Source organism: Ancylobacter sp. GW821-FHT10E12 (genome assembly GCF_058809335.1).
Window position 1 is genome coordinate 1 of record NZ_JBXASN010000017.1, and the last position, 55,008, is coordinate 55,008.

Annotated in this window: 57 protein-coding genes and 1 tRNA gene (1 of these 58 only partly in view); 19 read left to right on the top strand and 39 right to left on the bottom strand. The window is 67.0% G+C overall.

From position 1 onward, the window contains the following. From AC1RU4_RS20505 to AC1RU4_RS20575, 15 genes are all read right to left on the bottom strand, one after another. Window positions 1-248 (bottom strand): transposase (locus AC1RU4_RS20505; RefSeq protein ID WP_492892997.1); only part of this gene is annotated, 248 nt, incomplete at its 3' end. A gap of 159 nt (window positions 249-407) precedes the next feature. Next, window positions 408-2,372, bottom strand: coding sequence for a DUF3363 domain-containing protein (locus AC1RU4_RS20510; protein ID WP_492892998.1), 1,965 nt, complete (start codon window positions 2,370-2,372; stop codon window positions 408-410). A 221-nt stretch (window positions 2,373-2,593) separates the two neighbouring features. Further along, window positions 2,594-3,535, bottom strand: a complete 942-nt coding sequence (locus AC1RU4_RS20515) for a lytic transglycosylase domain-containing protein (protein ID WP_492892999.1) — start codon at window positions 3,533-3,535, stop codon at window positions 2,594-2,596. Between the two features lie 4 nt (window positions 3,536-3,539). Continuing rightward, window positions 3,540-3,869, bottom strand: coding sequence for a DUF736 domain-containing protein (locus tag AC1RU4_RS20520; RefSeq protein WP_492893115.1), 330 nt, complete (start codon window positions 3,867-3,869; stop codon window positions 3,540-3,542). Between the two features lie 35 nt (window positions 3,870-3,904). Continuing rightward, window positions 3,905-4,453, bottom strand: a complete 549-nt coding sequence (locus AC1RU4_RS20525) for a S26 family signal peptidase (protein WP_492893000.1) — start codon at window positions 4,451-4,453, stop codon at window positions 3,905-3,907. Continuing rightward, the gene (locus AC1RU4_RS20530; RefSeq protein WP_492893001.1) at window positions 4,450-4,920 is read right to left on the bottom strand and encodes a DUF2840 domain-containing protein; all 471 of its coding nucleotides are present in this window, start codon (window positions 4,918-4,920) and stop codon (window positions 4,450-4,452) included. Before AC1RU4_RS20530 ends, AC1RU4_RS20525 begins: the two co-directional genes overlap by 4 nt. Continuing rightward, entirely contained in the window at window positions 4,917-5,192 is a 276-nt protein-coding gene (locus tag AC1RU4_RS20535) for a ribbon-helix-helix protein (protein ID WP_492893002.1), read from the bottom strand. The genes AC1RU4_RS20530 and AC1RU4_RS20535 overlap by 4 nt, the downstream gene beginning before the upstream one ends. Next, entirely contained in the window at window positions 5,189-5,824 is a 636-nt protein-coding gene (gene parA / locus AC1RU4_RS20540; RefSeq protein ID WP_492893003.1) for a ParA family partition ATPase, read from the bottom strand. The genes AC1RU4_RS20535 and parA overlap by 4 nt, the downstream gene beginning before the upstream one ends. A gap of 349 nt (window positions 5,825-6,173) precedes the next feature. Beyond that, on the bottom strand, window positions 6,174-7,037 hold the full coding sequence (locus tag AC1RU4_RS20545) for a replication initiator protein A (protein ID WP_492893004.1): 864 nt from the start codon (window positions 7,035-7,037) through the stop codon (window positions 6,174-6,176). 23 nt (window positions 7,038-7,060) lie between these two features. Next, the gene (locus AC1RU4_RS20550; protein ID WP_454679677.1) at window positions 7,061-7,291 is read right to left on the bottom strand and encodes a helix-turn-helix transcriptional regulator; all 231 of its coding nucleotides are present in this window, start codon (window positions 7,289-7,291) and stop codon (window positions 7,061-7,063) included. 82 nt (window positions 7,292-7,373) lie between these two features. Next, complete coding sequence (locus AC1RU4_RS20555) at window positions 7,374-7,979, bottom strand: DUF2285 domain-containing protein (RefSeq protein WP_492893116.1); 606 nt, start codon at window positions 7,977-7,979, stop codon at window positions 7,374-7,376. 34 nt (window positions 7,980-8,013) lie between these two features. Then, window positions 8,014-8,202, bottom strand: coding sequence for a transcriptional regulator domain-containing protein (locus tag AC1RU4_RS20560; RefSeq protein WP_492893005.1), 189 nt, complete (start codon window positions 8,200-8,202; stop codon window positions 8,014-8,016). Between the two features lie 311 nt (window positions 8,203-8,513). After that, window positions 8,514-9,704 carry a DUF932 domain-containing protein gene (locus tag AC1RU4_RS20565; RefSeq protein WP_492893006.1) on the bottom strand — a complete coding sequence of 397 codons (1,191 nt, stop codon included), beginning with the start codon at window positions 9,702-9,704 and terminating at the stop codon, window positions 8,514-8,516. 383 nt (window positions 9,705-10,087) lie between these two features. Beyond that, window positions 10,088-10,402 carry a DUF736 domain-containing protein gene (locus AC1RU4_RS20570; protein ID WP_492893007.1) on the bottom strand — a complete coding sequence of 105 codons (315 nt, stop codon included), beginning with the start codon at window positions 10,400-10,402 and terminating at the stop codon, window positions 10,088-10,090. Between the two features lie 470 nt (window positions 10,403-10,872). After that, window positions 10,873-11,112, bottom strand: coding sequence for a helix-turn-helix transcriptional regulator (locus AC1RU4_RS20575; RefSeq protein ID WP_492893008.1), 240 nt, complete (start codon window positions 11,110-11,112; stop codon window positions 10,873-10,875). Window positions 11,113-11,237: 125 nt separating this feature from the next. On the opposite strand from AC1RU4_RS20575, the gene AC1RU4_RS20580 reads away from it, so the two are divergent. The 3 genes from AC1RU4_RS20580 (at window position 11,238) to vapC (ending at window position 12,440) form a co-directional block, all read left to right on the top strand. Beyond that, complete coding sequence (locus AC1RU4_RS20580) at window positions 11,238-11,675, top strand: PAS domain-containing protein (protein ID WP_492893009.1); 438 nt, start codon at window positions 11,238-11,240, stop codon at window positions 11,673-11,675. A 133-nt stretch (window positions 11,676-11,808) separates the two neighbouring features. Beyond that, window positions 11,809-12,042 carry a type II toxin-antitoxin system VapB family antitoxin gene (gene vapB / locus AC1RU4_RS20585; protein WP_492893010.1) on the top strand — a complete coding sequence of 78 codons (234 nt, stop codon included), beginning with the start codon at window positions 11,809-11,811 and terminating at the stop codon, window positions 12,040-12,042. Further along, on the top strand, window positions 12,042-12,440 hold the full coding sequence (gene vapC / locus AC1RU4_RS20590; protein ID WP_492893011.1) for a type II toxin-antitoxin system tRNA(fMet)-specific endonuclease VapC: 399 nt from the start codon (window positions 12,042-12,044) through the stop codon (window positions 12,438-12,440). The genes vapB and vapC overlap by 1 nt, the downstream gene beginning before the upstream one ends. A gap of 179 nt (window positions 12,441-12,619) precedes the next feature. Here vapC and AC1RU4_RS20595 read toward each other — a convergent pair whose 3' ends face one another. Continuing rightward, the gene (locus tag AC1RU4_RS20595) at window positions 12,620-14,716 is read right to left on the bottom strand and encodes a ParB/RepB/Spo0J family partition protein (protein WP_492893012.1); all 2,097 of its coding nucleotides are present in this window, start codon (window positions 14,714-14,716) and stop codon (window positions 12,620-12,622) included. 543 nt (window positions 14,717-15,259) lie between these two features. Here AC1RU4_RS20595 and AC1RU4_RS20600 point away from each other — a divergent pair. The 3 genes from AC1RU4_RS20600 to AC1RU4_RS20610 all read left to right on the top strand — a co-directional run bounded on the left by AC1RU4_RS20600 (window position 15,260) and on the right by AC1RU4_RS20610 (window position 18,468). Beyond that, the gene (locus AC1RU4_RS20600; RefSeq protein WP_492893013.1) at window positions 15,260-15,901 is read left to right on the top strand and encodes a hypothetical protein; all 642 of its coding nucleotides are present in this window, start codon (window positions 15,260-15,262) and stop codon (window positions 15,899-15,901) included. A gap of 3 nt (window positions 15,902-15,904) precedes the next feature. Then, entirely contained in the window at window positions 15,905-16,972 is a 1,068-nt protein-coding gene (locus AC1RU4_RS20605; RefSeq protein ID WP_492893014.1) for a helix-turn-helix domain-containing protein, read from the top strand. Window positions 16,973-17,265: 293 nt separating this feature from the next. After that, window positions 17,266-18,468: a restriction endonuclease gene (locus AC1RU4_RS20610; protein WP_492893015.1), complete on the top strand. Its 1,203-nt coding sequence runs from the start codon at window positions 17,266-17,268 to the stop codon at window positions 18,466-18,468. Between the two features lie 21 nt (window positions 18,469-18,489). Here AC1RU4_RS20610 and AC1RU4_RS20615 read toward each other — a convergent pair whose 3' ends face one another. From AC1RU4_RS20615 to AC1RU4_RS20625, 3 genes are all read right to left on the bottom strand, one after another. Further along, the gene (locus AC1RU4_RS20615; protein ID WP_492893016.1) at window positions 18,490-19,116 is read right to left on the bottom strand and encodes a hypothetical protein; all 627 of its coding nucleotides are present in this window, start codon (window positions 19,114-19,116) and stop codon (window positions 18,490-18,492) included. A gap of 141 nt (window positions 19,117-19,257) precedes the next feature. Next, on the bottom strand, window positions 19,258-20,601 hold the full coding sequence (locus AC1RU4_RS20620; RefSeq protein WP_492893017.1) for a hypothetical protein: 1,344 nt from the start codon (window positions 20,599-20,601) through the stop codon (window positions 19,258-19,260). Next, entirely contained in the window at window positions 20,598-20,912 is a 315-nt protein-coding gene (locus AC1RU4_RS20625) for a cell wall-binding protein (RefSeq protein ID WP_492893018.1), read from the bottom strand. The genes AC1RU4_RS20620 and AC1RU4_RS20625 overlap by 4 nt, the downstream gene beginning before the upstream one ends. 120 nt (window positions 20,913-21,032) lie before the next feature. Between AC1RU4_RS20625 and AC1RU4_RS20630 the strand changes: the two genes are divergently transcribed. Next, window positions 21,033-22,088: a hypothetical protein gene (locus AC1RU4_RS20630; RefSeq protein ID WP_492893019.1), complete on the top strand. Its 1,056-nt coding sequence runs from the start codon at window positions 21,033-21,035 to the stop codon at window positions 22,086-22,088. Window positions 22,089-22,093: 5 nt separating this feature from the next. Next, window positions 22,094-22,564 carry a GIY-YIG nuclease family protein gene (locus tag AC1RU4_RS20635; protein ID WP_492893020.1) on the top strand — a complete coding sequence of 157 codons (471 nt, stop codon included), beginning with the start codon at window positions 22,094-22,096 and terminating at the stop codon, window positions 22,562-22,564. A gap of 450 nt (window positions 22,565-23,014) precedes the next feature. On the opposite strand, the gene AC1RU4_RS20640 is transcribed toward AC1RU4_RS20635, so the two are convergent. The 4 genes from AC1RU4_RS20640 to rutR all read right to left on the bottom strand — a co-directional run bounded on the left by AC1RU4_RS20640 (window position 23,015) and on the right by rutR (window position 25,789). Beyond that, window positions 23,015-23,089 (bottom strand) — tRNA-Gly (locus tag AC1RU4_RS20640). A 171-nt stretch (window positions 23,090-23,260) separates the two neighbouring features. Then, window positions 23,261-24,346, bottom strand: a complete 1,086-nt coding sequence (locus AC1RU4_RS20645) for a threonine aldolase family protein (protein WP_492893021.1) — start codon at window positions 24,344-24,346, stop codon at window positions 23,261-23,263. A 41-nt stretch (window positions 24,347-24,387) separates the two neighbouring features. Then, window positions 24,388-25,026 (bottom strand): DsbA family protein, encoded by a 639-nt coding sequence (locus AC1RU4_RS20650; RefSeq protein ID WP_492893022.1) that lies wholly within the window; start codon window positions 25,024-25,026, stop codon window positions 24,388-24,390. 43 nt (window positions 25,027-25,069) lie between these two features. Then, window positions 25,070-25,789: an HTH-type transcriptional regulator RutR gene (gene rutR, locus AC1RU4_RS20655; RefSeq protein WP_492893023.1), complete on the bottom strand. Its 720-nt coding sequence runs from the start codon at window positions 25,787-25,789 to the stop codon at window positions 25,070-25,072. 95 nt (window positions 25,790-25,884) lie between these two features. Here rutR and AC1RU4_RS20660 point away from each other — a divergent pair, with 95 nt between their 5' ends. Then, a complete protein-coding gene (locus AC1RU4_RS20660; RefSeq protein ID WP_492893024.1) occupies window positions 25,885-26,883 on the top strand; it encodes an esterase-like activity of phytase family protein in 999 nt (332 codons plus the stop codon). A gap of 95 nt (window positions 26,884-26,978) precedes the next feature. Here the strand turns inward: AC1RU4_RS20660 and AC1RU4_RS20665 are convergent, their stop codons facing one another. Together AC1RU4_RS20665 and rpmB are read right to left on the bottom strand one after the other, a co-directional pair. Next, entirely contained in the window at window positions 26,979-27,602 is a 624-nt protein-coding gene (locus tag AC1RU4_RS20665) for a queuosine precursor transporter (RefSeq protein WP_492893025.1), read from the bottom strand. A gap of 4 nt (window positions 27,603-27,606) precedes the next feature. Further along, window positions 27,607-27,909, bottom strand: coding sequence for a 50S ribosomal protein L28 (rpmB, locus tag AC1RU4_RS20670; RefSeq protein ID WP_492893026.1), 303 nt, complete (start codon window positions 27,907-27,909; stop codon window positions 27,607-27,609). 288 nt (window positions 27,910-28,197) lie between these two features. Between rpmB and AC1RU4_RS20675 the strand changes: the two genes are divergently transcribed. The 6 genes from AC1RU4_RS20675 (at window position 28,198) to AC1RU4_RS20700 (ending at window position 35,917) form a co-directional block, all read left to right on the top strand. Then, a complete protein-coding gene (locus AC1RU4_RS20675) occupies window positions 28,198-29,055 on the top strand; it encodes a DUF3108 domain-containing protein (protein WP_492893027.1) in 858 nt (285 codons plus the stop codon). A gap of 266 nt (window positions 29,056-29,321) precedes the next feature. Then, on the top strand, window positions 29,322-32,840 hold the full coding sequence (locus tag AC1RU4_RS20680) for a helicase-related protein (protein WP_492893028.1): 3,519 nt from the start codon (window positions 29,322-29,324) through the stop codon (window positions 32,838-32,840). Between the two features lie 12 nt (window positions 32,841-32,852). Next, window positions 32,853-33,221 (top strand): RNA-binding S4 domain-containing protein, encoded by a 369-nt coding sequence (locus tag AC1RU4_RS20685; RefSeq protein WP_492893029.1) that lies wholly within the window; start codon window positions 32,853-32,855, stop codon window positions 33,219-33,221. 87 nt (window positions 33,222-33,308) lie between these two features. Beyond that, window positions 33,309-33,644: a ferredoxin FdxA gene (gene fdxA / locus AC1RU4_RS20690; protein ID WP_310201932.1), complete on the top strand. Its 336-nt coding sequence runs from the start codon at window positions 33,309-33,311 to the stop codon at window positions 33,642-33,644. A gap of 379 nt (window positions 33,645-34,023) precedes the next feature. Further along, window positions 34,024-34,632, top strand: coding sequence for a CarD family transcriptional regulator (locus AC1RU4_RS20695; RefSeq protein ID WP_492893030.1), 609 nt, complete (start codon window positions 34,024-34,026; stop codon window positions 34,630-34,632). Window positions 34,633-35,029: 397 nt separating this feature from the next. Then, a complete protein-coding gene (locus AC1RU4_RS20700) occupies window positions 35,030-35,917 on the top strand; it encodes an RNA polymerase factor sigma-32 (protein ID WP_492893031.1) in 888 nt (295 codons plus the stop codon). Between the two features lie 16 nt (window positions 35,918-35,933). Here AC1RU4_RS20700 and AC1RU4_RS20705 read toward each other — a convergent pair whose 3' ends face one another. The 9 genes from AC1RU4_RS20705 to AC1RU4_RS20745 all read right to left on the bottom strand — a co-directional run bounded on the left by AC1RU4_RS20705 (window position 35,934) and on the right by AC1RU4_RS20745 (window position 46,375). Beyond that, window positions 35,934-37,421, bottom strand: a complete 1,488-nt coding sequence (locus AC1RU4_RS20705; protein ID WP_492893117.1) for a M48 family metalloprotease — start codon at window positions 37,419-37,421, stop codon at window positions 35,934-35,936. Between the two features lie 46 nt (window positions 37,422-37,467). Next, window positions 37,468-38,286, bottom strand: a complete 819-nt coding sequence (locus tag AC1RU4_RS20710; RefSeq protein WP_492893032.1) for a nuclease — start codon at window positions 38,284-38,286, stop codon at window positions 37,468-37,470. A gap of 161 nt (window positions 38,287-38,447) precedes the next feature. Next, window positions 38,448-39,359 carry a 2-oxo-4-hydroxy-4-carboxy-5-ureidoimidazoline decarboxylase gene (uraD, locus tag AC1RU4_RS20715; RefSeq protein ID WP_492893033.1) on the bottom strand — a complete coding sequence of 304 codons (912 nt, stop codon included), beginning with the start codon at window positions 39,357-39,359 and terminating at the stop codon, window positions 38,448-38,450. 11 nt (window positions 39,360-39,370) lie between these two features. Then, entirely contained in the window at window positions 39,371-40,726 is a 1,356-nt protein-coding gene (gene guaD / locus AC1RU4_RS20720) for a guanine deaminase (protein WP_492893034.1), read from the bottom strand. Next, the gene (locus tag AC1RU4_RS20725) at window positions 40,720-43,431 is read right to left on the bottom strand and encodes a molybdopterin-dependent oxidoreductase (RefSeq protein ID WP_492893035.1); all 2,712 of its coding nucleotides are present in this window, start codon (window positions 43,429-43,431) and stop codon (window positions 40,720-40,722) included. Before AC1RU4_RS20725 ends, guaD begins: the two co-directional genes overlap by 7 nt. Continuing rightward, the gene (locus tag AC1RU4_RS20730; protein ID WP_492893036.1) at window positions 43,428-44,252 is read right to left on the bottom strand and encodes an FAD binding domain-containing protein; all 825 of its coding nucleotides are present in this window, start codon (window positions 44,250-44,252) and stop codon (window positions 43,428-43,430) included. Before AC1RU4_RS20730 ends, AC1RU4_RS20725 begins: the two co-directional genes overlap by 4 nt. Window positions 44,253-44,272: 20 nt before the next feature. Then, window positions 44,273-45,112: a factor-independent urate hydroxylase gene (gene pucL, locus AC1RU4_RS20735; protein WP_492893037.1), complete on the bottom strand. Its 840-nt coding sequence runs from the start codon at window positions 45,110-45,112 to the stop codon at window positions 44,273-44,275. Window positions 45,113-45,290: 178 nt separating this feature from the next. Next, on the bottom strand, window positions 45,291-45,869 hold the full coding sequence (locus tag AC1RU4_RS20740; RefSeq protein WP_492893038.1) for a TetR/AcrR family transcriptional regulator: 579 nt from the start codon (window positions 45,867-45,869) through the stop codon (window positions 45,291-45,293). After that, the gene (locus tag AC1RU4_RS20745; protein ID WP_492893039.1) at window positions 45,869-46,375 is read right to left on the bottom strand and encodes an HPP family protein; all 507 of its coding nucleotides are present in this window, start codon (window positions 46,373-46,375) and stop codon (window positions 45,869-45,871) included. The genes AC1RU4_RS20740 and AC1RU4_RS20745 overlap by 1 nt, the downstream gene beginning before the upstream one ends. A gap of 317 nt (window positions 46,376-46,692) precedes the next feature. Between AC1RU4_RS20745 and AC1RU4_RS20750 the strand changes: the two genes are divergently transcribed. The 3 genes from AC1RU4_RS20750 to AC1RU4_RS20760 all read left to right on the top strand — a co-directional run bounded on the left by AC1RU4_RS20750 (window position 46,693) and on the right by AC1RU4_RS20760 (window position 49,078). Further along, a complete protein-coding gene (locus tag AC1RU4_RS20750; protein WP_492893040.1) occupies window positions 46,693-47,508 on the top strand; it encodes an SDR family oxidoreductase in 816 nt (271 codons plus the stop codon). A 105-nt stretch (window positions 47,509-47,613) separates the two neighbouring features. Next, window positions 47,614-48,270, top strand: a complete 657-nt coding sequence (locus AC1RU4_RS20755) for a TenA family protein (protein WP_492893041.1) — start codon at window positions 47,614-47,616, stop codon at window positions 48,268-48,270. A 343-nt stretch (window positions 48,271-48,613) separates the two neighbouring features. Further along, entirely contained in the window at window positions 48,614-49,078 is a 465-nt protein-coding gene (locus AC1RU4_RS20760; RefSeq protein WP_492893042.1) for a Ros/MucR family transcriptional regulator, read from the top strand. Window positions 49,079-49,226: 148 nt separating this feature from the next. Here the strand turns inward: AC1RU4_RS20760 and AC1RU4_RS20765 are convergent, their stop codons facing one another. Then, entirely contained in the window at window positions 49,227-50,492 is a 1,266-nt protein-coding gene (locus tag AC1RU4_RS20765; RefSeq protein ID WP_492893043.1) for an FAD-dependent oxidoreductase, read from the bottom strand. A gap of 290 nt (window positions 50,493-50,782) precedes the next feature. Here AC1RU4_RS20765 and hutC point away from each other — a divergent pair, with 290 nt between their 5' ends. Continuing rightward, on the top strand, window positions 50,783-51,493 hold the full coding sequence (hutC, locus tag AC1RU4_RS20770; RefSeq protein WP_492893118.1) for a histidine utilization transcriptional repressor HutC: 711 nt from the start codon (window positions 50,783-50,785) through the stop codon (window positions 51,491-51,493). Between the two features lie 4 nt (window positions 51,494-51,497). Here the strand turns inward: hutC and AC1RU4_RS20775 are convergent, their stop codons facing one another. The 4 genes from AC1RU4_RS20775 to hutH form a co-directional block, all read right to left on the bottom strand. Next, window positions 51,498-52,094: a HutD/Ves family protein gene (locus AC1RU4_RS20775; RefSeq protein WP_492893044.1), complete on the bottom strand. Its 597-nt coding sequence runs from the start codon at window positions 52,092-52,094 to the stop codon at window positions 51,498-51,500. A 20-nt stretch (window positions 52,095-52,114) separates the two neighbouring features. Then, window positions 52,115-53,782: a urocanate hydratase gene (gene hutU, locus AC1RU4_RS20780; protein WP_492893045.1), complete on the bottom strand. Its 1,668-nt coding sequence runs from the start codon at window positions 53,780-53,782 to the stop codon at window positions 52,115-52,117. Between the two features lie 11 nt (window positions 53,783-53,793). Continuing rightward, window positions 53,794-54,615 (bottom strand): N-formylglutamate deformylase, encoded by an 822-nt coding sequence (gene hutG / locus AC1RU4_RS20785; protein ID WP_492893046.1) that lies wholly within the window; start codon window positions 54,613-54,615, stop codon window positions 53,794-53,796. 286 nt (window positions 54,616-54,901) lie between these two features. After that, window positions 54,902-55,008: the final stretch of a histidine ammonia-lyase gene (gene hutH, locus AC1RU4_RS20790; RefSeq protein ID WP_492893047.1), read on the bottom strand. The gene runs 1,429 nt beyond the window's last position; 107 of the gene's 1,536 nt are visible here — the last part of the coding sequence; its start codon lies beyond the right edge, outside the window — the gene reads right to left on this strand; it ends in the stop codon at window positions 54,902-54,904.

The window sequence follows — 55,008 nt, forward strand, 5'->3', positions numbered from 1 at the left end:
AGCTTCCGGCTCGAGGTCAGCTGATGCAGGTATCCATAGACATAAAGCTTGAGCATCGTGCCCGGCGCGTAGCCGGGTCGGCCGGTCGATGCCGGCTGCACGCGGGCAAAACCGAGCTCGGCCAGATCGAGTTCATCGACGAAGGCGTCGATGATGCGGACCGGGTTGTCGGGATCGACATAGTCCTCCAAACAAGCGGGCAGAAAGCTCGCCTGATGACGGTCGGCAGCCTCGACAAAACGCCCCATCTGGCACCTCCGAAGCAGTGCCTAAACATAGCATAATCAGGGGTTTTCACACAGCCTCGGCCCCAAACCGGCCATTCATCGTCGCCGCAGCGAACTTCTGCTTCTGGCGCGTCAAAGTCATTTTCAAGTCCAGCCTGCTGACATCAACCGTCGGCTCATTCATATGTCGAGTCCCCTCTTTCGCCCGAGTTCCCATGAGATGCTGTTGCCGCGGGCGATGCCGGCGACGGTCTGACCGAGGTGCTGTTCCAGAACAGGCCGCCAGGGCACGAGGCTGAAGCCCATGCCGTCGTCGAGCATGGCGAAACGGCCGCTGGCGAGCATGATGGAGCGGCGATAGACGCCGCCGACGCGCTCACCATCCTGAACGGCGCGATGCGGCAACCCGGTCTCAGCGACGATCTTCTTCGCCACCGCCTCGATCTCACGGTTGCGCAGCGTCGCAAGCAGGTTGTGGGTAAAGAAGACGCGCTGGCCGCGTCGTTCGGCGAGACCCTGTTCGACAAGGTGGTCTTCCCGGTCCCGCATGGCGTCACGCACTTCCGCACCGAAGCCGGTCTGGGCGAGGCCGGAAACATCGCCGAAGCGCTGACGGTCGAGCCAGGTCGCACCGATGGCGCGGGCCTGCCGGTCGATCGGCAGATGCGAGCGCAGCTCGACATCGACGCCGCCGAGGCGCTTCGCGTCGTAGGCTTTGCCGCGCTCGGCAAGATCGTCGGGCACGCGCCATACGCCGTCCTCGATGCGCTCGACGATGCCGGCGCGGCGCAGCGCTTCGAGCCGGCGGACATGGGCGGCGACAAAGCTGTCCGGATCATGCTCCGGCTTCGCCGCTGCGCGCTCCAGGCCAAGGTGATGATCGGTGCGATAGATACCGTCCGTGGTGAGGCCGGCGACGGTCAGGTCCGCCGTCCGTTCGGTCGCGGCGCGGGTTTCGACGATGCCGCCGATCGGCAGCGCCTCGAGGTCTGTGCCGTGCGCGAGCGGAACGTAGTGGGCGCGGCCGTCGATGCCGTCTACGATCAGGTAACCGCGGTCGTAAAGCTCGTCGGCCAGGCCCTTGTCGACGATACGGCCGACGATAGGCGCAGGTGATGATGCCGCATCCTGCACGACCAGCTCGCGCTTCTTGCCGGACATGGCGCGCTGCATGGTGCGGACGATGTCGCCGCGCTCGCCCATCCCGCGCAAGGTGGCTTCGGCATCGGCATGCAGCGTCCAAGCACAATTGCCGATGTGCTCGGCAAGACCCATCCCGGTGAGCTGCTGAAGACGGCCGATCATCGCCGTGCGGCGGAAGCGGGCGTGGGCGTCAGTCGGTTCGGATAGAAGGTTGACCACGCCATCTTCGGCCTCGCGCTGGATCATGCGATCGAGGCCGGTCCATCGTTCTTGATCGACCTCCCTCAGCGTGCTGTTTCGGATTTCCATCTCGGTGCGCGGGCCGAGCCATTCGGTCGCCAGCTCACGGGCACGGTTGCGCATGCCGTTCGAGATGTAGTCGCGGGCGATGACGAGATCCGATCCGTCATCTTGACGGCCGCGCAGCACAATATGGGTGTGGAGATTGTCGGTGTTCCAGTGATCGACCGCCATCCAATCGAGCCGGGTGCCGAGATCGGCTTCCATGCGGCTCATGAGTTGGCGGGTATAGGACTTCACGTCGCCCATGTCGCCGGCGTCCTCCGGCGAGACGATGAAGCGGAACTGGTGCCGGTCTTCGCGACCGCGCTCCTCGAAAGCGGCGATGTCGGCTTCGTCGGTGCCGGGACCGTAGGCATGGGCCTTGCTGCCATCCTTCGTCACGCCGTCGCGTTCGATATAGCGCAAATGGGTGATGGTCGATCGCGCGCCGGCCTTCTCCAGATTGACCAGTCGGGTCTTGATGACGACGCGGCGCGAATTGCCCCGCAGCGACTGGCCGGCGAACTTCGCTGCGACATGGCCGCGGCCGAACCGGGCGCCGCCCCGTGATGACCGCCGTTGGAGGGTTCCGCTGCCGCTCGGCCCGGCCTTGGATGTGGCCTTGAGCACGCGGCTCGTGAACTTCGGCGTCCGCGCGCGGCCGTGCGATCGTGGCGGTGCGACCCTCGGCCGGAAGCGGTCGTCATCACGGTCGGCCATGACCGCGCTCCGTGCAAGCCGGTACAAGCCGATGCGACGAAGCGCGCGAATGCTGCCGTGCCATCAACGGCTTCGCCTCGCGACCGGCACGTGGGTCTCCCCGTCGCGCGCCGCTCCAACCGACGTGCAGACAAGACATTCCGAACGGCCGCGTGCCGTCCGCTTTTATCTTGCCCTGCGCCTTCGGCGCTCCGCTTACCTGCTTCACAGTGGTCATGAGATCATTCCGTCTGCACATCGGGGCTGTCGCTATCCGGCGGTTCCGCCTGCTCAGCGCGGGGCTTGATGGTCGCGAACAGCGCTCCTCCAGATGAACGCTGCGGTCTCTTTGCCGGCTCGGATTTCGTCTTCGTGTCGACCGCGAACAGCGACGATTCCAAGCCGCCGGTCGTGTGCACAGCAGAACCGGCGAAGAGCCCAGGAGATGTCTTTCCGGCGATCGACGCGAGCTTGTCGAGGTAGGCTTGCGTCTCGCCAGGGAGCGGCACGCCGAGAAGCTTGTGCTCCTCGTACCGCGCCGGTCCTGCGTTGTAGGCGGCAAGGAATCCTGGCGAGCCGTAACGATCGTGCATCTCGCGCAGATAGGCCGCACCGGCTATGATGTTATCGTGAGAGTCGAACGGATCGTTGCCGAGACCGTATCGGGCACTGAGCTCGGTCCATGTCGCGGGCATGATCTGCATCAACCCCATCGCGCCTTTCGACGACACGGCGCGCGCATCACCGTGACTTTCGACGCCCATGACGGATCGTATCCAGCGCTCCGGAATGTTGAAGCGACGTGCGGCTTTCGCGATCGACACGCCCCACGGATCGGCCGAATGCAGATGATCGCCCAACGCGCTTTCAGGCGTCGGCGATAACGTGGGCTCGGCCCAGCATTCGACGCCTGCAATCGCGAGCATCATGCAGGCCGCAGTCGTGTGCATGATGCGAAGGAACGGGAGGCGTCGGCACGCTTGCGCGCCTCCTCGTCCGAACGCCGACAGCCTGCCATCGTGCTCGCTGCGATCAAGGGCAAGGCTGCGCCGGCCGCGATGCGGCCGCCCTTGACCTGCGCTGCGCGCGACGGCTGCCTGACAGGCGATCGGGTCGGAGGGATGATCCGGATTCCGATCGATCAAAGGGATGATGGCAGAGCCGGCTTCACGCGTAGAACGCATTGTGTCAGCTCCGTTCTTCACGTTTTGACGGCCGGTTCCACAATAGGTGCCACACCTTGTCGTCAGCGTCGGACTGGAACAGGTTGGCGCGGAGCGGCTGTGTGAAGGATGGATCGTCGATCGAGCGCGAGAAATAGTCGCCGGCCCTCTCGCCCGTGCGTTTCCAGCCGGCCCCGACTTCGAGATCGGTGACGGCGAAAATGCGATAGTCCGGCGCGTTCTCCGCCTCCGCATTCTCGGCCGGTTTGATGGTCAGTTCGGCATCAAGCGTCGGCGTCCGAATGCGGCCGGAAAAACCGTCCTTTGTCGTCTTGAAGATTCCGATCTGGGGCATCCTTTCCTCCTTGGCTGAGTGTGGAGACGGCGCCGTCATGGCCCGTCGGAAACCGGCTCTGACGCCGGATCGGTATTGCCGTCGGCGGTCCAGACGGGGACTGCGCGGCCGATGATCGAACTGAGCGGGAGCGGACCGAAGTATCGGCTGTCGAAGGAGTCCGGCGCGTCCCAGTTCATGAGGAAGGCGGCGTCCTTGTCGATGACGCGGCAGCCCTGCCAGACGGGCAACGATCGGCCACGACTGTCCTGTTCACGGGCCGCGCCGTAACGTGCTCCATAGGCGATGATGTCGAGCCCGGCGCGACAAACGGTCTGGCCCGCGAGCGCCAGCACCCGTTTGAGAAGCGGGACGCCGCGCGGCAGATATCCACGCTCAGCGAGGAAGCGGCCGAGCGCCTCCGGCGGTATGACGACGGCAAGGTCCGTGACCGCGATCCGGTCCGCTGCCTCGATGCGATAGAGGCCGATCGGCACGCTTGCCGACGCGTTCCAGATGAGGCGCGGCGTGTGCGCCGACCAGACGGGAGCCGCGATTAGGCCTATCCCGCAGATCATTGCGGAGATGATCGCCGCGCGCGTCATGACAGCAACTTGCGGCGGCGCAGCCAGGCGGCATGCTGCTCATGTGAATAGGCGCGCGGTGACTGGCGAGACCAGAGCCTGTTGTGGACATGCTGCCAGTATTCCGATGATGCCTCAGCAGGGTCAATGCTGAGCGCCTCGACGGCCTCGACCATCTTCAAAGCACGCTCGACCTGATGCCAACCTGAGACGAAGAGCAGAGTTTCCGCGCCGGGATGCACATAGGGCCACAGGGAGCATGTTTCGCCCGGCTCAACAGTGCGCATGATGGTGATGTGCGAGACGGCGGTGCCGTACAGCCCGTTCTCCCAACGCAGCAATGCGAAGACGCTGTTTGGCGCGAAGAGCGCGAGGCGTCTTCGCCGATCAAGCTGGCGCTCGCGAACCGGCCTTGCAAAGCGCAGGCGGATGTTGAAGCGATCGCGCTCGAAGACGGTGGTGACGCTGGTATAGCGACGCGCGCTCATGCGTCCTCTCCCGCTTCGGGAAAGCTCATTTCGAGCAGATTGCGGATCATCTCGGCGACGGTGACACCCTGTTGGAAGGCGGCGACCTTGACGCGGCCGCGAAGCTCCGGCGTCACGTCGATCGTCAACCGGGCGGTGTAGATGTCGGCCTTCGCCGCCGACGCGCTCGCGGGCGCGGCATTGGCGTCTGAAGAACTGTTTCCCTGCTGCACCCACGCGTCGGCTGCGGGTGCAGCGGGCTTCGCGCCGAAGGCGACACGCTTGCCGCTCATGGGGTCTCTCCCATGATCTCGGCGGCGAGCGCTGTGATCTCTCGAGCGGCCGCTCCATCGGGCTCCAGTTCGCGCGCAAGCTGTCCGGTCGTGACACCTTCCGCGAAGACGACGCGCTGACCGATGTCACCGGCGAGCACCGGGAAACCTTCGGGCAAAGCGGCGCGCACGTCGCGACCGATGATCGTGCCGACGATGCGGCGGTTGACGACGAAGGCGGCACGAAGCTGCGGCTTGAACAGCCGCGCTTCACTAATAAGCGAAACGATCTCGGCACTCGCCCAGACATCATAGGGCGACGGTTGGACCGGAATCAGCACCAGGTCGGCGGCGAGAATCGCCGATCGGGCGAGTGCAGTGACGCGCGGCGGACCATCGATGACGACATGGTCGACGCCGCGCGCGATCTCCGGCGCCTCACCGTGCATCGTCTCGCGAGGCAGGCCAACGACACCGAACAGACGGGCCAGGCCGCTCTCCGCTCGGCGCTGTGACCAGTCGAGGGCTGAGCCCTGCGGATCGGCGTCGATGACGGTGACACGCGCATCACGCGCAGCAAGCTCACCGGCGAGATGCGTGGCGAGCGTCGTCTTGCCGACGCCGCCTTTCTGGTTGAGGAGCGCGATGATCATGAAGCGCGCTCCGTGCGAGCAGGAGAGCGCTTATCAGTACGGTCCGTCGATGTCGAAGGGTGTTTCGTTCCGCCTGGCGTGACGAACGGACGGGTCTTTGTACAGGATTGCCTAACAGCGGATCGCGTAATATTCTTTTGTGTAGATTCACCGCAGCTTGGCTTGTCTGGAAATCTCTCCAGTAAATCGCCAAGACAAAAGAAATATAAGTTAGATTCTGTATTAGGAAAGTTAGAGGCGCGAATTTTCCATGCGCCGCAATTACTTAAGGCGGGATCATGCCTTTGATAGCACGATAGTCGTGCCTTCGATAGCACGAGGCCGGTTGCCTTTGATAGCACGAGACTATTCACAGCTTGTACACAGCCCCCTGTGATTGAGCGTTCGGCCGCGATGCGGCCGGGGCGAAGATGAGCAATTCACGCCCGTCATTGAGGCGGTCGATGCGAAGCCGATAGCCCGGCAAGGGCTGATGGCGGACGATCTCGCGGACGTCGCAGGCGAAGTTCGAGAAGCGGGACAGGCTGCCGGACTTGGCGTGGAGATGACGGAAATCGAAGCTCCAGCCCCCGGACTGTCGGCCGCCATGTTTGCGGACCAGGCGATAGAGCCAGCGTTCGAGACCGCCCAACAGATCGAAATAGGTCCGGTCGATGGTGAGGATCAGCGCATTGTCGAGGACGCCTTCATAGAACCAGTCCGGCAAGATGAGTTCGAGGCCGAGCGGCCGACCCTTGGCGTCGAGCCGCTCCTTCCACTCGTTGATCCAGGAGAAGCGATACCGACGACGCTCGGAGGGTTGGCGGATAGAGGTGGCTATGGTGGTAGATTGCAGGCGGTCGAGCGCGGCCTTGAGGCGTTGGTAGTCACGGACCGACGTGCCACGCCCGATGAAGGTCAGGATTTCGTAAGGTGTCGTTGCCATCAGTCGGGATGTGCGAAGCCCGAGGTCGCGTGCCTCCACGATCTGCGAGGCGGCCCAGATCAGGATGTCGGCATCCCATATGGTCGCAAGGCCGAATTCCGCCGTGCCTTCGACATGGATACGGATGTCGCCGGACTGGAACCTGATTGGCTCAACGCGCTTCGATTTGGCGAGCGAGAAGAATGGGTAGGCCATCAGGTCCTGGGCGTCGCGCGTTGCCATGTCGCCGGCACGCGCCCGGAACAGCTCGAGTTGCTCGCGTTCGGATGTGTGTCTGCGCTCCGCCATAATGTGCGTCCCGACCGGCGCTATCAGCGTGCCTGGGCGTAGCGCGGATCAGATGTGGTCTGGCAGGCACGCGCCTCGATCCAGCTTTCGAGGTCGTCGATCGCGTAGACGACGCGGGAGCCAAGCTTGCGGAATTTCGGACCGCCACCGATCACACGCTTCTTATTCAGCGTGTGCGGCGAGAGCTTGAGGTAGGCGGCGGCCTCTTCATTGTTGAGATAACGATGCGCCGGCCTCGGCTCTGTGCGTTCCATGAAACTGCCTCCATCTCAGGCTGGCCGAGCGAAGCCCGATCCAGCGGTTCGGAGGCAGTCTGAGAAAAGTCGGGACTGTTGCTCAGGGAGAATCCGTCATCGGGGCTTTTCTCCCTATCTCAGATTTTGGCGACGCTGGCGGCTTACGAGCGTGATCCGCCCAGAGAAATTTGCGATAACCGCCATTCATGCCAGCCCGGCCGCGCTTGATGAGGTAGCGGACATTCGCACGCAGCTCACCGTCGCTGTGCCAGTGCTCCGCAACTTCCGCCGCACCATAGATGACGCTGGCGATTTCCCGCTCGGAGGCGCCGGCAAGATCGCCGTCGAGCGCCTGCAGCGATCGCATATTGATGAGAGTGGTACGATCCGGCCGTGCCAGCACGGCACCACGAACGGATTGGACAGTCGCCATTGTCGTGGCGAGTTTTTCCGCCGCACGCCATCTTGTCCGGGCACGAGAATCGGCTGCGATCGCAAACGCGAAGGGGCATCCTTCACACAGGTCTCGGCCGAGCGCGATCCGATAGGCGCAGTTCGACGCGACGCCGTTTACGTGGATGCGGTTCCCGTCATGAACCAGCGTCTTGTGGCCGGGTAATGCCCAGACGCTGAATGCCCTAGCTTCGCTTTCCGGGGCTTCATGTGCTGTCAGCTCTACCAGTAAATCTGGGTCGGGCGACCACAGCGGCTGGGCGAAGCGCGCATCGAAAGCTGGATTTTCAAGGAAATCGAAGCCCCCACTTCAGCGCAGGCGTCTGACAAGCTTGAGGGTGCTGATTTCCAAAACGCTGCCAGTCAGCCCGATATTCAGGATGTCGACGAATGTGTTCCCACGCGAGAGCCGGACGGCCGAGAGGGAGAATGTAGAGGTAAGCGGCACTCGCCTGCCAATCGTACGAGTCGGGCAATCTCTGTCTCCTCAGCAGGATATTCCGGCCAAAACAAAGGGCTGTCAGTGATTGCCTGATAGCCGCCGCGTTCCGCCGGACAGTATCCTCAGCATCTTAAGCTCTCCCCCAAGGCGAAGTTTTCCGTAGAATCGACCTTTTGTCGAGACAGTGATTCCGCGAGCCGGGCACAGCCTGGCGAGCCGCGGGCATATCGCGTGGCCGCGCCGGCCGATCCGAGCTTGCGGATCGTCGGAGAATTCTATGATCCGGAAATCCTCAAAACCGGAAAGCCGTGCAGCCGGATTTACGGCCGCACGGCTTTGGGCAAATCAGGCGGCGCGCTCCATCAGCTTCTTGGCCTTGCCTTCAAGGTCAAGCCGGGTGTCCTGATTGGTCTTGGTGCGAGCCAGCGCGGTGATGCCCTGCACGAAATCGAATATGCTTTCGGGCTTGCGGCCTTCCTCGTCCAGCACGGTTTCGATGATCTTCGCCGTCTCCGGCTTGGAGAAACCCCGCTTGCGCAGGAAGCTCTCGCGGTCCTCGTCGGTGCGGGCGACGACACGCTCCCGCGCCGCCTTGATCCCAGCGACGAACGGCGCGGGCGAGGAGTTGGCGAAGCTGGTCAGTGCGGGCGCCGCCTTATGGGAGAAACGCTGCGCGGCGAATTTGCTGTGCCGGATGCTGATTTCCTCGAACCCTTCCACGCCCCAAAGATTGCGGTTCTGGCATACGGCGCGGAGATAGAAAGAGGCGATGCCGAGGGTCTTCGATCCGACTTCCGAATTCCACGCATAAAAGCCCCGGAAATAGAGGTCCGGGTCGCCGTTGGGCAGGCGTCCCGCCTCGATGGGATGGGTGTCGTCGACCAGAAACAGGAACACATCGCGGTCGCTGGCGTAGAGCGTCGTCGTGTCGTTGGTGATGTCCACGAACGGATTGTGCATCATGGTCGCCCAATCCAGCACCCCCGGCACCTTCCACCGGGTATCGCCCGTACCGTTGCCCGCGATCTTCATCACGGCGGCGACAAGCTCATGATCCCAGATGCGCCCATAGTCGGGGCCGGTCACGGCGCGAAGCTCAATGCGTCCGTCGTCGGCCTCGAGCGTCTTCACCAGTTCGGCGCGGTGACTGAGCAAGCCATGCTGCAGGTTGATCCCGGCCAGCGGCGCGGGAAGCTGCCGCATGTAGGATGCGGGCGCGCTCACAAGGCTGCACAACTGGCCGAATGACCAATGCGTCGGGGAAATAGGTTCGGCCCGGCCCGGCACGATCAACGAAAGGCGTTCCGCATCGTCCCGGCTCGCCTCGACACGGACGGCGCGGCTCTCGACGGTGCGAGCATGGCCGCGCTCGGCACGGCTGCGCACCGTGTCGTAAAGCTCGGTGAGGTTCAGATAGCGCTCGTCATCGGGACGGGAAAACCATTCCGAGGAAACGCGGCCGATCCGCTCGCCGCGCGATACGTCCACGCGGAAGCCGGAAGAAACAGGCTGCTGGGTCAGGGTCAGGGTGTTCATGGTCTTTGCTCCTAATGGGCTTGGGTTGAAGCGCAGCGCTGCGCTGCAACCTTGCCCGTCGGCGAGACCGGGGTAGCAAGGCGCAAGGGCGACCAGGCCGGAGGGGGATCACCCGATCTGCACAAGGCGAAGCCGCGGAAGGCTGGGGAGACCGGCCCAGGTGAGCGTCAGCGATCCCTTGCGCCGCGCGGGGGCGGCGCCCCTAGCGAAGCTGCCCGGCGAGAGCGTCAGTGGATGCCGGGCAAATGGATCTGATCAGGATGTGCGAAGCCGCAAAGCCTGACATCCGCACATCCTGATCGCCGTATTTCCTGAAAGGCGGTGGCGGGCATGAGCATGGCGAAGCCCCGCTCTGCGAGCGGGGCTTCTTGAAGTGTTCGACCTCAGTCGCCGTTGCGACGGGACCAGATGAGGTTCTGATTTTCGCCGTCCTCGGCCTCGACCAGGCTGGCGTAGATCGGCGCGGGGAAGCTTGGATCGTCCAGCTTGACGGAGAGATATTCGCGCTGCGTCTCGCGGGCGGTCTTCTTCCAGGCTGCGCCGAACTCGACCGCGCCGGCGAAGATGCGGAAGTCGGGGCCGCGCTCGCTGTCGCCCTCGGTGGGGACGAACTTCACGGTCTTGACGTTGAGGGTCAGGGTCTTGACCGCACCGGTGTAGCCGTTCTCGCTCTTGGTGAAGGTGCCGATGGTCGCCATGGTCGTGTTCCTCTTTCCTTCGGGCCGCACCCATCGCGACCTTGATGGTGGTCGTTCGACCGGGGACGATCGGTCCGCACCCGAAGGGCTGGAACGTTAGTGGAAGACGGCTGGCGACGGCTTTTTGCTTCGCGATGCAAAGCCGCAGGCGGCGGAAAAAAGTTGGCGGCGGACGTTGCGGGAAGACGATCGAGGCGAAGCCGGTCTTCGGTCAGACCCAATCCATTCGAGAACGCGTGGGGCGGCCGTCATGGAAATCATCAGGAACATGGCGATGGTGGCAGTCGGCCTCCGCCCCCTTGTGCGAGACGACGGCGAACCCGGGTCGACCTCTCTACTCCGAACGTGATGGCGAGGTAAATCTATGTTCCGCGGACACTGGCGCGGTCCGGGTCTACGCTCCCTTGGTCGCCTTTGTCGGAGACGATCAATTGCCTAGCGTGGGGCAACCTAACCGAAGGCAGAGCGGATCATTTGGCTTTGGATGTCAGTCCATTCGCGTGGGACACTGCGGCGACCTCGCGGATGATCTCGCAAGGATCGAAGCCAATAACTTCAGCCAGTTCGAGAAACTCGACGACATCGACGCGGCGGCCACCGGATTCGATGGCTGCGACCACAGATTGATATCTGCCGAGGGCATCAGCAAGGTCGGACTGACTCATCCCGGCCTGCGCGCGTTTGTCGACGATGAGCTGGATGAGACGCATATGCCTTGGCGACCGAAGTGTTTTTTGCATATGCGCTGCCGGGGATTGACGAAACCGGCAGATCAATTAAATCGAAATACAGATAACCAGAAAATCTGGTTATCAAGTGAAGCACGAGCACCTGAATGGATTCTCGACTGATGGCGGATCGTCATCCGGTGCTCGGCCGGCTCTACAGGCTCTGGCTTGCACGTAGCGAGGGCGCGGCCATGCCTCTTGCCGGAAGCATCACGGAACATCTGACCGATCTGAACGACGTTGTGGCGTTGATCTGCCAACAGACGAATCCGGAAGCAGCGTGGAGGATCGAGTGGAGCGGCAAGCTCGTCGATCGAGTTTATGGGGTCGCGCTTGCCGGCGAGCCCATCGGCCGGCTTACGCCGGAACGCGGCGACGCCGATAACGAAGCGGCGGTCGTTTTCGAGTCCGGCCGCACGCTAATGATGGAAGATCGGGTGCAGCTTCCGAGCGGCCTCGCTCGCATTGCACGGCTGTACTTGCCGCTGGCCGATGATGCCGGGAATGTCGCTGGTATCCTTGTCGGAATCGCGCAAGTTTCTTGAAAGCCGTAAGCGCGTATTTCAGGACGTAGCTGGGCTAGCTATGGGTGGGAAAAGCCAAGCTGCGAACGATGCCCTTGCAAAAGGGCGTCACGGAATCTATGTATATCCCAATTGGATATACGAGAGACGCGCCATGACCAGTTCCACGGTGTTCACCAGCAATCGCAGCCAGGCCGTCCGCTTGCCGAAGGCCGTCGCCTTTCCCGAGGACGTGCATCAGGTCGATATCCTGAAGATCGGTCGCAGCCGCGTCATCGTGCCAAAGGGCAAGCGCTGGGATGACCTGTTCTCGAGTGGCCCCCGCGTGAGCGAGGATTTCATGGTCGAGCGTGAGCAGCCGGCCGCCGAGGAGCGCGAGTCGTTCTGATGCTAGCCTACATGCTCGACACGAACATCTGCATTTATGTGATGAAAAACTACCCGGTGGAACTGCGGGAAAAATTCAACGCGCTCGCTGAGCAGCTCTGCATTTCCAGCATCACGCTCGGGGAGTTGCACTACGGTGCGGAAAAGTCGGCACGCCGTGCCGAAAACCTGAAATCCATCGAGCATTTTGTGGCGCGCTTGGACGTGCTGCCGTTCGAGGACAAGGCGGCGGCGCACTACGGGCAGGTTCGGGCGGAACTGGAGCGGGCGGGAACACCCTGCGGCCCGCACGACATGCAGATCGGCGCCCACGCACGCGCCGAAGGACTGATCGTCGTAACCAACAACATGCGCGAGTTCGCCCGCATGCCGGGCGTCAGGGTCGAGAACTGGGTCTGACGAGAAGGGGCCGTCGGCCTCCCTAATTCGTTGATAGACGACAATCCCGGCGTTGACCCGTGTCCCCGGGATCATCCTGTTCATAGAATGTTCGAGGCTATCCGGCCGCGCCTCCCGCGCGGCCGGAATTTTCCTTGGTGGGCGGAAGCTGGGACCGTTGACGCGGCCCCGGCTTGGCCTCATTCGGCAGCGATTGAATAGCCGTCGCTGTCTTGCGTGTTCGAAGTCTCCACTACCTCGACGGTCTCCCGTACTTCCCTTTGCTTATCCGCCAGCGACGGGGGTTCCGGCGTCCGCATGAGTGAGGGAAGCCAGCCGGTCCCGATAAGCAACTGCTCGGCGGCTTCCGCCATCGCCTGCTTCTTCATGCCCGCCATCCGGTCGGCGGCCTCGTCGCTGACGGCCTCGCGCACGGCGGCGAGGATGTGCGCCTTGGTGATGCGACCGAGATAGGTCCGCGCCGTGGGCGTCCAATGCGCCGTCATGTCGAGGGCAACTGCCGTCGCCAGTTTGTCCGCCGTCGCGTGGGCGTGAGGCTTACGTTCCCAAGGCTGCTTCACGGCATTGACAGTGAGCGAGGCGCAATGGGCGAACAGCGTCATGACGCTGGCATGGTCCAGACCGGCAACGAAGCCCCACAGGTCGGCCACGGTGCGCGGCATATCCGCCGCCCATCCGGCATGACGATCCGCCAGCGCCTTGCCCGCCGCCGTATCCTCGATGCCGTCCGCGTGAGACGCGAGAGTGCTGCTGGTCGGGCGGATTTCTAAGCAAGCAGCGTCCACCCCGCGATAGAAGGTCTGCGCCGCCAGCGCGTGGGTCACGGCGATCAGCGCCATGTCCGGCTGCTCGCCCAGCGCAAGGCGAAGGCCCAGCGTCCGGTGCGAAGTCAGGTCACGGATGAGCAGGTCCGACAGTGGCTTGCCCGCATCCCCGGCGTCCTCGTCCTCCGTCTCGAGCGCGGAATCCGGGTTACCGTCCTCATCCCGTTCGCCATCCTCGATGATCTGGCCATCGCTGTTGATGCGAACGCCATCGATCACGCTTCCGCCTTCACCGTCCGCATCTTCCACGGTTTCAGGCTTTTCGTCCTCGGCCCGGATAAAGCCGCGCTCGATGCGGGCTTCCCCATCATGGGAGAGGATGACGAACACGCCGCCGCAAGCGATCTCGTCGGCATCATAGGCGTGACGCAAAGCGTCGATGCGCTCGATCTCTGCTTCGAGCTCCCCGAACCGCTGATCCACCTCGTCGGGCAGTTCGTCGGCGCTGTCATACTGCTCGGTCAGCGCGTCGTATTCCGCCTGCGCAGCGGCATAGGTTGTCTCGTCTTCCTCCGACAACGCTACCGGATGCGGATAGGTGCGGCGCAGGCCGTTGCCGTGCGGATAGTCGATATGGACGCCCGCCCACTTCCAGCCTTCCCCGGCCTTCACCTTCTCTGCGATCCCGTCCAGCTTTTCGATGACGAGCCGGTCCAGCAGAGCAGCATCTTCATAGAAACCGCCGCGATCCTCGGTGAACAGATCGCGCAGGATCACGCCGCCCGCTTCGGTATAGGTTTCCGCGCCGACGAAGATCGCCCGCCGATCCGTCGCCGCGATGTGCATACGGGTCAGGTCACGTCGAATGGTCGAAGGGTCTTTGTTCCACGACAGGTTCTCGAACACCTGCTCCTGCCGGGCCGGATCGTCCACGATGGCGAAGGCCATCAACTGCTCCAAGGTCAATCCGCCGTCGCGATAGACCTGCATCAGCTTGGGGCTGACAGCACCCAATCGCATCCGCTGGCGCACGACATGGGCCGTGACGCCGAACCGGGCCGCGATTTCCTCCGCACCCCATCCGCGCGTTTCGGCAAGCTCGCGAAAGCGCTCGAACTGATCGGCGGGCGAGAGGTCTTCACGGGTGACGTTCTCGTCCAGACTGATTTCGCTGGCGTCGTTCACGGTGTCGATGACGCAGCGGATGGGTTCGGTCTTCTTGATCTGTTTGCGCTTCACGCGCAGCAACTGCGCCAGCCTGCGGCCTTCGCCGATGATGACGAGATAGAAGCCGGTCGTGGCTCCCTCGGCGTCAAGCTCCGCCTCCACCACGAGGTTTTGCAGGATGCCCTTGGCGTGGATGCTCGCCGCCTTCGCTTCGATGGACGCCTCGCTGTGCGGGGTTTTCCGTGCGTTGTCGGGATGCTTCTTGAGCTTGTTGAGCGGGATGAAAATCTCGGCGCCGTTCTCGGCGGCGGACATGGTGGTGGTTTCGATTACAGCGGTCGTCATAGTCTTTGCTCCTAATGGGCTTGGGTTGAAGCGCAGCGCTGCGCTGCAACCCTGCCCGTCGGCGAGACCGGGGGCGGCAAGGGCCAGGGCGGACGGGGCGGAGGGGGATCACCCGCCGAAAGGCCGCGCCCATGGCGCGGGTCTGCACAAACGTATTTGTGCCCTTGCGACTTTATGGATGTCAGGAAGTGCGGAAGACCGGGGAGACCGCCCCGGCCGGCGGCGCAAAGCGCCGCGCACCCTGGAGCGCGCCAGGGGCGGTGCCCCTCAGTCGAGGCTTACGACAGGGTGCTTTCGGCTCTCTAATATGACGAAGGTCTCTTCAGTCGGCGTCCTGGATGCTTCCTTCGACCTCAAGTGCACGACAGCGAGGAATGTGTCCCGGAATGTCTATCGCGGTTCTCGCCGTGGGCGTGGGAGCCCGCCCGATTTTCTCAATAAGGAGCCGGGGAGTGCGGTGCCAATAGATCCGCCGACATAGTTGCGTGCGATAATCTTTTCCTCCACAAATGAGGTAGAGAAAATTATCGTTGGAGCGATTCGATGACTGCGGTTCGCGTGCTTGCCGATCATCCTGAAGTTGACGCTCGGCTCGCCGACTTCGGCGTCACGCGTCAGGAACTGCTCGAGGTCGTGCGCGGGGTGGTCGCTGCTCGCTCGGACGCGACGTTGGACGATCCCGCCTCGGCTGAGGGCCTGCTCGCGTATATCTATGGCACGCGCTATGTCCGGCAGGTCTTCCAGGCCCATGAATGGGTCCGCTACCGCGAGAACAATGTCGAATCGGTCAAGCATCCCGACCGACCGCTGAAGGTTGTGTACCAGAGCGTCGATCTTGCGGCTGACATGCTTCACAAGCCGCAAGCAGTATCCGGAAAAGGTTCCGGTGCTGACCGCATCATTGCGGTGGGACAGGTGGGGTTGTTCCCGGAGGAGGAGATGTCAGCGGCACGGGATCAGAGCCTCGCGGATCTCCGAACTGGCGTGTGGTTCTTCTGCGTGTCTGTTCAGGGCGACGATGTTCGTGCCGAGTTGTCGCTACCGTCCGGCATATCGGGCGGCAATTTCGAGGGCTTCATCGAGCGCATCTTCATCCTTGGCGGCGGCGAATGGCCGGCGGATGCCATCCTTGATAGCGACCGGCCGGATAGTATCGAATTCGAGCCTGCTGTTTCGCGTCGTTAGGCCATGTTCAACATCGGCCGAATGGAGCTCGCGCGGAAGCGGCGGCGGTTGACCGCCAAAGCCCTCGCCGAGCAAGCAGGTATCTCGCCGGTCACCTTGTCACGTGTCGTCAATGGGCAGCAGGCTCCGGACGAAGACACGGTTGACGGCTTGGTGCGCGCCCTCGAATTTCCACGGGAGTTCTTCTTCCGGGACGACGCTGCACCGATTAGCGCCGATGCCGCCAGCTTTCGAAGCCTGACTGCGATGTCGGCGCGGGAACGTGATGCGGCGCTCGCCGCCGGTTCCTTAGCGTTCGAGATGTCAGCATGGGTGCGGGAAAGGTTCTTACTACCACAGCCAGACCTGCTCGACCTTAGCCATGAACGCGATCCTGCTGGAGCCGCCCGTGCGCTGCGTCAGCATTGGGCTATCGGCGAACGGCCGATCTCACACATGATCAAGCTGCTTGAGACAAAGGGCGTCCGCGTCTTCTCTTTGGCCGAGAACACAAAGAATGTGGACGCCTTTTCCTGCTGGCACGATGGCGAACCATATGTCTTCCTCAACACATTCAAGACGACGGAGCGCAGCCGGTTTGACGCTGCGCACGAGCTGGCCCATCTCATTCTGCACAAGCACGGCGGTCCCAATCAGGGACGCGCAGCCGAGCTTGAGGCACACGCATTCGCATCGTCATTTTTGATGCCTTATGACGACGTCGTGGCGACCGTTCCGTTCGTCCGAAGCCTGGATCAGTTAGTACTGGCAAAGAAGCGATGGGGCGTGTCCGTCGCTGCGCTTGCGCATCGCCTCCACAGGATAGGCCGGATTACCGATTGGAATTACCGGACGTTCTGCATCCAGATAAACAAGCGCTTCGGCACCAACGAGCCTGACAGTCTACCACCAGAGCGTTCTGCGATATGGCAGCGTGTGCTCACGGACCTTTGGCGGGAGGGCGTAACGCGCCAACACGTGGCAGCCCGTTTGGATATTCCTGAGGAAGAACTCGATAATCTGCTGTTTGGGCTTGCCGGCGATGTGAACCGGCCATCCGTCGGCGGTTCTTCTCTCCGACTAGTTCCATGATTGGGGCGGGGCTTGGTTCTGGACTCAACCGGCCGGGGGGCGAGTTCCAACCCGTTGTAGATCTCAAGGCTCGACCAAAGTGGGGCTGTCTGCGATCATCACAGCGGTGACCAGCGATATGCAACGCGTTGTCACGGCTGTGATGATTCGCGGAGCATTTACGATCTGTTGCGGCAATCCGTCGGCACCAACCACGACGTGTCCCAACGCTGCCAGATCACGGGCAACTGGAATTCCAGCCCCACACTTGAGATAAAGCACGCGGCTTAGCGAAGTCTCCATCCGAGGACATCATGGCCGCGCCTGACCAAACACCCAGTCCGATCATGGCGGCACTGGAGAAATTCGAGGCGACTGAGGGAAATCTCGTCAAGCTCGACCGGCTTTGGGCCGAGATTCAAGGCTTGATGCCGAGCGGGATCAACTTCGGCCCGAACGTGGAATACGAGGATCGTTGCCGCTCTTATGGCGCAATCCTATCCGCCCTGCCAAAGATCGACGGCTGGAAGCCGACCGCCGAGCCCCCCGACCTTGATGGCTTGGCGCAGAGCCGCTTCGACGCCATGGAATTGGACGAGCCGACGGCCCAGATCTCGGTGGAGCGCTGGGCGGAAGAACCTGGCCGCGAGCTTCATGAATACCGGTTCCGGCTGAATACCAAACGGCGTGCGCTGATACGTGACGCCCTGACAGGGCTGATCGACGAGGTCGACGCTGACCTCCGCACCTTGCGCCACAAGACAGGGATCGCCGACGACGCCAAGAAACTGGCCGACGTCGACTGGGCAGACCTCCGCAAGCATATCAATCAGATTGAGGTGCTTCTGGGGAGCAGCGTCGACAAACCGGCCCGTTGGAGCGAGCTGCATAGGCATATGCGTTTCGCGGACCCAGGCGACCTGGACGACATCGAAATCACGGATTGGGTTCAGGCCAAGCAAGCCCTTCGCAAAGGGCTGTTTGGCGAGAACGACCCGCTACCGGTGGATGTTGACGATCTGTCGGATCTCGTCGCCTCGCATCCCCGAGGGGCCATCACGACCGAGCTGCGATGGTCCAATCTCAGCGACGAGCTATTCGAGCGCCTGATCTTCAGCCTGATCAGCGACGAACCAGGCTATGAGAACCCGGAATGGCTGATGCAAACGCGGGCCCCAGATCAGGGGCGTGATTTGTCCGTGATGCGGGTCATCACGGACTCCCTTTCGGGAACGTTGCGATTGCGCGTCGTGATCCAGTGTAAGCATTGGCTCTCGAAGAGCGTCAACCTGCAGGAAGTCGCTGGCGCGAAGGAGCAGATGGCGCTCTGGACCGATCCTCGCGTGGACGTGCTCACCATGGCGACAAGCGGCAGGTTCACGGCTGACGCCCTACGATGGATCGAGCGGCACAACGCCAAGGGGGAAAGTCCACGGATCGAGATGTGGGCGGAAAGCCACCTCGAACGGCTGCTCGCGGCAAGGCCCGCTCTAATTGCCCAATTCGGTCTTCGCTGAGACGCATCGCGCCCGACATCGCTAAAGCCCTTCAGTGCTCATAATGTCGCTCAGCATCTGGTTGACGCTTCCGGCCAACGTGGCAAGCCTCCCATCGATGAGATGCGAAAAGCCATTTTCGCCTTCGTGGCGATAGCTGACCTCGAACTCCGCGACAGCCGCTCCCGTCAACGGGACGCCGCGGTCCCTCAGGCGCTCATAGGCGGCGACGACGAAGTTGAACAAGGCGGGGTTGATGTTCACGACCGAGCCGTACCAATGGAACACGTCCTCGCAGGCCGCCCGCGCCTGATCTCGGCGTCTTCCCCTGGCCTCTTCGACCGCTGCGAGGACGGTTTCGCGCGGCGCCAGACACAGAACCATCAGATCCGTCATGATCGGGTAGTCACCGATCGGAACGAGCCTGACCACGTGCCGCAGCTCTTGGTGATGATGGAAGTAGTTCCTCAGGCACTGGAGGGCCGTGAATTCCCGAACGTCGAAGAAATTGAGATCGGCGTCGACCTTCAGTCGATCGTTCAAACTATGCGCCGCTTCAAGCAAGGCGAACAGGGTGTCACGATCCGGCGAAACGCAGTGCGCATGATAGAGCCGAAAGAACCTCTCCGAGGCTGCGCGCACATTCGCCAAATCGGCCGCATCGTTCATGTGTGCCTCCCTATCTGATGGCTGACAGTCCTGCAGGACGCTTCTAGCGCCGAACCTGGACGAAGTCGGCGAGCGCGCGCAGCGCGGGCGGTGTATGACGGCGGCCCGTATAGTAGGGGAAGAAGCCGGGCGTCAGGCTGCCTAGGTCGCGCTTTCGACGCCTGACCATCCGCGCTGAAGCAGCTCGCTTAGGAAGGCGTCCTGGTTCTCCGGCCGCGGCTCCGAGATCGCCGCACCGATCAGAGCGCAGACGCATCGACGTGCGAGACGCCGGGCGTCCAGGCGGGACTGGCTCGAGATGTCCCGCATTGCCTGACCGTGTAGAAAATCACTCCGCTCTTTGAAAAGGCCGCGGTAGCGCTCACCGGCCGCCGGATCGTCCAACAAGGCTGACAAGCGTGCGGCCACGCGTGCGGTGGCTCCGGGGTTCTTGCTCCGTGAAAGCTTGGGTCGCTGCCCAGCATTGTGGTCGTCGGGCATGCCGAGCGCAGCTTCGATCACGGTGATCTGCGCCAAGAATTCGTCGATGCCATCGCTCGCGAAAGCCCGGACGACGAAATGCGAGAGCGGGCCCGCGAACAACGGAGAGGCCCGAGCCGCCACCAGGTCTTCCCAAGCCCCGTCGTTCAGATAGCTTGTTTCTGAGACGGCGGCATTCGTCAGCTGCCATCGGAGCGGCCGTTCGTACTCTTCGGTCTCGCCATCGTCGCCCTGCTGATAATCCTCAATCCACGACAGGGTGTCGGCGGCGGGCGGCGGCGCCTGATACGCGAAGAGATCGCCAGTCAGCGTATACACCCACGGTACTCGAAACGGCCGCCATTCATAATCCCTCATCTCCGTGACGTCCTCCCACGGCGCAGTAAGCAGGGCGAACAGGGCGTCCTCGACCACAGTCGGAAAGCGCGGCTTGTGTGGTTCGATACGGCCTAAATCCTCACGGGCGTCGAAAAAGAACCCCGGTAAGACGCGCGCACCCTCCTCGCCCAGATGCGTCACAGTTTCTTCCACCACAAGCCAGGAAAACTGGCTGAAGCTTTGGCTATCGAAGCACCAGCCCGGCCGTCGTCTCGCCAATTGGTCTGGATCGATGAGATCGTCGAGCTCCTGTCGGGTAAAGGTCCGAATGACGTTGGGGCCAAAGCGAAGGTTCGGGACGTCATCTCCAAGATCCAGCGGACACAAATGCACGCGTTGTGACTCGGTTTGCGTAAATGCGTTCGTAATACGAGCCGCCGCAACATCCGATGGAACGGCCAGGCGCGCAGGCCCGGCTTCAGCCCACCGAAATCCCAAGCGGTAGACCGCTCGGCTCAATGCAGAATTGACCGCATCCTTCGATCCTGCCGATGGAAACAGCCGCCGACAGGTCTCGCGTAGATTCACAAACGTCGGCGCAGCATAGAAATTGCCCTTCATCGGCCCGCCAACGTGCCATAGCGCGTCGACCGCGGCGGCGAGCTCCGATGACACCCAGGCGCTCATGAACCGGTGCCTTCTGCGATGTCCTCGCCGGGGCGTGTGGCGCCGTCGATGATCCGGTCCCAGGATTTCCCCCGGCTTCTTAAATACTCGATCGTCGGGCCAAGGCGATCCCCATACACGCCAATAGTGCGTGCATAGACCGGCGTCCGCAGGGGCTCGGGCATTAGCTCCTTATACGTTACTGCCAGCGCATCCCGTTCGGCGTGCACCGTTCGCGCGATCGTCTCCGCATCGACACCGGCCGCTCGTAGCTCGGAAACCATTTTGCTGAAGCCCCAAACCGATCCTTCGTATTCCGTCCGACCGTCCATCATGCATTCACCAAACGCACCACCCTGAAAGGCTGCAGCACTATAGCCGGGCCGCCAGCCACGCGCGCATAATAGCCGCCAGGATGCGGGCCGAGATGCCAGCAATGTCAGGGGTTAGACTTGCGATCCGTCATTCCAATCATTGAACAGCTGGACCGCGCAGCCGGCGAACTGGCGATCGATCATCCGCTCAATGGGCGGATCGCCTTGATCCTCGTGGACAACGGCCTGGAGCTGATGTGCCATCAGAAATGCGCTGACCTAGTGTTCGATGATCGCCGCCGCAGTCCGCGCCAGCTGACGCCCGACCAACGAAACGATGCGCGTGGCCGAGCCTTCGACAAGAAGATCCGTTTTCTCAAAGACCGCGGTCATATTCCTGCCGAGCAGGTTCAGGCGGTGGCGATCCTTCATGAGTACCGGAACCAACTTTATCACGTCGGCCTTCGCGACGATCCGATCATCGGGCAGCTCGCGCATCTGTATTTCCACCTCGCGGCCGGGCTGCTTGAGGCTCTGCTCGGCGCGAAACGCCATCTCCGCTGGCAGCCCGAAGTCATCAGCGACGCCATACATCGTAGTTTACCGGAGCTCGCGACTGCCAGACACCGCAGAGCTGTTTTGGACGTGGCGGAGCTGCGCACGCGCTTGCTCGCCGCATGTCCCGCGCCGCCCGGATCCGTCGAACCAGCCCTAGGCAGGCACCTACTCGTCAGGATCGACCAAACCGAAGCCGCCTTCAGCTTCATTGCGAAGGGGCGCTCCGGGACGGACGATCCCAACGCCACTCTGCGGACCGTCCAACTTGAGGCTGATACCCTGGCAGAGCTCGTCCGCTACCGCCGTGACGCCGACAAGAGGCTGAAGGCGAAAGGCCTTGAGCCGAAGCCTTTCGACATAGAGCAGCTCTCGATGGCGCGAGGATCAAAAGTCCTCTCGGATCTCAATGTCCGCCTTCTGCCGAGCTGGAAGCCCAGACACTCGAAGCTGCCGTTCGACGCTTGGCGAAAGCAGGCAAAGTCGATCGGCGCAAAGCGCGAAAAATTGACCGCGCTGGAGATGTTTGACCGGGTGAAGAAGGAGATCGACCATCTGGAGGACATCATGGCTGATCCGATCGAGGACATGCATGGCTGGCACCAGCACCTGGAAGATGTCGCCATGGACAGCCGGTAGCACCGATGGATCCGAAATTCGCCGCCCTCACCGAGTCGCTTCACAGCTCATTCGAGAAGCTGATCGCAAGCGAGCCGCATCCGCCCGGTCATCGCTGGCCGCGCCAACGCCTGGCCGGCGTCTACTTGTTCAGTGAGGCGGACCGGCATCTCTACATCGGCCGCACCAACGACTTTCGAGGCCGCTATGGCCGCCACTGCAATCCGGGCGCCTCGCATCGCATGGCCGCGTTTGCCTTCAGGCTAGCTCGCGAAGCGACGGGCAAGATGAAGGCGACCTATCGAACAGGCGACGGTAGCCGCGATGCCCTTGCCACCGATCCCGAGTTCTCCGCCGCATTCACCGAGGCCAAGGCGAGAATTCGATCAATGAACTTCCGCTATGTCGAAGAGACCCATCCCATCCGTCAATGCCTGCTGGAAGTGTACGTGGCAGTGGTCCTCGCCACCCCGTACAATGATTTTGACAACCACTGACTACACGCCCGATCCGGGCATACGGGCCGCGCCCCAATTGGGTCGCGGAAATTCGGGTGACCCTCTCATGGCGCCAAGCGGTTCTGGCCGCTTGCTCTTCCGCGATGGCCGGCTCGGGCGCGGCACTTCTGCCGTCCCAGGGGCTAGGATCAGCGGGCTATCGAGAATGCGGCGGCCATGGAGCATGGTCCGTCGCCAGCATCAATGATGGCGCAGATCGAGGAGATTTGCAGCTTGCTCAGGAGGGCACGCCGCGCGCGTGCTAACCAGAATCGGCGGAACCCCTGCCGACCCAAGGGCGGACGAGTGTTCTTGCATTTGGTGAGCAGCGCTAGCCGAGCGCGCTAGCCCGCGCCTGTTCGGTGGACACCATGTGGACACCATTCCAAAAAACAAAAAGGCCGCCCAAGGGCGACCATCTTGTATCTTTTTGATTTTCTTTAGGAAAACTGGAGCGGGCGATGGGATTCGAACCCACGACCCCAACCTTGGCAAGGTTGTGCTCTACCCCTGAGCTACACCCGCACCGCTCCTTGCCGGGACCAATCGGCGGGCGCCGCGATCCCGAACGGGCCGTCTCTATGCCCCATGCCGCGGCGGATTGCAACGCCCTTTGTCATCCTTTCTCGAAGGCTGTGGAAATGTTCCGCGTGCCCAGCCGGTCCACGCCTTTCCCGGCCTTTGGAGGCGTGGGTTTCAACCTTTCCCGTCGGTCGCCTGTTTACCGAAGGTGCTGGCCGCGGCAACGAAAAGCGCCACATCTTCCGGCGTCGTCGCGAAGGAGGTCACCAGCCGCACCACGTTCGGCGCCCAACGATCGGCATAGAAATAGAAGCCGGCCGCCAGCAGGGCCTCGGCCATGCCCTCTGGCAGCTTGCAGAACAGGATGTTGGCGCCCGCCCCCTCCTGAACCTCGATTCCGGGTATCGTGGCCAGGCCATGCGCCAGTTGCGCGGCCATGGCGTTGGCGTGGCGGGCATTGGCGAGCCACAGGTCGCCGTCGAGATAGGCTTCCATCTGCGCCGCGAGGAAGCGCATCTTGGAGGTCAGATGCCCGGCGCGCTTGCGCCGCAGGGCCATCTCTCCGGCCCGCCGCGGATCGAACAGCACCACGGCCTCGACGCCCATGGCGCCATTCTTGGTGGCGCCGAAGGACAGAAGGTCGACACCGGCCTTCCAGCTCAGCTCGGCCGGGGAGACACCGAGCGCCGCCACCGCATTGGCGAAGCGCGAGCCATCCATGTGCAGGGCAAGCCCCGTCTCCCGGCACACATCGCCGATGGCGGCGATCTCGTGGGACGTATAGAGGGTGCCCAACTCGGTGGCCTGGGTGATGCTGACGCAGGCCGGCTGGACGGAATGCACGTCGCCGAGGCCCTGGCGAGCCTTCAACCGCAACGCTTCCGGGTCGATCTTGGCGAGCGGCCCGTCGACCGGCACCAGCTTGGCGCCGCCGGTGAAGAATTCCGGCGCGCCGCATTCGTCGTTCTCGATATGGCTCAGTGGATGGCACAGCACCGCACCCCAGGGCGGCGTCACCGTCGCGAGGCAGAGCGTGTTGGCGGCGGTGCCGGTCGAAATCAGGAAGACCGAAACCTCACGCTCGAACAATTCGCTGAAGCGTTGCTCGAGGCGGGTGCTGATGGCGTCCGCGCCATAGGAACGGGCCGGGCCATCATTGCAGGCGGCGAGCGCGGCGAGGATCTGCGGCGAGACGCCGGCCATGTTGTCGCTGCCGAAGGCCGGCATGCGGTCTCGGGCGGAAGGCGGAGAGGCCGTCACGGGTGGTTCCTTGCATTGGGCATGACCGATGTCCGGCCGTGCTATTTTTCCGCCGCGCGGTGGCGTGCATCCGCCACCACGTCGACGAAGCCTTGATAGTCCAGCGCGGCGGCGACCTTGAAGGGACCGACGAGATAGACCGGCGTGCCTTGCAATTGCAGGGCCGTGGCCTGCTGGCCGGTACGCTTCAGCAATTGGGCGATGGGGTCGACATGCTTCTCCATATCGGCATCGAGCCGCGCGAGATCGATGCCGGCGGCCTTCAGCGCCGCCGCCATGCCGTCCTCGGTCATGGAGCGGTTCGACAGGCCCATCAGCGCGTGATGGGCGGCCACGTAGCGATCCTGGTACTTGGCGGCGAGCGCGAGGCGGGCGGCGGTGACCGAGGATTTCTGCAGGATCGGCCAGTCCTTGTAGACGAGGCGGATCTTGCCGTCGGCCGCCAGCAGCTTGGTCAGCGCCAGCGAGGACGTCTTGCAGTAGGGGCAGTTGTAGTCGAAGAAGGCGACGATGGTCACGTCGCCGGCCGGGTTGCCGCCCACCGGCGTCTCCGGGTCGAACAGCAGCGCCTCGACGTCGAGCGTCTGCGCCGCCGGGGTCTTTTCGCCGGCGAGCGGAGCGGTGAGCACCGCGCCGAGCGAGACACCCATGGCAGAGCGCAGGAGATTGCGGCGGTCCATCATTGTCTCCGTGGGGCGCGAGGGCTGCGATGGATATCGCATGCTAAGGGTTTGAACGGAAACGAATTCCCTCGAGGATGAGGCAGCTGATATTCTCCGCCGCCGCTTGTGCGAAGGCCTCGTCGTCGAGCCCGGTGCCGAGCAGGGCGTCGATCTGCGCGGCGAAATCGGCATAGTGCTGGGTGGTCGCCCAGATGGCGAAGATGAGGTGGTGCGGGTCGACCGGCGCGAGCTTGCCGGCGGCGACCCAGCCGCGGATCATCGCCGTCTTGGCGTCGACCAGCTGCTTGAGCGAGGTCTCCAGCTCGTGCTTCAGCAGCGGAGCGCCCTGGACGATCTCCAGGCAGAACAGCCGCGAGGCTTCCGGCTGGGTGCGCGAGAACAGGATCTTGCGGCGGATATACTCGCCGATGGCGGTGACCGGATCGCTGTCCGGCTCGATGCCGCGCAGCGGCGCCAGCCATTCGTCGAGCAGGCGGCTGAGCACCGCGACGTAAATTTCCTCTTTGGATGCAAAGTAATAGAACAGGTTGGTCTTGGAGACGCGGGCATCCTCGGCGATCTGCTCGACCGTGGTTCCATGCAGGCCGAAGCGGGAGAACAGGCCGAGGGCGGCGTCGAGAATGGCGGTGCGCTTGGCCTCGATCTGCTTGAGGCGGCGAGGGGTCTTGGGATAGGCGGAGCGGGCGCCGCGCCTCGCCGGCGCCGCCTCCGGCGATGCCTGGCTGCCGGTCGAATCCGGCCTCACCCCGGTGCGTGCCAACGACCGCTGCTCCCTCTCCGTGTCCCGGACTGACATGACATGGAAATCAACGCGGTCGCAATATGAAGCTGGCGCCCACGTCCGCGGAGTTCGACATGCCGTCCATCAAGTCGTTGTTTCTCATCGCCTTTCTGGCATCGATCCCGATGGAATCCCAAGCGCAGGCGGTGCCGGTGGAGGTGCGCGCCACCCCGATCGAGCGCTTCGACGCCAGCGGCCGCACGCGGATCGGCGCCGTCGAGTTCCGGGGAGGGATCGCGCTGACCGCGAGCAACGAGAATTTCGGCGGGCTGTCGGGCATGGTGCTGGATGCCGCCGGCGAGCGACTTATCGCCTTGACCGACAAGGGATATTGGCTTTCGGCGACGCTGGTGTCGGAGGGGGACCGGCCGGTCGGGCTGGCGGATGCCCGCATGGCGCCGCTGGTGGCGGAGAACGGCCGGCCGCTGGCGGCGCAGGGCCTCGGCGACGACGAATCGCTCGCCGTGGCAGGTCAAGGAATGGTGGTCGGCATCGAGCGGCGCCACGAGATATGGTATTTCCCCGGCCCGGATCCGCTGGCGAGCCGGGGGCGGCAACTGATTTCCTTCGAGGGAATCGCCCGGCTGGGTTCCAATGAGGGCATCGAAGCGCTGGTGGCGCCGCCCTCCGGCCAGCCGGCGGCGCTGGTGGCGGTGGCCGAGCAGGACCCGAGCGACCCGTCCATCCTGCCCGGATTCCTGCTCGCACCCTTGCAGGCGCCGCGGCTTGTCGGGCGTTTTGCCATTGAAAGGATTGACGAATTCAGCGCCACCGACATCGCGCTCGGCCCCGACGGCATGGCCTATCTGCTGGAGCGGCGCTACGATCCGCTGCGCGGCGTCGCCATGCGCATCCGCCGCGTCCCGCTCGCGCAACTCGTTGACGGCGCACGGCTTTCCGGCGAGGTGCTGATGGAGGCCCATCGGGCGGCGGCGATCGACAACATGGAGGCGCTCGCCGTCACCCGCAACGCGGCTGGGGAGACCCTGCTCACCGTGATTTCCGACGATAATTTCTCGGCGGTGCAGCGCACGGTGCTGCTGCGATTCGCCGTCGTCGGCGCCGTCCAGTGAGGTGTAGCGTCAGTATGGTGGGGTGTACGATGAGCCCAGCCACGGGTGATCACGCCCAAGTCAAGCTCGATCTCAAGCCCGGCTCGCGCCGGACGTCACGCGGAGGTGGTCGAGGCCGGCGCCGACCAGGGCTTCAGCCGGCCCATCAGCGCGCCATAGGGCACCAGGGCGACGAGCGCGCAGCCGACCTTCACCAGGAAGTCGAAAAACGCGAGGCCGACCCACAGCGGCACCGTGATGCCGGTCGAGGCATAGGTGACGGGGAAGGACATGTCGGCGTCGCCGGCAAAGGCGAGGGAGAAGAACAGCGCGGTATCGAGCGCCGAGCCGATGAGGCTGCCGGCCAGCGGCGCCTGCCACCAGCTCATGCGGCGCAGCCTGTTGAACACGCCGATGTCGAGGAGCTGGCCGACGAGGAAGGCGCTGCCCGAGGCAAGCGCGATGCGCGGGGTGGCGAGCCACACCGACAGCACCACCGCGAGGGCGAAGCCGACATAAACGACGCGCCGCGCCACCGCCGGCCCGAACCGGCGGTTGGTCAGGTCGTTCACCAGAAAGGCGATCGGATAGGTGAAGGCGCCCCAGGTGAGCGCCTCCTCCAGGCCGAGGAACCGGACCGGGTACTGGACCGCGACGTTCGACGTCGCCACCACCGCCATCATGGCGGCGATGGGCAAAGCCAGCGCGAGCGGGGAGACCCGGGTTCCGGCGATCAGCATGTGATCAGGCGGCGACGGCCGCGGCGGCCGTGTTGGCCTTCTCGACCGCGCGCTTCAGCTCGACGGCCGTCTGCGACAGCTCTTCGGTGCGCGCCTTGATCAGGAACGCATCGAGGCCACCGCGATGGTCGACGGTCTTCAGGGCATTGGCGCTCACGCGCAGCTTCACCGAACGCTTCAGCACGTCGCTGGTGAGCGTGACGTTCACCAGGTTCGGCAGAAAACGCCGACGGGTCTTGCGGTTCGAATGGCTCACGCGATTGCCGGTCAGAACTGCCTTCCCGGTAAGTTCACACCGACGGGACATCGTGGACTTCCTTAATGTTCGCAGCTGCCGCGCGCCGGACCCGAATTTCGAGCCTTGCGTCTTGCAGGCAGCATCCGTGAAAGAGTGGGCTCCTATAGGCAAGCCGCTTCGGCGCGTCAAGGCCGAACCTGCTCTCCGGGCATTCCCCCGCCTCGCGAAGCGGTGAAGAGGGCAGCCGGCGCCTGTCACAGTTCCGCCGGCTTCGCCCGCCATCCGAAACATATATAGAGTGATTCCCATCGTGATTCACCGTGCGCCCGCCGCGCGGTAGCCGGAGCGTTCCGTCCCATGCAGCTGCCGCGCCTGCCGATGCTTCTGGCGCTCGCCGGGGCCCTTGCCGGCACCGCTCCCGCCGGCATCGCCCCCGCCTTTGCCGATGGCAAGCTGGAAGCCCGCTACAAGCTGTCGCTGGCCGGCATCGAGCTCGGCCGCGCCGCCTTCCTGCTGGAGGTGGACGACGATTCCTACACCGCCTCCGGCAGCGCCCGGCTGACCGGGGTGGTGCAGGCGGTGTCCTCCGGCAAGGGCTCGGTCGGCGCGCGCGGCGCCGTGCAGCCGGGCGGCCTGGTGCCGCGCTCCTTCGCCATGGAGGCGGAGACCGACAAGAAGTCCGAGGCGATCCGCCTGTCGCTGGCGGGCGGCAACGTCACCGACGCCAAGGTGGAGCCGGCGGTGCCGCCGGCCGACGACCGGGTGCCGATGACCGACAAGGACCGCCGCGGCGTGCTCGATCCGATGACGGCGGCCTTGTTCCTGGTGCCGGGCAGCGGCGAGATGATGGCCCCGAAAAGCTGCGAGCGGCTGCTGCCGATCTTCGACGGGCGGGCGCGCTACGATCTGCAACTGAGCTATGAGCGCGTCGACCAGGTGGAAGCCGAGAAGGGCTATGCCGGCCCGGCCTTGGTGTGCCGCATCGCCTACCGTCCGGTGTCGGGGCACCGCACCAACCGCACCAGCGTCAAATACATGATGCGGAACAAGGACATCTATGTGTGGCTGGTGCCGGTCGCCGGCACGCGGGTGCTCGCGCCGTTCCGCGCCTCGGTGGGGACCGCCATCGGCACCGCGCAGCTGGAGGCGGTGTCCTTCCAGACCGGGCCGATGGTCGCCAAGGGCGCGAGCCCGTCCAAGGCGGCGGTGCCGTAGGGGCGGGGAAAGGGGTGGTGGCGAGCCTTGCCCGCTGCCGAGCCTTGCGCGCCGCCAAGCCTTGCCCGCCGCCCTGATGCCTCGGCTGGGTCCGGCCGGGTGGCGGACGGGGCCGGTTGGTTTCGCCTCCCCAAACTCCGGCCGCATTGTCTGCGTCATGATGGGCGCGTCGGTGCTTCGCCGCCGCGCGCCGGGGCGGGATTCGCCGTTGGCGTGCGGCTCATGCTAAAACGGCCGCCCTTCCGGCTCGACGGATCCGTTGCCTGATGAATATCGCCGCTCCGCCGGACATCGCCAGAACCGCCGCTACCGCCCCGCTGCCGCCCCGGCTGCGCGCGCGCGGCGTCACCGCGGTGCTCGGGCCGACCAATACCGGCAAGACCCATCTCGCCATCGAGCGCATGCTCGGCCATTCCTCCGGGCTGATCGGCCTGCCGCTGCGGCTGCTCGCCCGCGAGGTCTACCAGCGCCTCGTCGACCGCGCCGGCATCGACCAGGTGGCGCTGGTGACCGGCGAGGAGCGCATCAAGCCGCCGGGCGCCCGCTACTGGGTGTCGACGGTGGAGGCGATGCCGCGCGACCTCGACGTCGCCTTCGTGGCGCTGGACGAGATCCAGATCGCCGCCGATCTCGACCGCGGTCATGTCTTCACCGACCGCCTGCTGAACCGGCGCGGGCGCGAGGAGACGCTGCTGCTCGGCGCCGCCACCATGCGTCCGCTGGTGGAGAAGCTGATCCCCGGCGCCTCGATCCTGGTGCGGCCGCGCTTGTCGAACCTCACCTTTGCCGGCGAGAAGAAGATCACCCGCCTGCCGCGCCGCTCGGCCATCGTCGCCTTCTCCGCCGACGAGGTCTATGCCATCGCCGAATTGGTGCGCCGCCAGCGCGGCGGGGCGGCGGTGGTGCTGGGCGCGCTCTCGCCGCGCACCCGCAACGCCCAGGTGGCGATGTACCAGAACGGTGATGTGGATTACCTCATCGCCACCGACGCCATCGGCATGGGGCTCAATCTCGACGTCGACCATGTCGCCTTTGCCGGCGACGTGAAATTCGACGGCTGGCAGTTCCGCCGGCTCAATCCGGGCGAGCTCTCGCAGATCGCCGGCCGCGCGGGCCGCGCCCATCGCGACGGCACTTTCGGCACCACCGGGCGCTGCGAGCCGTTCGACGCCGAGCTGGTCGAGCGGCTGGAGGGCCACCATTTCGACGCCCATCGCGTGCTGCAATGGCGCAACACCTCGCTCGACTTCGCCTCGGTCGACAGCCTGAAGCGCTCGCTGTCCGAGCCGCCGCGCGAGGAGGGGCTGACCCGCGCGCCCACCGCCACCGATGTCGAGGTGCTGGAGGCGCTGGCGCCCGACCCCGAGATCCGCCGCTTTTCCGGCAGCCGCGCCGGGGTGGAGCGGCTGTGGGAAGCCTGCCAGCTGCCGGACTACCGCAAGGTGTCGCCGGCCTCGCATCGCGACCTCGTCAGCACGGTTTACGACTACCTGATGCGCGAGGGCCGGCTGTCCGCCGACTGGTTCGGCAAACAAGTGGCCTTGGCGGACCGGACGGAAGGTGACATAGACACGCTGTCGGGACGTATCGCGCAGATCCGTACATGGACCTTCGCGGCCAACCGTCCCGACTGGCTCGACGATCCCGAGCACTGGCAGGGAATTACGCGGCGCGTCGAGGACAGGCTCTCCGACGCGCTACATGAGAGGCTGGCAAACCGTTTCGTCGACCGACGGACGAGCGTCCTGATGCGGCGCCTGCGGGAAAACGCAATGCTTGAGACTGAAATCACCAAGACCGGCGACGTCGTCGTGGAAGGCCATGTGATCGGCCATCTGCTGGGCTTCCAGTTCGCGGCCGACGCCTCCGCCGGCGGGCCGGAGGCGAAAGCCTTGCGCGCCACCGCCCAGAAGGCGCTGGCCGGCGAGATCGAGGCGCGCGCCGCCCGGCTGGCGGAGGCCGGCGACGACGCCTTCGTGCTCTCCGCCGACGGCACGCTGCGCTGGATCGGCGACCCGGTCGCCAAGCTGATCCCCGGCGACGAGGTGCTGGCGCCCCGCCTCAAGATCATTTCCGACGAGCACCTGACCGGCCCGGCGCGGGACCAGGTCCAGGCGCGCATCGACCTGTGGCTGAAGGCGCATACCGAGAAGCTGCTCGGGCCGCTGCTGGCGCTCGGCCGCGCCGAGGACGTCACCGGCATCGCCCGCGGCATCGCCTTCCAGCTGCTCGAATCGCTCGGCGTGCTGGAGCGCCACAAGGTCGCCGAGGAGATGAAGGGCCTGCCGCAGGAGCAGCGGGCGCTGCTGCGCGGCTATGGCGTGCGCTTCGGCGCCCATCACATCTACCTGCCGGCGCTGCTGAAGCCGGCGCCGCGTTCGCTCGCCGCCCAGTTCTGGGCGCTGAAGCATGGCGGCCTGCAGCAGAAGGGCCTCGACGAATTGCCGCACCTGGCGGCGTCCGGGCGCACCTCGATCGCCGTCGACCCGGAGATCCAGAAGGGGCTCTACCGCGCCGTCGGCTTCCGCGTCGCCGGCGAGCGGGCGGTGCGCGTCGACATCCTGGAGCGCCTCGCCGACCTGATCCGCCCGGCGCTGTCATGGCGTCCCGGCGCCTCCGGCGAGAAGCCGGCCGGCGCCTATGACGGCAACGGCTTCGTCGCCACCGTCGCCATGACCTCGCTGGCCGGCTGCGCCGGCGAGGATTTCGCCTCGATCCTGCGCGCGCTCGGCTATCGCATGGAGCGCCGCCCGGCTCCGGTGCCGGAAGCGGCGCCGGCGGTGACGCAAGCGCCTGCGGCGAGTGTCGAAGTGGTTGCGGCGGATGTCGAAGTGGTTGCGGCCGGGCTCGAGGCGCCCGCGGCCGAGCTCGAGGCGCCGGCCGTGCCGCTCGGCACCGATGTCGCCTTCGACCACACGATGGAGCCGGCGCTGGAAGAGGTGCCGGTCGCCGAGGAAGCCGTCGAGGAAGCCGCGGCCGCGGAGCCGGTTGCCGATGTGACGGCGGTGAGCGGCGAGGTCTTCACCGATCCGGTGTTCGACCAGACGGTGGAGCCGGCGCTGGAAGCCGTCGAGACCGAAGCCGTCGCTACGGAGGCCGTCGCCATCGAGGCGGTGGAAGCCGAAGCGGCCGTGCCGGCCGCCGTCGAGCCTGAATCCGCGGCCGAAGCTTCCGCCGACGTCTCGTCCGAAGTGGCTCCGGCTGTCGAGGCGGTGGCGGTCGAGCCGGCGATGATCGAGGTGTGGCGTCCCGGCCGTCCGCCGGGCCAGCCGCATCGCGGCAGCCATCGTGGCGGCCAGCGCGGCGCGCCGCGTGCCGCCGGGGAGGGCGCCGCCGAGGGCAATCGTCGTCCCGACCGCGGCCCGGCCCGCGACGGGCAGCCGCGCGAAGGTCAACCGCGCGAAGGTCAACCGCGCGACGGCCAGCCGCGCGATGCGCAGGCACGCGACACCCAGGCGAGTCCCGCCGATGGCGAGACCCGCCGCGACGGCCCGCGCCGTCCGCGCCCCGAGCGCGGCGAGCGCCCGGATCGTCCGCCGCGCACCGAGCGTCCCGGCGCCCCGCGTGAAGGCCGCAACGAGGGCCGCAACGAAGGGCGGGGTGATCGCCGCCCGGATTCGCGCAACGACAAGCGCGGCGATTTCCGCAACGAGGGCCGCGGCGACCAGCGTTCCGCCATGCGCAGCGAGCCGCCGCGCCGCGACAAGCCGGTGGACCCGGATTCGCCCTTCGCCAAGCTGCTGGCGCTGAAGGCGAAGATGGAAGCCGACAAGGACGGCAAATAGGCGGGGCGACGCTTGGCCCGCAAGCCCACCCATGACGGCGAACGGCCCGGCGAACGGCCCGGCGAGGGGCCGAACGAGCGGCCGAGCGAGCGCCATCGTCTCGACGTCTGGCTCTGGCATGCGCGCTGCGTGCGCACCCGCAGCGCCGCCGCCGACCTGGTGCGCGCCGGCCATGTGCGGCTGAACGGCACGCGGGTGAGCGCGCCCTCGCAGGCGGTCCGGCTCGGCGACGTCCTCACCGTGGCGCTCGCCGGACGGGTGCGGCTTTTGCGCGTCATCGGCTTTTCGACGCGGCGGGGGGATGCGGATGCGGCGCGGGAGACTTATGTGGAAGTAACCGACGCGCCGCCGGGTGGTACGCACGGCAGCCCTGCGTCCTGAGCGGTCAATGCCGGTTGCGCCGCGGGAAGCGGTGCGCTACGTGAAGGCCGCGGGATAAATCACACGTCCCGCACGGAGACCCTACCAATGCCCTACGTCGTGACGGACAATTGCATCAAGTGCAAGTACACCGACTGCGTTTCGGTGTGCCCGGTCGACTGTTTCTACGAGGGCGAGAACTTCCTGGTCATCCATCCCGATGAATGCATCGACTGTGGCGTGTGCGAACCGGAATGCCCGGCCGAGGCGATCAAGCCCGATACCGAGCCGGGGCTGGAGAAGTGGCTGACGCTGAACGCGGAATACGCCAAGGTGTGGCCCAACATCACCGAGCGCCGCGACCCGCTGCCGGATGCCAAGGAATGGGATGGTGTAGCCGACAAGCTACAGTATCTCTCGCCGGAACCCGCTAAGCAGGACTGACGGGACGGCGCGCCGCGTGCGCCTTTTTCGCCGCCCGTGCCCTGTCCGACCCGCGACCGGCCGCAAGGCCGGGCGTACGCTGCGTCGCGGCAGTGTTTTGATTCTGTGTGAAATTGTGCTATAACCCCTTTCGAGCAGTCGATTGGGTTTGCCATGTTGCAACGCTCCGCGTTTGGAGCGCCTCCCCCGGAATTGATGCAGGGTTTTGTCTGACGCGCTTCGCAAGCGTGCCGGAGGGCGCCCGGTTTTCCGCTGTCGGCTGATGGTACGGCTCCGGTATCCGCCGGTGCCGGGCGTGTCTTATGCCCGGATTGATCCGGGCCGGCATCCGGCCGAGGTGACCGGAGCCGAAGAACCGAGACCCAGGAGCAGGCTCAGCATGTCGACGAAGAAGCCGTCCACCACTATCCGCCAGGGTTTCAAGACGGGCGAGCACATCGTTTATCCGTCCCATGGCGTCGGACGCATCACGTCCATCGAGGAGCAGGAAGTAGCGGGCTTCAAGCTCGAACTATTCGTGATCAGTTTCGAGAAGGACAAGATGACGCTGCGCGTCCCGGTGCCGAAGATCGCCACCGTCGGCATGCGCAAGCTCTCCGAGCCGGTCGTGATGAAGAAGGCGCTGGAGACGCTGAAGGGCCGCGCCCGGGTGAAGCGCACCATGTGGAGCCGCCGCGCCCAGGAATACGAGGCCAAGATCAATTCCGGCGACCTCGTGGCGATTTCCGAGGTGGTGCGCGACCTCTACCGCTCCGACGCCCAGCCCGAGCAGTCCTATAGCGAGCGCCAGCTCTACGAGGCCGCGCTCGACCGCATGGCCCGCGAGCTCGCCGCGGTGGAGAACCTGACCGAGACCGAGGCGATCAAGCTGATCGAGGCGAACCTGCAGAAGGGTCCGCGCCGGCCCGGCAAGGGCGAGGTCGAAGCCGACGCTGACGCCGATGCCGACGTCGAGGAAGTCGACGACGCCGAGGAAGCCGCCGCCTGAGCGGTCCGCTTCATCGAAGCCTTCGTTTCATCGAAACCGTCGTTTTATCGAAACCCAGGAAAGCCCGGCCTCGCGCCGGGCTTTTTGTTGCGCGGTGGGAGGCGCTCGCGGGGAAGGGTGCCGGCGGCGCCTCGGCAGGCTCTTTGCTGCGGGCGGGACCGCTCGCCTGTGCCCGGCCGACTTCCAGCCGCCGTCCTCTGTTCGCCGTCCTTGCCGGGCGCGCGCCACGCCACGCGATGCCCGCCATGCCACGCGATGCCATGCCGCGATGCGATGCCATGCATGGAACCGAATGCTGCATCGCGCGTTGCACGTGCGGTCACTTCGTCGGGCCCCGCGCCGGACGGCGCTGCGGCGCTCGTTCTGGGGCGGGGCGCCGCGGTTCCGGGAGGCGCGCATGGGCGATCTGGGCGGGCAATCGGTGGTTCCCTCGACTTTTCTCGCGCGGGCGGCCAGGGCCGAGCCGCTGCTCGACCGCGAAGAGGAATTCGACCTCGCGCGCCGCTGGAGCGAGCAGGGCGACAAGCAGGCCCTGCACCGGCTGGTGCAGGCGCATATGCGCCTCGCCATCTCCATCGCCCGCCGCTTCCGCCATTACGGCCTGCCGATGGCCGACCTGGTGCAGGAAGGCCATGTCGGGCTGATGGAGGCCGCTGCCCGCTTCGAGGCCGCCCGCGACGTGCGCTTCTCCACCTATGCCACCTGGTGGATCCGCGCGGCGATCCAGGACTATGTGCTGCGCAACTGGTCGATCGTGCGCGGCGGCACCTCCTCCGGCCAGAAGGCGCTGTTCTTCAACCTGCGCCGCGTCCGCGCCCGGCTGGAACGCGCCGAGGGCTTCGAGGGCGCCACCCGCGAGGAGATGAACGCGGCGGTGGCGGTCGAGCTCGGCGTGGCGCCGGCCGAGGTGGCGCGCATGGATGCAAGGCTCACCGGCCCCGACATGTCGCTCAACGCCCCGGTCGCCGGCGGCGAGGAGGACGGCGCGGCGCGGCTCGACCAGCTGATGGCGGTGGAGCCGCTGCCCGACGAGCAGGTGGCCGCGCACATCGACGGCGAGCGCCAGCGGCGCTGGCTTTCCGACGCGCTGCGCTCGCTCTCCGACCGCGAGATGCGGATCATCCGCGCCCGCCGGCTGAACGAGGAGAGCGAGACGCTGGAGACGCTCGGCGCCCGGCTCGGCATCTCCAAGGAGCGGGTGCGGCAGATCGAGAACCGCGCCATCGAGAAGCTGCGGATGACGCTGACCAGCGGCGCCGGCATGCCCGCGGGGGCGTTCGCGTAGGCGGAGCCCGCCGCCCCTACTCGGCGACGATCTTGACCAGGGTGCCGTATTTCAGCTTGGCGCCCTTCTCCATGCCGTTGAGGATGAGGAAGCGCTCCTGCGGCCGGTCGGGCACGTCCATCTTGGTCGCCATCGTGTCCGGCGTGTCGGTGAGCCCGACCTGCACGATGCGGATGCGCAGTGGCTTCACCTTCTCCGCCTCGTCGATGGAGACGCGGCGGAAGGTCTCGGCCGCCTCGCGGAACTGGCGGTCGAGATCGGGGGTGAGCTCGCGCGCGGCGAAGATCAGCCGGTAGACGTCGCTGCCGAAGCGGATGGCGAACATGCGGAACGACCATTGCTCGCCGCGCGCCACCGCGGTGGCGGCCGGGAAGCCGTTCAGCACCAGGCTTTCCACCGAGGAGATCTCCACCCCCTCGATCCAGCCGGAGGAGAGATATTGCGACAGGCTCTGGTCGCCGGTGACCCGCACCGCGTCGAGCCGCAGCGCCTCGGCGCCGGAGGTGTCGGCGCCCAGCACCGCCTGCGAGGTGTTCTCCAGCGAGAAGCCTTCCGGCGCGGTGAAGGTGAAGCCGAGCTTGGGATGGAAGAAGCGGCGGCCGCGGATGAAGCCTTCCTTGGGATCGTCGCCATAGACGAGGCCGTCAATGGCGGAGAGATACTGCTTGGCGTCGCGCTCGCCCGGCTTGTCCGGCGAGGCATATTCGCGGGCATTGGCCATGACGATGGAAATGCGCTCCGGCGTCGCCGGATGGGTGGCGAGGAAGTCGGAGGCGTCGGCGGTGCTGGTCTGGCCGAGGCTGCTCGCCGAGCGCAGCGCCTGCTGCCGGCCCATGGTGGTGAGGAAGCGCTCGGCGCCATAGGGATCGAAGCCGGCGCGGGCGCTGATGCCGACCCCGATGGCGTCGGCCTCCAGCTCCTGCGCCCGCGAGAAGCTCGCCAGCGACATGCGGCTCTTGGCCAGCGCCAGCGCGCCGAGATCGGGGTCGTTCACCACGTCGGAAATGACCCGGCTGACCAGCACCGCCTGCTTCATCTGGTCTTCGCGGGTGGCGGCGTGGTTGGCGATGACGTGGCCCATCTCATGCGCCAGCACCGAGGCGAGCTCGGCATTGTCGTCGGCCAGCGACAGCAGGCCGCGGGTGATGTAGAGCGAGCCGTTGGGCAGCGCGAAGGCGTTGATGGCCGGGGAATTGAGGATGGTGACGCGGTATTTCTGGTCCGGCCGCTCGGAGGCGGCGACCAGCCGGGACATGGTCTCCTGGATCAGCGCCTGCAGCTTCGGGTCGGTATAGGCGCCGCCATAGGAGGCCACCAGCCGCTCGTGCTCCTTGCGCTGGGCGGGGGTGAGCGAATCGTCGAAGGAGGGGGCGGCCGGCGTGGCGGCGACGGGCTTGGGCTCCTCGAGACTGGCGCAGGCAGAGACCAGCAGGCCGGCACCGAGCACGAGGGCGAGCGCCAGCATCCGGCGCCACGCCCTGGCGCGGCCGGTCGATGTCGTCATCCGCCCCTGCCGGTGCCTCGTCGTGCTCACCCGCCCCTCGTTTCCGTCACGGCGTCCCCGCCTGTCGAACCACGTCCAGCTGCTCCGTCCAGCGCAGGTCGATGACCGGCCCGTCGGCCGCGTCGACATCCCCGCGCACCAGCACCTCGCGCCCCGCCAGGGCGGCGACGTCGAGGCCGGCGGCGGCGAGCGCCTCGCGGGCCGCGCCCTCCACCCTTGCCGTCGTGTCGTGCCGCCAGACTGAGCCGAAATTGAGATAATCGAACCGCCGCGTGCTGCCTACCGTGCGCACGCGGCCGGCGACAACGGAAAAGTGACCGGCCTGCGCCATCAGCGCGTCCGGCGGTTCCGCCGGCAGCGGCAGCCTTGCCCAGACGCCGCGCCGCGCCGCGCGCGCCGGGCGCTCGGCCTCGACCAGCTGCGCCATGCAGCCGAGATAGCCCGCCTCCGGCCGCGCCACCGCGAGGCCCCGCGCCAGCGCTTCCGCCTGCACCAGCGTGCCATCCGGCAGGCGGGCGAGGGCGTGGAGCCGGCCGTAGCGGTCCGGCGCCGGGTCGGCGAAGGCGAGGGTGAGCGTTTCGCCGGCGACCAGGGCGTCGAGCGCGGCGGCGCGGGCGGGGTCGGGCGCGGCGGCGATGTCGGCCAGCGCGGCAAGGCGCAGGGTGCGCCCGTCGGCCAGCGCGACGTCGCCCTGCGCATCGAGCCCGCGCGCCTCGACCGCAATGTCGAAGCCCGCGGGGCACTCGGCGCGGGAAGCCGCGGCGGCGGAGGCGGGAGCGCCGAGGACGAGGCCCATCGTGATGACGGCGGCAAGAATGGCGGTGGCAAGAATGGCAGTGGCAAGAATGGCGGCAAGACAAGCCAAGACACCGCCGCGACGACGGAAACGTCTCAACTTCGGCCGGCGGCTGCATGCGCCATCGGCCGCTATGGTCGGCTTGTTCGGCGACATAGGGCGTCCCGGCCACCATGAGAACCGCGCCCAGCATAACCGAAGCCGGGGCCGGCGCCCAGATGTCGCGTGCCTCAACTGCCCCGATAGGTTGAATAGCTCCACGGGGTGGCGACCAGCGGCACATGATAGTGCCCCTCCGGCTCGCTGATGCAGAAGCGCAGCGGCACCTCGTCGAGGAAGGCCGGCTCGGGCAGGTCGAGCCCGCGGGCGCGGAAATGCGCGCCGATATGGAACACCAGCTCATAGGTGCCGACCCGCAGCGGCATGCCGGAGACGAGCGGGGAATCGGTGCGGCCATCCGCATTGGTGTGCCGTTCGGCGAGCAGGGCACGGGCGGAGGCGCCGATCTCGTAGAGCTCGACCTTCACCCCCGAGGCCGGGCCGCCCTTGTGGGTGTCGAGTACATGGGTGGAGAGCCGGCCGGTGGTGGGCGGCAGGCCGGGGCCGCTCACCCGCTCGACGAGGCGCAGGCGGGTGATGAAGCCGATCTCGGCGAGCGCGGTGGCGATTTCCTCGTCGGCGGAATGGGCGAGGCGGCGCTCGAAGGCGGCCAGCACCGCGTCGCGGGTCTGCCGGCGCACGCAGACCACGAAGGGAAAGCCGAACCGGGCGCGATAGGCGGCGTTCAGCTGCTCGAAACGGTCGAATTCGGCATCGGACAGCTTGTCGAGGCCGAGGCCGGCCTGCTCGGACACCGATTCCGCGGTGATCGTCCCGGCCCGCGCCGCCTTGCCGGCGAGATCGGGATGGGCGGCGATGAAGGCGATCCGCCCGGCGAGCGGCCGGTCGCCGAGCGCCTTCATCAGCCCCTCGTGCAGCGCGGCGACGGTGGCATAGGGGCGATGGGCGGCGGCGGCTTCCGCCACCCAGGGCGAATGCTCGAAAATGCCGTCCAGCGCCGCGACGAAGGCGGCCGGCTGCATCTCGTTGAGGACCGAAAGGGGCAGGCTCGGGGTGACGGGCGTCTCCAAGGTGCTCTCCATGCGGCTCTCCTTCAGGCGGATGTCGGGTAGCGGAACGGATCGCCGGGCCGGGCGCGATCATAGACCGGCACGCCGGCAATGTAGGTGGCGCGCACCGCGCGGTCGTCGCCGAGCGTCATCAGCGCGAAGACCAGCTCCTCGACATCGCGGCAATAATCGGTGCGGAAGGCCATGAGCGGCGTCGCCTTCGGGTCGAGCACCACGATGTCGGCCTCGTAGCCGGGGGCGAGGCGGCCGAGCCGGTCGTCGAGATAGAGCGCGCGGGCGCCGCCCAGCGTGGCGAGATAGAGGCCCTGCACGGCATTGAGCTTGTGGCCGTTGAGCGCGGCGACCTTGTAGGCCTCGTTCAGCGTCTGCAATTGCGAGAGCGAGGTGCCGCCGCCGACATCGGTGCCGAGGCCGACCCGCACCGGGCGCGAGGTGTCGACCGCCTCGAACAGCCGGAACAGGCCGGAGCCGAGGAACAGGTTGGAGGTCGGGCAATGCGCCAGCGCCGCGCCGGCGCGATGGCAGGTGCAGAAATCGCCCTCATGGATGTGCACGGCATGGCCGAACATCGCGCGCGGCCCGACGAGGCCGGCCTGCGCGTAGACGTCGAGATAGGAGGCGCGCTCGGGGAACAGCTCGCGCACCCAGGCGACCTCGCCGGGATTCTCGCACAGGTGGGTCTGGAGATAGAGGCCGCCGGTCTCGCGCAGGAGCGCGCCGGCGGCGTCCAGCTGCGCCTGCGTGCTGGTGGGGGCGAAGCGCGGGGTGACGCAATAGAGCTGGCGGCCCTTGCCGTGCCAGCGGGCGATCAGCGCGGCGCTCTCGTCATAGCCGCGCTGGGCGGTGTCGAGCAGCGGCGCCGGCGCGTTGCGGTCCATCAGCACCTTGCCGGCGATCATCCGGGTGTTGAAGCGCCGGGATTCCGCGAAGAAGGCGTCGGCCGAATGCGGGTGCACGGTGCAGTAGACCATCGCCGTGGTGGTGCCGGCGCGCAGCAATTCGCGCAGGAACAGGCCGGCGACGCGCACGGCATGCGCCTCGTCGGCGAAATCCATCTCGGCCGGGAACGTGTAGGCGTTCAGCCATTCCAGCAACTGCTCGCCATAGGCGCCGATCATCTGCATCTGCGGGTAATGCACATGGGCGTCGATGAAGCCGGGAACCATGAGATGGCCGCGGTGGTCGACCGGCTCCACGCCGGCGGGCAGGTGTGGGGCCAGCTCGGCATAGGGGCCGATGGCCTTGATGACGCCGTCCTCGATGAGGATCAGCGCGTCCTCGACATGGTCGAGGCAGTCGCCCGCCGGCGCGGCGAAGGGATCGGCCCGCAGGCTGAGCGCGGGGCCGCGAAGGGCGGTGAGCGGGCCGGCCGTCAGCATGCCTGCGCGTCCCGCGCGCCGGGGATCAGGGCGTAGAGCGTGTCGGCGGTGAACGGCGTGGCGCGCAGGCGCACGCCGGTGGCGTCGAAAATCGCGTTGGCGAGCGCCGGCGCCACCGGGTTGTAGGGGCTCTCGCTCATCGACTTGGCGCCGAGCGGGCCGAGGCTGTCATGCGTGTCGGCAAAGAACACCTCGGTGGCGGGCACATCGGCGAAGGCGGGGATGTGGTAGCCGCGGAAGCTCGGATTGGCGATGGCGCCGGCCGCGTCGACGAGGAGGTTCTCGTAGAGCGCCGCGCCGATCGCCTGCGCGACGCCGCCCTCGACCTGGCCGCGGCACTGCATCGGGTTGATCACCACGCCGGCATCGGCGCCGTGCAGCGAGCGCAGGATGCGGATCTCGCCGGTGCGCCGGTGCACCGCGACCTCGAAGGCCTGCACGTTGAAGGCGACCGAGCGCGGCGAGCCGTCCGCCCGCCCGTCCGCCACCAGCGGGGCGAGGGCGGCGAGCGAGAGGCGCCGGTCGCCGGCCACGACCTCCCCGCCGTCGAGGCGGCAGATGTCGGTGACGACGCCGGCGCGGGCGGCGGCCTCCTCCAGGATCAGCCCGGCCAGCGCCTGGGCGGCGCGGCGGGTGGCCTCGCCGGCCACCACGGTGCCGGTGGAGCCATAGGCGCCGGTGTCATGGCCGACATGGTCGGTGTCGGACTGGCGCACCACGATGTCGGCGGCGGTGGCGCCGAGCACGGCGGCGGCGATCTGCCGGTGCACGGTGGTGGTGCCGTTGCCGAATTCGGCGGTGCCGACCTTCAATTCGAAGCGGCCGTCCGGCATGAGCGCGAGCCGGCTCTCCCCGACATGGCCGCGCGGCGGGATGGTGTCGATCATCGCCGCCGCCATGCCGCGCCCGATCAGCCAGTCCGGCCCGAGATCGACGCGGGGCACGGACAGGAGCGCCGCCTCGACGCGGTCGAGGCACTGGTCGAGGCCGTAGCTGCCATATTCGACGTCGTGCGGGTGGTCGTCATGGGAGACGAGGGCGTCGCCGGGCACCACGGCGTTGCGCCGCCGGAAGGCGAACGGGTCGATGCCCAGCTTGCGCGCCACCTCGTCCATGGCGGATTCGATGGCAAAGATGGTCTGGCTGAGGCCATAGCCGCGAAAGGCGCCGCTCGGCGGGGTGTTGGTGTAGACGGCATGGCCGTCCACCCGCTTGTTCGGGCAGCGATAGAGGGCGAGGCACTCGCCCGCGCCGTGGAACAGCACGCCGGGGCCGTGATTGCCATAGGCGCCGGTATTGGAGACGATGGTCAGCGCCAGCGCGGTGAGCGTGCCGTCGCGCCTCGCGCCGATCTTCACCGAAAGCCGCATCGGGTGGCGGCAGGTGGAGGCGGCGAACTGCTCGGCGCGGGTATATTCCAGCTTCACCGGCCGGCCGGTCTTCATCACCGCCAGCGCCACGATGTCCTCGACGATCATCTCCTGCTTGCCGCCGAAGCCGCCGCCGACCCGCTCGGTGAACACGCGCACGTCCTCGCGCTTCAGCCTGTAGAGCGCCGCCAGCGCGTCGCGGGTGAGGAAGGGCGTCTGCGAGGAGGTGCGGAGGACGAGCCGGCCGCCGGCGTCGCGCCAGCCGATGGCGCCATGGGTCTCCAGATGCGCGTGCTGGAGGCGCTGGGTCTCGTAGGTCGCCTCGTGCACCAGCTCGGCCTGCGCCAGTCCCGCCTCGACCGAGCCGATCTCGCCATGCAGCTCGGCGACGATGTTGCGGGCGGCGTCGGCGATGCGGGAGGAGGCCGGCTTGTCGTGGAGGATCGGCGCGCCGGCGGCCATGGCCTCGAGGGGATCGAACACGGCGGGCAGCAATTCGTACTCGACGGCGATCAGCGCGCAGGCGGCCTCGGCGGCGGCCTCGCTCTCCGCCACCACGGCGGCGACGCGCTGGCCGACATGGCGGATGACCGGGTCCAGCACCCGCGTGTCGTCGACATCGTCGGTGACGTGGTGGTGGCGGGCGGTGGAGAACAGCGTCGCCGGGGCGTCCGCATGGGTGAGCACCGCCACCACGCCGGGGGCGGCGAGGGCGGCCGCCGTGTCGATGGCGAGGATGCGCGCATGGGCGTGCGGGGCGCGCAGGATCTTCATGTGCGTGAGGCCGGCCAGCTCGCCCTCCGGCGCCACGTCCATGGTGTAGCGGGCGAGGCCGGTGACGATGGCCGGGCCGGCCGGGGCGGGCAGGCTGCGCCCGCAGGCGGCGCCGGGCGCGTCGGCCTCGACATGGGAGATGCCGTCGACGGCGTCGGCGATGGCGCGGTAGCCGGTGCAGCGGCAGAGATTGCCCTTGAGCGCATCGGGCAGGTCGCGGCGCTGGCTTTGGTCGAGCGCGGCGGCGGTCATCACCATGCCGGCGGTGCAGAAGCCGCATTGATAGCCCTGCGCGTCGAGGAAGGCCTGCTGCATCGGGTGCAGCCCCCCGGCGCCGGCCAGCCCCTCGATGGTGGTGACGCTGGCGCCCTCGGCGCGGAAGGCCGGATAGAGGCAGGAATGCACCGGCCGCCCGTCGACATGCACGGTGCAGGCGCCGCAATCGCCGGCATCGCAGCCCTTCTTGACGCCGAACCAGCCGAATTCGCGCAATAGCGTGCGCAGGCACTGGCCGGGGCGCGGCGTCGCCTCGAAGGCGCGGCCGTTGACGACGAGATTCACGCCGGCACCTCCGTGAGTTCCGCGCGGATCTCCTCGGCGAGGAGACCGGTCATGTGGGCTCGCCAGTCGGGCCGGCCATGCACGTCGTCATAGTAGAGCGCCTCCGGGATGCCTTCGGCAAGCCGGGCGGCCAGCGCGGCCGCTGCCGGCGGGGCGGCGAAATCGAGCCGCAGCGGCCGGCGGGTGGCGGCGGTGACGGTGAGCTGGAAGCTGCCGTCGCGCCCGAGCGTGCCGATGATCAGCACGCCGGAGCGCCCGAGCGGGGTGAGCGAGGCGCGGCGGAAGGCGGTGCGGCGGGAAAGCGCGGCGACAGGCAGCTCGATGCGGCGCAGCAGCTCGCCGGCGGCGAGCGCGTTCGCGCGGGGACCCAGCACGAAGTCGGTGACCGGGAGCCGGCGCTCGGCACCGTCGGCGCCCCAGATCACGCAGGCACCGTCCATCGCCGCGGCGAGCGAGATCATCGGTCCGGCCGGCAGGCCGAGGCAGATATTGCCGCCCACCGTCGCCATGTTCCAGACCTTGAACGAAGCGAGGAAGGCGCGGCAGCATTCGGCGATCAGCGGCGCCGCCGTCCAGGCCGCCGGCGCCTCGAAGCCGTGGAGTTCGGCGATGGTGCAGGTGGCGGCGATGTCGAGCCCGGCCTCGGAGGCGACGAGCGGCGCCCAGCCCAGGCCGGAGAGATCGATGAGCCGTCGAAGCTCCGGCTGCGGCTCGGAGAACAGGAAGGTGCCGCCGCCGATAAAGGCGTCGCCCGGCCGCGTGGCGCCGATCTCGCCGCGCGCACGCGGCCGCAGCACCTCGGTGACGGCATTGATGTCCATCTATGCGGCTTCCAGGCCGTTCAGCCGCGGGCGATGGTGCATTCGATCTGGCCGTGCGGCTCGTCGGTGGGCGTGAATACCTGCCCGTCGAAGGAACGGCCGAAGGGCGACAGGTCGATCGGCAGGTAATGCTTGTTCGGGCAGGCAATGGTGATCTCGGCGATCTCCGGCACCGCTTCCAGCACCGCCTCGCCCATGAGGTAGAGCGTGTTCTGCACGCCGGGGCTGTAGGTGGTGGCGAAGACGCGCAGCCCCGTATCGAGCACCGCCTTGTTGGCGGCGGCGTAGGAGGAAGGCGTGCCGGACCACAGCCAGGAGGCCTCCATCGCGGTGGCGAACAGGCGATCGGCGGTCGGCTTCAGCGTGGTGGATTCGTCGAGCCAGTAGTTCTCCCAGCCGGACTCGGTGGTCTTGAGGAAGGTGAAGCCGGATATGCCGGAGGCCAACGTCGCGCCGTCGCGGGTGGCGGCCAGCTTCACGAACGGCTTGCCGTTGGCGTCGAGCACGAAGGCATGGTCGTGCGGGGCGCCGTCGACCGGGATGCGCACCCATTTGGTCTCGCTGGCGGTGACCTCCACCTTGTCGACATGGTCGTAGCGGTCGAGGAAGTGCCTGGCGAGCGCCCCGCAATATTCCTCGTTCTCCAGCCCGACATTGTCGCGCGCGACAATGTTGACGATGTTCTTCACCGTGTCGGTGGCGATGACCCGGCTGTTGTCGCCTTCGGTATAGGCGGCCTCGAAATCGCCGGTGAGCATGCATTGAACGGAGAGTTCGCGGACCTCGTGACGGGCGGCGTCGCGGTTCACGCGCATGATGCGCACGCGGCCCTTGCCGTAGCTGTTGCGGATGAGCGGCATGTCGGTCTCCCTCACGTTCCTGCAATACAATCGCGGGCCAGATTGCACGCGATACGCAACAGGCGAAGCAATGCCCGTGCCGTAACCGGATGACGACGCGGCGGTGCGCCCCACGGCGGCAGATTTCGTCATTGCGGGCGCGGCGGCAATGCGAAAGCGCAAAATACCGCAGGCCGGATCAGCCGCCGGGTTCGTCGAGCGCGTCGCGGCAGCGCCCGCCGAGCCGTTCGAGCTGGCGGGCGAACACGCCGGAATCCTGCCGCGCCAGCGCCAGCACCAGCGCCCCCTGCAGGCCGGCGACCACCTCCTCGGCGATCGCCTCCGCCTCCATCTCCGCCGCGCCGCCATCGGTGAGCGCCTTGGCGAGCGCGCGTTGCCAGCGGCGGAAATAGCCGTCGATCACCGCGGCGAAACGCTCGCGGGTGCGCCCGAGTGCGAAGCCGCCGACGAGGCAGGCGCGCCGGCCGGAGCGGAAATAGGCATCGACGCCGGCGAACATGGCGCCGATACGGGCGGCCGGCGCATCGCGACCGCGCAGCGGCGCGAAGATCGCGCCCTCGAACCAGGCGTCGATATCGGTGAGCACCGCGCGCGCCATGTCCTCCTTACCGCCGGGGAAGAAGTGGTACAGGCTGCTCTTGCCGAGGCCGGTGGCCTCGCCGATCAGCGACAGGCTGGCGCCCTCGTAGCCGTGCTCGCGAAACACTTCGGTCAGCCGGGCGACCGTCTCGCCGCGCTCGGCCGGCACGCGCGCCATCAGGGCGCCTTCAGCGGCTGGGGAGCCTCCAGCGGATAGGTGGTGCGGGTGAGCCGGTGGAACAGGGCGGCGATCAGCACCAGGCTGACCGACCCGACGAGGATCGGCATGAACAGGAAGCTCCAATGCGGATCGGCGGCGAAGACCAGCAGCGGATCGGCGCCGGCCGGCGGATGGGTGACGCGCAGGAGCGCCATCAGCGTGATGGCGACGCCGACCGCCAGCGCCGCCGCCCACCAGGAGCCCGGCAGCAGCATGTGCATGGCGATGGCCACCGCGCTCGCCAGCATGTGGCCGCCGACCACGTTCATCGGCTGCGACAGCGGGCTCGACGGCAGGGAGAACAGCAGGACGCAGCTGGCGCCGAACGGGGCGATCAGCAGCGGCATGCCGGCATGGATGCTGAGCACGCCGGTGACGGCGAGGGCGGCAATGGCGCCGAGCCCGGCGAGAAGCGCCACATGCGGCCGATGCGGCGGCTGATGGCGGAAGAAGAAATGGCGCATGCGTCCTGCCCCTGTCGGGTCGGTGCTCCCGGCGGACCCTGCGGGACGGCCCGGTCGGATCGGCGGGTTCGATGGCGGCGCGGAGGGGAGCCGGTTGCCGGCCCCGGCGGGTTCGCCCGGAAGCGGTCCCAATCCCGGCCCTTGTTCTGTACCGATTGGTACAGTGGCGTGCCCGTCCCGTCAAGTTTCCGGCGCGCGCGGCGGCGCCGGTTTTCGGCGCACGTGGGAGCGCCGGCCGGAACGGGTGGCGCGCGGCGGCGGAAAGGTGCAGAGGATCCGCCCTGTCCGTCCTGCCCGCCATCCGGAGAAACCCGCAAATGCGCGAAGACCGTCCCGCTTCCGAATCCGTCCTCCACTCCCCGCACCCCCGATCGCCCTTCCGCCTCGACGGCCGCGCGGCGCTGGTGACCGGCTCGGCGCGCGGGCTCGGCTTCGAGATGGCGAAGGCGCTGGCGCAGGCCGGGGCGGCGGTGACCATCAACGGGCGCGATGCCGGCCGGCTTGCCGCCGCGGCGCACGCGCTCGGGGAGGCGACCGGGCGGGAGGTGGAGACCGCCTGCTTCGATGTCGCCGATATCGCGGCGGCCGCGGCGGCGGCCGAGGCGATCGCCGCCCGCCACGGCCGGCTCGACATCCTGGTCAACAATGTCGGCGCCCGCGACCGCCGGCCGCTCAAGGACTTCACCCCCGCGGAGGCGGAGCGGCTGATCGCCACCGACCTCGTGGCGCCGATGATGCTGGCGCGCGCGGCGGCCGGGCTGATGGCGGCGCAGGGCTATGGGCGGCTGATCACCGTGACCTCCATTGCCGGGCAGATCGCCAACCGCGACGACCCGGTCTACACCGCCGCCAAGGCCGGGCTGGCCGGGCTGATGCGGGCGCTGGCGGTGGACTATGCCCGCGACGGCGTGACCAGCAACGCCATCGCCCCCGGCATGTTCGCCACCGAGACCAATGCGGGGCTGGTGAGCGACGCCGCCTTCTCCGCCTTCGTCGATATCCGCGTGCCGATGGGCCGCTGGGGGCGGCCGCACGAGATCGGCGCGGCGGCGGTGTTCCTCGCCTCGGAGGAGGCGTCCTTCGTCAACGGCCATGTGCTGGTGGTCGATGGCGGCCAGACGGTGCGTATGTAGGCAGCACCCATGTAGGACGGGCGCATGTAGAAGCCCGTTCCGGCCTCGACGCCGTGCCCGCCCCGCTGCATACAGCGGCGGCAAAGACGACGGGAAGGACGGGACATGGCCGGATTCAGCGAAGACCTGCGGGCGGCGAGCATCGACGACTGGAACGTGGCGACGAATCACCGGTTCGTCGACGAGATCTTCCGCGGCGCGGTGCCGGAAGATGTGATGCGGCGCTATCTCGTTCAGGACTACCAGTTCGTCGACCGGTTCGTGGCGCTGATCGGCACGGCGATCGCCACCGCCGACCGGTTTACGTCGCGCGTGCGCTTCGCCCAGTTCGCGGCGATGATCACCAGCGACGAGAACACCTATTTCCTGCGCGCCTTCGACGCGCTCGGCGTGCCGGAGCCGCAGCGCCATGCGCCGGAACTCTCGGCGGCGACGCGCGCCTTCCAGGACCTGATGGCGGAAGCGGCGCGCGAGCGCAGCTATGCCGGCTGCCTCGCGGTGCTGTGCGTGGCCGAATGGCTCTATCTCGACTGGGCCGACCGTCCCGGCGCGGCGTTGCCGCAGGATTTCGTGCATGCCGAATGGATCACGCTGCACAATAACCAGGGTTTTCGCGATTTTGTGAACTGGCTGCGCGCCGAACTCGACCGTGCCGGCGAAGAGGCGGACGATGAAGTCCGTGCGCGCGCCGCCGATTTGTTCGCCCGTGCCGTCGCCTGCGAGCGGGACTTCTTCGATCACGTCTATGATAGACGCGGGTGATCGGAAGCAGCCAATAGAACCAGTATCTTGTATGGCCCCATCCACGGAACGCCCGGATTTTCTGCAGGAACCCGGATTTATTTCGGAAACGCATCGAGCATGGCGGCGCAATAATTCACCGCTGGCGGCACATGTTGCAAGACAAGCGTTTGCACGGCTTTGCTGCAATCGCAGGCGGGTCCGCCGATGGTGCAGATCAACTACAGCGAGTGACGTTGCGCGACCCCGATGACGCAGGCGGAGCGGGCTTTATTTCGTCGCCGGGGAGGTTTTTCACGCTTTTGCTTGTTGACCTTTCCGTCAGAGGTGTTACATCGAATCAAAGCTTTGGCGGAGAGGATTTATGTCTGATATGGAAGATTCGTCGGTGGATTATCTCGGTCTCACGGCTGATGTGGTTGCCGCCTTCGTCGGTAACAATTCCGTGCCGTCCTCCGAACTGCCTGATCTGATTGCCAAGGTGCATGGGGCACTGCTTCGCCTTACCAGCCCGGCCCCGGTGGTGGTGGAAGAAGTGCTCAAGCCGGCAATCCCGGTGAAGAAGTCGGTGACGCCGGAGTTCATCGTGTGCTTGGAAGACGGCTTGAAATTCAAGTCTCTCAAGCGCCATCTGCGCACCAAGTACAACATGACCCCTGAAGAGTACCGCGCGAAATGGGGTCTGCCGAACGATTACCCGATGGTTGCCCCGAGCTATGCCGAGGCGCGCTCCAACCTCGCCAAGAAGATGGGCCTGGGCCAGCAGCGCAAGAAGCCGGTTCCGCCGGCGCCGGCCAAGCCGCGCGGCCGCGCCAAGAAGGCGGCCTGATTATCGCTTCGGCCGAGCGCGCCGGACCGGCGAGGCTCGGCGTCGCCAGCGACACATGACGGCCGGGCCCCTGCGCCCGGCCGTTGCCGTTTGGAGGCGGCGACGGTCGGAGGTGGCGGCGCTCGGCGGCGTTGGCGTTTGGCGACGCTCACCCCGGCCGGACATGCTCCGGGCGGAAGCCGAGGCCGATCAGCCGCCCGGCGAGATGGGCCAGCAGCGGCCAGCGGACGATCGCCTTCATGAAGCCGGGCGGCCCCGAGCGGACCGCGCTTTTCGGACGGGACGGGTCGCGGCGCATCATCAGCTGGATCTTCTGCGTCGCCCAGGTCGGGAAGCGCCGGCGCGCCTGCACCGCCGCCAGATCGGCGTCGACCAGTCGGCCGGCCTTCAGCGGAGCGGCGAGCCGGTTGGCGGCGGCGACGGCGTCCTGGATGGCGAGATTGACCCCCACCCCGCCGATCGGCGACATCGCATGCGCGGCGTCGCCGAGGCAGATCAGCCCCGGCTTCCACCAGCGCTCCAGCCGGTCGATGCGAATGCTGAGCAGGCGGATGTCGTCCCAGGAGCCGATCTCGTTTTCGCGTCCGGCCGGCAGCGGCGAGATGGCGGCGACCGCCTGGCGGAACGCCTCGAGGCCCCGCGCCTGCACGTCGGCATAGCTTCCCTTGCGGACGACATAGCCGCATTGCCAGTAATCGCCGCGGTCGATCAGCACGAAGCCCTGGCGCGGGCCGGCATGCGCCATGGTCTGCGCCGGGTCGCCGGGATGGTGCGGGAGCCGGAACCACAGCACGTCGCTCGGGCTGCCGAACCGGGTCACGGCGAGGCCGGCAAGCGCGCGCACGCTCGATCCGCGCCCGTCGGCGCCGACGGTGAGCGCCGCGCGGATGGCGATATCGCCATCGGGCGTGCGGGCGCGAAGGCCGGCGACGCGGCCGTCCGCCTCGATCAGCCCGGTCACCTCGGCCTGCATCACCAGCCGGAAGCCGGGCATGCGCGCCGCCTCACCGGCGAGGAAGGCGAGGAAATCCCATTGCGGCATGAAGGCGATGAAGCGCGAGCGCACCGGCAGCCGCGAGAAGTCGGCGAGGGTGACATCGCTCCCGCCGATCTCGGCATGCAGGGTCGGCGCCCTGGTATGCGGCAGCGCCAGCAGCGCGTCGGCAAGGCCGAGCTCGTGCATCACCTCCAGCGTCGAGGGATGGATGGTGTCGCCGCGGAAATCGCGCAGGAAGTCGCCATGCTTCTCGACGACGGTCACGCGGAGCCCGGCGCGCGCCAGCAGCAGCGCCAGCATCAGCCCGGCGGGGCCGGCGCCGGCAATGACGCAGTCGACGGCGTGATCGGCGGCGCGGTCGGTGTCCGGGCGGTTCGCGGCGGGGGCGGGCACGGTCGGCGGCTGGTACGTGGGCATTCTCTCGCCTTGTTGCGGCGGGCGATGCCCCGCGCGGATGTCCCCCGGCCGCGCCGAGTGTGGAAGAGCCGCGCGGCGCTGTAAACAGGCGTGGCGGCGCTGTAAACAGGCGCGGCGGCGGCCGCGGCCGAAGCTGCGGCTTTCGCATTGGCAGCGGTCCTGCTCATGTCTACACATATGCACGGGACCGCACATCGGGCGATGCGCGGCGAAAGGGAGAACCTGCCGGGGTGACCGTTTCCGCCAAAGCCGCCGTTTCCGGCAAAGCTTCCGCTTCCGCCAAAGCTGCCGTGCCGGCCGCCACGCTGAACCAGCGCATCCGTGCCGATCTGGAGGGCAAGATCCTCTCGGGCGAATGGAAGCCGGGCCATCGTATCCCGTTCGAGCATGAGCTGATGGCGCAATATGGCTGCGCCCGCATGACGGTGAACAAGGTGATCGCCGGGCTGGTGGCGGCCGGGCTGGTGGAACGGCGCCGGCGGGCGGGGTCCTTCGTCATCCAGCCGCGCATCCAGTCGGCGGTGCTGGAAATCCCCGACCTGGCGGTGGAGATCGCCGCGCGCGGCGAGACCTATGGCTACCGCCTGCTGTCGCGCCGGCTGCGGGTGGCGGGCGCCGCCGACCCGGCCGAGACCGGCATGGCGGGCGGCGAGGGGGTGGTGGAGCTGCGCTGCCTGCATTTCGCCAATGGACGGCCCTTCGCGGTGGAGGACCGGCTGATCGCGCTCGCCGTGGTGCCGGAGGCGGCGGCGGTCGACTTCTCGCAGACGGCGCCGGGGTCCTGGCTGCTCGGCCATGTGCCGTGGACGGCGGCCGAGCACCGCATCTCGGCGCTCGGCGCCGGCATGCGCGAGGCGCGTGACCTGGACGTGGCCAAGGGCGCGCCCTGCCTGTGCCTGGAGCGGCGCACCTTCCGCGCCGAGCAGACCATCACCTATGCGCGCCAGCTGTTTCGCGGCGACGCCTACAACCTCGTCGCCCACTTCTCGCCGAAGGGGTGACGCCTCATGCCCCTGCGGCAATCCCGGCCGCGTGCAGGCGGATGACGTAGAATTCCGCCACCCCCTCCGGCGTCAGCGTGGCCGGCCGATCGACATGGGCGGCGTCGTCGAGGCCGAGCACGGCGCGCTCGCCCTGCCCGCGGCAGGCGATGGCGAGCCGGCGCGCGCGGGAGAACACCAGCGTCGCCTCGCCTTCCGGGACGATGTCGAGCGGCGCGTCGGTGCGGTGGCGGGTGAGACGATGGGTGAAGGCGCTGCGGCGGCTCATCACGTTGAGGTCCCGAACCGGACCGTCGATGAGCCGGGCCTCGGTGCGCCGGTCGGCGGGAAAGCGCAGCGGCGCGTCCTGCGCCGTCAGCCGCGTCGTGCCCTCGCCGGCAATGTCGAGCGCGACGCCCCGGCCCTCCAGGATCGCCAGCGTGCGGTCGCAGCCGGGAAAGGCGGAGAACGGGCCGTCCTCGCGCACATCGGCGAGGCTGATCCGCCAGCCGAAATCATCGAGCCCGGCCTCGCGCGGGAAGATGGCGACCTCCATGGTGGAGCCGCCGCCATTCTTCCAGCGCATCAGCCGATGGCCCGCCGCATGCAGCAACCGGATCATTGGAGGCCCGTCCCTTCGGCTCAGCCGAGAATGCCCGGAAGGTTCAGCTGGTGCTCGCGGGCGCACTCGATGGCGATATCATAGCCGGCATCGGCATGGCGCATCACCCCGGTGGCGGGATCGTTCCACAGGACGCGGGCGAGGCGGGCATCGGCCTCGGCGGTGCCGTCGCAGCAGATCACCATGCCGGAATGCTGCGAGAAGCCCATGCCGACGCCGCCGCCATGGTGCAGCGACACCCAGGTGGCGCCCGACGCGGTGTTGAGCAGCGCGTTGAGCAGCGGCCAGTCGGAGACGGCGTCGGAGCCGTCCTTCATCGCCTCGGTCTCGCGGTTGGGCGAGGCGACCGAACCCGAATCGAGATGGTCGCGGCCGATGACGATGGGGGCCTTCAATTCGCCGGTGCGCACCATCTCGTTGAAGGCGAGGCCGAGCCGGTGGCGGTCGCCGAGCCCGACCCAGCAGATGCGCGCCGGCAGGCCCTGGAAATGGATGCGCTCGCGCGCCATGTCCAGCCAGTTGTGCAGGTGGGCGTTGTCCGGCAGCAGTTCCTTCACCTTGGCGTCGGTCCTGTAGATGTCCTCCGGGTCGCCGGACAGCGCCGCCCAGCGGAACGGGCCGACGCCGCGGCAGAATAGCGGGCGGATATAGGCCGGCACGAAGCCGGGGAAGTCGAAGGCGTTGGCGACGCCCTCCTCCAGCGCCATCTGGCGGATATTGTTGCCGTAGTCGACGGTGGGGATGCCGGCATGGAAGAAGTCGAGCATCGCCTTCACATGCACCGCCATCGAGGCCTTGGCCGCCTTGGCGACGCCCTTGGGATCGCTCTGCTTGCGGTCTTCCCATTCGGCGAGCGTCCAGCCGATGGGGAGGTAGCCGTTGACCGGGTCATGGGCGGAGGTCTGGTCGGTGACGATGTCCGGCTTCACGCCGCGCCGCACCAGCTCCGGCAGCACCTCGGCGGTGTTGCCGAGCAGGCCGACCGAGAGCGGCGTGCCGGCCTTGCAGGATTCGTCGATCAGCCGCAGCGCCTCGTCGAGATCGGTGGTGTGGGTGTCGAGATAGCCGGTGCGCAGGCGGAAATCGATGGAGGACGGCCGGCACTCGACGGCAAGGCAGCTCGCCCCGGCCATGGTGGCGGCGAGCGGCTGGGCGCCGCCCATGCCGCCCAGCCCGCCGGTGAGGATCCACTTGCCCTTGAGGCTGCCGCCGAAATGCTGGCGCCCCATCTCGACGAAGGTCTCGTAGGTGCCCTGGACGATGCCCTGCGCACCGATATAGATCCATGAGCCGGCGGTCATCTGGCCGTACATGGCCAGGCCCTTCTTATCCAGCTCGTTGAAATGTTCCCAGGTCGCCCAGTGCGGCACCAGGTTGGAGTTGGCGATCAGCACCCGCGGCGCGTCCCGGTGGGTGCGGAACACCCCGACCGGCTTGCCGGACTGCACCAGCAGCGTCTGGTCGTCCTCCAGCTGGGTGAGGGTGGCGACGATGCGGTCGAAGCTCTCCCAGTCGCGCGCCGCCCGGCCGATACCGCCATAGACCACCAGCTCGCCGGGCTTCTCGGCGACGTCGGGATCGAGATTATTCATCAGCATGCGCAACGGCGCCTCGGTGAGCCAGCTCCTGGCCGAGAGCGTGGTGCCGCGGGCGGCGCGGATGGTGCGGCTGTTGTCGATACGGGTCATCGGGCGGCTCCTCAGGCGTGCGAGCGTGCGAAGGCGACGCACGCGTTGAGAATGGCGGTCAGCGCCGTGCGCATCGGCGCGGCATAGGCGGGATCATAGGGCGTCGGCCAGCTCTCCGGCGTCACCGGGCCGGGCGGCTCGGGCATGTAGCTGCGGCAGGCGAGCTCCATCTGCACGGCGTGGATGCCGGCTTCGGGCTGGCCGTAATGGCGGGTGATCCAGCCGCCCTTGAAGCGGCCATTGCTGACGCGGGTGAAATCGGTGGCGTCGCAGATCGCCTCGATGGCGGATTGCAGTTCCGGCGCGCAGCTGGCGCCGGAATTGGTGCCGAGGTTGAAATGCGGCAGCGTGCCCTCGAACAGGCGCGGGATCGCCGAGCGGATCGAGTGGCAGTCATAGAGCACCACGGTGCCGTGGACGGCGCGGGCGTGCTCGATCTCGGCTTCGAGCGCGGCGTGGTAGGGATCGAAATAGTGCGCGCGGCGGGCGGCGATGTCGGGGGCGCGGCCCTCGATATAGAGCGGCTCGCCGTCGAAGCTGGTGGTCGGGCACAATTCGGTGGTGGCCTGACCGGGATAAAGCGAGACGCCGGACGGGTCGCGGTTCACGTCGATGGCGGTGCGCGAGATCGAGGTGCGCACCACGCTCGCCCCCATCCCGGCCGCGAAGTCGTAGAGGCGCTCGATCCACCAGTCGCAATCCTTGCGGGCGAGCCAGGGCGAGACGAGGTCGCCGGCGATCGCGTCGGGGATCTCGGTGCCGGTATGCGGCAGCGACACCACCAGCGGCGCGGTGCCGCGGACGACGGTGAGGAAGGGGGGATATTCAGCCATGAACATGTCTCCCCGCCCCAGCCTCGTCATCCCGGACGGCCCGCAAGGGCCGAGCCGGGATCGCCGGCGGGTTGGTGAGCAAGCGATCCCGGCTCATCGCCTGCGGCGATGTCCGGGATGATAATGGATGACGCGAGCCGGTGTCGGGGATAGCTCCCCACCCCACCGCCCTCATCCCCGGGCTTGACCCGGGGACCCATCTTCCCGCCCGTGCCCCCGCCGAAAGCGGGATCCCCGGGTCAAGCCCGGGGATGAGGGAGGAACGGGTGTGGCCAAAACTCATGGATCACTCCCCCGAAATCGTCGGCAGCACGTCGCCCGCCAGCGCGGCGATGGCGCCGGAGCGGATCAGCGCGTTGGCCGCTTCCATGTCGGGGGCGAAATAGCGGTCGT

Excerpts from the sequence above, each read along its gene's own strand:
- AC1RU4_RS20510 (WP_492892998.1), bottom strand. The coding sequence starts at position 2,372 with ATGGCCGACCGTGATGACGACCGCTTCCGGCCGAGGGTCGCACCGCCA.
- AC1RU4_RS20515 (WP_492892999.1), bottom strand. The coding sequence starts at position 3,535 with ATGCGTTCTACGCGTGAAGCCGGCTCTGCCATCATCCCTTTGATCGAT.
- AC1RU4_RS20520 (WP_492893115.1), bottom strand. The coding sequence starts at position 3,869 with ATGCCCCAGATCGGAATCTTCAAGACGACAAAGGACGGTTTTTCCGGC.
- AC1RU4_RS20525 (WP_492893000.1), bottom strand. The coding sequence starts at position 4,453 with ATGACGCGCGCGGCGATCATCTCCGCAATGATCTGCGGGATAGGCCTA.
- AC1RU4_RS20530 (WP_492893001.1), bottom strand. The coding sequence starts at position 4,920 with ATGAGCGCGCGTCGCTATACCAGCGTCACCACCGTCTTCGAGCGCGAT.
- AC1RU4_RS20535 (WP_492893002.1), bottom strand. The coding sequence starts at position 5,192 with ATGAGCGGCAAGCGTGTCGCCTTCGGCGCGAAGCCCGCTGCACCCGCA.
- parA (WP_492893003.1), bottom strand. The coding sequence starts at position 5,824 with ATGATCATCGCGCTCCTCAACCAGAAAGGCGGCGTCGGCAAGACGACG.
- AC1RU4_RS20545 (WP_492893004.1), bottom strand. The coding sequence starts at position 7,037 with ATGGCGGAGCGCAGACACACATCCGAACGCGAGCAACTCGAGCTGTTC.
- AC1RU4_RS20550 (WP_454679677.1), bottom strand. The coding sequence starts at position 7,291 with ATGGAACGCACAGAGCCGAGGCCGGCGCATCGTTATCTCAACAATGAA.
- AC1RU4_RS20565 (WP_492893006.1), bottom strand. The coding sequence starts at position 9,704 with ATGAACACCCTGACCCTGACCCAGCAGCCTGTTTCTTCCGGCTTCCGC.
- AC1RU4_RS20570 (WP_492893007.1), bottom strand. The coding sequence starts at position 10,402 with ATGGCGACCATCGGCACCTTCACCAAGAGCGAGAACGGCTACACCGGT.
- AC1RU4_RS20575 (WP_492893008.1), bottom strand. The coding sequence starts at position 11,112 with ATGCGTCTCATCCAGCTCATCGTCGACAAACGCGCGCAGGCCGGGATG.
- AC1RU4_RS20580 (WP_492893009.1), top strand. The coding sequence starts at position 11,238 with ATGGATTCTCGACTGATGGCGGATCGTCATCCGGTGCTCGGCCGGCTC.
- vapB (WP_492893010.1), top strand. The coding sequence starts at position 11,809 with ATGACCAGTTCCACGGTGTTCACCAGCAATCGCAGCCAGGCCGTCCGC.
- vapC (WP_492893011.1), top strand. The coding sequence starts at position 12,042 with ATGCTAGCCTACATGCTCGACACGAACATCTGCATTTATGTGATGAAA.
- AC1RU4_RS20595 (WP_492893012.1), bottom strand. The coding sequence starts at position 14,716 with ATGACGACCGCTGTAATCGAAACCACCACCATGTCCGCCGCCGAGAAC.
- AC1RU4_RS20600 (WP_492893013.1), top strand. The coding sequence starts at position 15,260 with ATGACTGCGGTTCGCGTGCTTGCCGATCATCCTGAAGTTGACGCTCGG.
- AC1RU4_RS20605 (WP_492893014.1), top strand. The coding sequence starts at position 15,905 with ATGTTCAACATCGGCCGAATGGAGCTCGCGCGGAAGCGGCGGCGGTTG.
- AC1RU4_RS20610 (WP_492893015.1), top strand. The coding sequence starts at position 17,266 with ATGGCCGCGCCTGACCAAACACCCAGTCCGATCATGGCGGCACTGGAG.
- AC1RU4_RS20615 (WP_492893016.1), bottom strand. The coding sequence starts at position 19,116 with ATGAACGATGCGGCCGATTTGGCGAATGTGCGCGCAGCCTCGGAGAGG.
- AC1RU4_RS20620 (WP_492893017.1), bottom strand. The coding sequence starts at position 20,601 with ATGAGCGCCTGGGTGTCATCGGAGCTCGCCGCCGCGGTCGACGCGCTA.
- AC1RU4_RS20625 (WP_492893018.1), bottom strand. The coding sequence starts at position 20,912 with ATGGACGGTCGGACGGAATACGAAGGATCGGTTTGGGGCTTCAGCAAA.
- AC1RU4_RS20635 (WP_492893020.1), top strand. The coding sequence starts at position 22,094 with ATGGATCCGAAATTCGCCGCCCTCACCGAGTCGCTTCACAGCTCATTC.
- AC1RU4_RS20650 (WP_492893022.1), bottom strand. The coding sequence starts at position 25,026 with ATGGACCGCCGCAATCTCCTGCGCTCTGCCATGGGTGTCTCGCTCGGC.
- AC1RU4_RS20660 (WP_492893024.1), top strand. The coding sequence starts at position 25,885 with ATGCCGTCCATCAAGTCGTTGTTTCTCATCGCCTTTCTGGCATCGATC.
- AC1RU4_RS20665 (WP_492893025.1), bottom strand. The coding sequence starts at position 27,602 with ATGCTGATCGCCGGAACCCGGGTCTCCCCGCTCGCGCTGGCTTTGCCC.
- rpmB (WP_492893026.1), bottom strand. The coding sequence starts at position 27,909 with ATGTCCCGTCGGTGTGAACTTACCGGGAAGGCAGTTCTGACCGGCAAT.
- AC1RU4_RS20675 (WP_492893027.1), top strand. The coding sequence starts at position 28,198 with ATGCAGCTGCCGCGCCTGCCGATGCTTCTGGCGCTCGCCGGGGCCCTT.
- AC1RU4_RS20680 (WP_492893028.1), top strand. The coding sequence starts at position 29,322 with ATGAATATCGCCGCTCCGCCGGACATCGCCAGAACCGCCGCTACCGCC.
- fdxA (WP_310201932.1), top strand. The coding sequence starts at position 33,309 with ATGCCCTACGTCGTGACGGACAATTGCATCAAGTGCAAGTACACCGAC.
- AC1RU4_RS20695 (WP_492893030.1), top strand. The coding sequence starts at position 34,024 with ATGTCGACGAAGAAGCCGTCCACCACTATCCGCCAGGGTTTCAAGACG.
- AC1RU4_RS20700 (WP_492893031.1), top strand. The coding sequence starts at position 35,030 with ATGGGCGATCTGGGCGGGCAATCGGTGGTTCCCTCGACTTTTCTCGCG.
- AC1RU4_RS20705 (WP_492893117.1), bottom strand. The coding sequence starts at position 37,421 with ATGACGACATCGACCGGCCGCGCCAGGGCGTGGCGCCGGATGCTGGCG.
- uraD (WP_492893033.1), bottom strand. The coding sequence starts at position 39,359 with ATGGAGAGCACCTTGGAGACGCCCGTCACCCCGAGCCTGCCCCTTTCG.
- guaD (WP_492893034.1), bottom strand. The coding sequence starts at position 40,726 with ATGCTGACGGCCGGCCCGCTCACCGCCCTTCGCGGCCCCGCGCTCAGC.
- AC1RU4_RS20730 (WP_492893036.1), bottom strand. The coding sequence starts at position 44,252 with ATGGACATCAATGCCGTCACCGAGGTGCTGCGGCCGCGTGCGCGCGGC.
- pucL (WP_492893037.1), bottom strand. The coding sequence starts at position 45,112 with ATGCCGCTCATCCGCAACAGCTACGGCAAGGGCCGCGTGCGCATCATG.
- AC1RU4_RS20740 (WP_492893038.1), bottom strand. The coding sequence starts at position 45,869 with ATGGCGCGCGTGCCGGCCGAGCGCGGCGAGACGGTCGCCCGGCTGACC.
- AC1RU4_RS20745 (WP_492893039.1), bottom strand. The coding sequence starts at position 46,375 with ATGCGCCATTTCTTCTTCCGCCATCAGCCGCCGCATCGGCCGCATGTG.
- AC1RU4_RS20750 (WP_492893040.1), top strand. The coding sequence starts at position 46,693 with ATGCGCGAAGACCGTCCCGCTTCCGAATCCGTCCTCCACTCCCCGCAC.
- AC1RU4_RS20755 (WP_492893041.1), top strand. The coding sequence starts at position 47,614 with ATGGCCGGATTCAGCGAAGACCTGCGGGCGGCGAGCATCGACGACTGG.
- AC1RU4_RS20760 (WP_492893042.1), top strand. The coding sequence starts at position 48,614 with ATGTCTGATATGGAAGATTCGTCGGTGGATTATCTCGGTCTCACGGCT.
- AC1RU4_RS20765 (WP_492893043.1), bottom strand. The coding sequence starts at position 50,492 with ATGCCCACGTACCAGCCGCCGACCGTGCCCGCCCCCGCCGCGAACCGC.
- AC1RU4_RS20775 (WP_492893044.1), bottom strand. The coding sequence starts at position 52,094 with ATGATCCGGTTGCTGCATGCGGCGGGCCATCGGCTGATGCGCTGGAAG.
- hutU (WP_492893045.1), bottom strand. The coding sequence starts at position 53,782 with ATGACCCGTATCGACAACAGCCGCACCATCCGCGCCGCCCGCGGCACC.
- hutG (WP_492893046.1), bottom strand. The coding sequence starts at position 54,615 with ATGGCTGAATATCCCCCCTTCCTCACCGTCGTCCGCGGCACCGCGCCG.